Consider the following 55,443-nt stretch of genomic DNA (forward strand, 5'->3'; position numbering starts at 1 on the left):
GGGCGCACGCGGACGCACAAGGGGAGCTCCGCCGTCGGGCTTTCCGAGCGAATCCCCCTGCCGAGTCTCTTCAGAGAGCCGTGCCGGAGACGCCCAGGACTGACGCCCTCCCGGGCCGCTTCGGAGATAGTGAACGGCCGGCTCTCCAGACTCAACGGAAGGCGACGCGGAGTTTTCATGGCCCCATCAGAACAGAAAACAGCGCACCCTCGCAGAAGTTATCCACAGCCCCCATCGATTGCTCCCCACCGGCTCCCAGCCTTCGCAAGCTCAGGCCGGGGCCCTCGCCGGTGTGGGCCCAAAGTGTCGTTTTGGAGCCTCAAACCGACAATTACTCAGCAATCGACGGGGAAACCTAAGCCGTGGAGCCGCGCACCACCAACGAGCTCTCCAGGGTCAGTTGCGGCTGTTCCAGCTCACGGCCTTCCATCAGTCCCCGGAGCTGTTCGCCGGCCTTGAGTCCCAGCGGAGTGGCCGGCAAGTGCACACTGGTCAGGCTCGGGTTGCTCGTGGCCGAATACGGCAGGTCATCGAAGCCGGCAACGGCGAGTTCCTCCGGAATCCGGACACCGGCCACTCGGGCTTCCTGCAACACACCGTAGGCGTGGGTGTCCGTTCCGCAGACGACGGCGGTGATCCCGGCACGCTGCCAGTCCGGCCAGGCGGCAGCGAAGGCAGCCGCGGCAGCGCCGACGTCGATGGTGGTACTGATGATGTGCGCGTCCGCAACGGAAATACCGCAGGAATTTGCCTCATCCAGGAACGCCGCCCGGCGAACCTCGAACGTGGCTGTGCCGGTCACACTGTCCACGTAGGCAACCCGCTTGTGTCCGGAAGCAGCAAGATGCGCGGCCAATTCACGGGCGCCATGGGCAACATCGAGGTTCACGGACGGAGCATAGGCTTCGAGGCCGGGGGCATCGAGAAGGACCAGCGGCCCGGCAACGGACAGCTCCTCCAGGAAGCTTGCGTTGGGCGCATCCACCAGCAGGCCGGCGGGACGAAGGGCCAGGAGCTTTCGGACGTCCTCCGCACGGGGGAACTCACCGGCGTCGGTCACGGAGAGCAACAGCTGGTACTCGGAGCCGAGCGATTCCCGGACTCCAGCGATGACCTTTGCGAAAAAGGGGTTGGAAATGTCCGGCGCCACAAGGATCACAATCGAGCTCACGCCCTTGGCCAAGGAACTGCCGATGCCATCCACCACGTAGCCGAGTTCGGCGATAGCCTGGCGGACCCGTGAAATGTTGTCTTCGGAGACCCTGCCCTGGGTTTTGCCGTTGGCAACCAGGGACACCGTCGCAGTCGAGACCCCTGCCAGGGAGGCCACCATCGCCGCGGTGACGCGCTGCGTACGGTTTGAGGCCCGATGCATTGGTTCCGCGGATTCCATACAACGATCGTAGCGGGAATCAGCCCCTTCCCACGCCGCAAGGCATCAAGCGCTTGACGCAATTCGCGTTAAGCGTTTGACGTAGTACGCGAGCGAGTGCCAGAATTCCTCTGAATGCTTTAGCGCCCTGCCTCGGCAGGCCCCAATGACGTGGAGATGAACATGGACCCCAACACCATGACCCGTGAACGCAAGAAGATCATCCTGGATTGTGATCCCGGGCATGACGACGCCGTGGCCCTGCTACTGGCCCACGGCAACCCGGACATCGAACTGCTCGCCGTCACCACGGTGGTGGGTAACCAGACCCTCGAGAAGGTCACCCGCAACGCCCTGTCGGTGGGCACCATCGCAGGCATCACCGGCGTTCCCTTTGCCGCCGGCTGCGACCGCCCGCTCGTCCGCTCCATCGAAACCGCGCCGGACATCCACGGCGAAACCGGCCTGGACGGCCCCGAGCAGCCCCAGTCCACCATCGAGCTGGACCCGCGCCACGCCGTCGACCTCATCATCGAAACGATCATGGCGCACGAGCCGGGCACCGTCACGCTGGTCCCCACTGCAGGACTCACCAACATCGCCATGGCCGCCCGCAAGGAGCCGCGGATCGTTGAACGCGTCAAGGAAGTTGTCCTGATGGGCGGCGGCTACCACGTAGGCAACTGGAGTGCCGTGGCCGAATTCAACATCATTATCGACCCCGAAGCCGCACACATTGTCTTCAACGAAAAGTGGCCCGTCGTGATGGTCGGTTTGGACCTAACACACCAGGCCCTGGCCACTCCCGAGGTCGTTGAGAAGATCGCCGCCGTGGGCACCAAGCCGGCCAAGTTCGTCATGGAACTGATGGAGTTCTTCACCAAGACCTATAAAGACGCCCAGGGCTTTGACTATCCCCCGGTGCACGATCCCTGCGCCGTGGCCTACGTCATCGACCCCACAGTGATGACTACCCGCAAGGTCCCCGTCGACATCGAGCTGCAGGGCAAACTCACGCTTGGCATGACCGTGGCCGATTTCCGCGCCCCCGCACCGGCCGACTGCAACACCTCCGTCGCCGTCGACCTCGACCACGAAAAGTTCTGGAACCTCGTCACTGACGCGATCACCCGCATCGGCGATCCCACAACTGGCACTGCCGGCGCTCCCGCCACCATTAGCGACGACGCTGCCGTCGCCGTCGCCAGCATCGCAGGAGAGACCAAGTAAATGACCACCCTCATCAACGAAACCAAAACCAAACGCGGCAACATCGCGGCCCTCATGGTCGCCCTGCTGGCCGCCTGCGTAGCCTTCCAGCTCAACGCGTCCATGCTCAGCCCGGCCCTGGTCACCATGGGCAACGAACTCCACACGGACCAGGCGGTCATCGGCCTCTCCCAGACCTGGTTCTTCACGGCAGCAGCTCTGTTCTCCCTCTTCCTGCCGCGCCTGAGCGACATCGTCGGCCGCAAGAAGATCCTCATCGGCATGATGCTGCTGATGGCCGTCGGCTCGGTCATCGCAGCCATGGCGCCCGACGTTACATGGCTCTTCGTGGGCCGCATCGTCCAGGGCGTCAGCGGCCCTACCGTCCCGCTGTGCCTCATCATGCTGCGCTCCGCGGTCAACAACCCGCGCAAGTACGGAGCCCTCATGGGCCTCATCACGGCAGTCAACGGCGGCGTTGCCGGCGTCGACTCCTTCGTGGGCGGCTACTTCGCCGAGCACTTCGGATTCCGCAGCATCTTCTGGCTCATGGTCGGCCTCGCAATCGTGGCCACGGCCCTGATCGCCATCCTTGCCGGCGAGAGCAAGCCTGCCGCGGGCACCACCATGGACTGGCTCGGCGTATTCTTCATTGTCATCGCTGTGGGCGCACTCCTGACAGCCCTCAACGAAGGCTCCAAGCTGGTCGGCGCTTTCTCTTCCGGAACGCTGATGCTGGCCATCGGACTGATTGTGGTCGCCGCTGCCGCGTTCGCCGCCTTCTGGACAGTTGAAAAGTGGACTGGGGAGAAGCGCTCCAAGGAGCCGATGGTGGAGACGATCCACCTTCGCCAGCGTTCCACCTGGGCGCCGCTGCTGACCACCACCCTCGCCATGACCGGCATCTTCGCAGTCATCAACGGCATCGTCCCGGCCTACGTCCAGGCCGCGGCACCGGGATTCGGGGTCGGCCCCACCGAGATGTCGCTCATGATCCTCACGCCCTACGCCCTCCTCGGCTGGGTATTCGGACCCATCAGCGGCCGGCTCGCACCCGTACTCGGCTACACCAAAGTCCTGCGCATCGGCATGCTGGGCAGCATCGCGGCCTTGGCAATCATCGCGTTCTTCGGCCTCAGCAGCCTGCCGATCATGATCGTGGGAACGGCCTTGCTCGGCATCATGTACGCCGGTACGGTCAACATCATGCTCAACGGACTCGGAGTTGTCCTCTCCCCCGCCGGCAACCCCGGCTTCCTGCCCGGAATGAATGCCGGAGCCTTCAACCTCGGCGCTGGCCTGAGCTTCCTGGTGTTGCCGGCGGTCCTTGTGGCGACCTCGGCGCTCGGCGACGCCAAGGCCTCGTACTTGACGGTCGTCGTCGTCGGCCTGGCCATCACGGTTGCCGCCTTCGCGGCGTCGCTGCTCATCCCCAAGCCCCTCGAAGCCGAGGTTGAAAGGTGAACCGCACGATCGTCGTCGTCGGGTCCTTGAACGCGGACCTGACCATCTATTGCGAGCGGCTCCCGCTCCCGGGCGAAACCGTCCACGGCAACGGTTTCGCGGTCAATCCCGGCGGCAAGAGCGCCAACCAGGCCGTCGCGGCGAGCAGGTTGGGCGGCACGGTGAGCCTGATCGGCGCAGTCGGAAGCGACTCCAACGGTGACATGCTCCTCACCTCCACGGAAGGGGCCGGCGTGGACGTTTCGCGCGTCCGCCGTTCCGCGGATGTGGCCACCGGCGTCGCGGTTATCGCGGTGGACGCGCATGGTGAGAACAACATCATCATTTCGGCCGGTGCCAACGGAACGCTCGCTCCGGCGGACGTGTCGGCGGACGCCTTCGACGACGCCGCGGTGCTCTGCCTCTGCCTGGAGGTCAGCCTTGAGACTGTGGAGGCTGCCGCCAAAACAGCGCACGACGCCGGAGCAACGGTTCTGTTGAATCTCTCGCCGTACGCCGAGATCCCGCAAAGCCTGGCCGCCTTGAGCGATGTGCTGCTGGTCAACGCCCACGAAGCGTCCCTGTTCCTGGGCGACGCCGAGATGCCCCACCCGGGGGCGCACGCAAGCGCCTGGGAGCCTGTCCGAATCCAGTTCGTCGAGCGGGGATTGCAACGGGTATTGGTTACGCTCGGCTCCCATGGCTCGGTGGTGTTGGATTCGCTCGCCGCATCCGGGGAACAGATCTCCCGGATCGCGCCCACCAAGGTCAATGCCGTGGATACGACCGGTGCGGGGGATGCCTTCACCGGTGCCGTGGCTGCCCGCCTCGCCGCGGGCGAAACCCTGGCAGAAGCCGCGGCGTTCGCTTCGGTGGCCGCAGCGCTCGCTACTACCAAGAAGGGCACCCAGGCCGCCTACCCCGGGGCTGAGGAAGTCCTGGAGCACCTGCGGATTTCCTGACCCGGCCTATGCTTTTACGCCTCCACCAGCGACTTTACAAATTCCGTAATCTCCCTTCCCTTTTGACTAGCCAAGACGGGGTGGCATCCCCCATGCTTGCTCCATGTACTCAGCGTCGAGCCCATACCGCATCATCACCGTCTGCACGGGAAACATCTGCCGCTCACCCATGGCGCAACTGATGTTGACTGAAGCGTTCGACGCCGGAGGGCTCGGTGGAGCGGTGGTCGTGGACTCTGCGGGAACTACCTCCTACGAGGCCGGACACCCCATCGATCCTCGCGCGGCCCGGGTCCTTTCGGCCCACCGCATCCGCTCCGAGGGTCACATCGCCAGGAGTTGGCGCCAGGAGTGGTTCCGGGAGCGGGACCTGATTTTGGCCCTCGACGTAGATCATTACGGCTGGCTCCACGAGGCCGCCCCGGATTCGGAGACACTCGCCAAGATCCGTATGCTGCGCAGTTTCGACCCGTCCGTAACGGGCCGGAGCACCTTGGACCTGGGCATCGAGGATCCCTGGTACGGCGGCCATCACGATTTCGACGTCACCTGGGACCTTATCCGCGCGGCCGTTCCCGGGATCGTCGCGCACACGCGGGACGCCCTTACCGCTAGGCAGCACGCACAGCACCTCGACCCACAGCAGGTACGCTCTATTTCATGACCCCAGCACCTGTGATCATCGCCATCGATGGCCGCTCCGGCGCGGGAAAGACCACTCTCGCCGTCGAACTTGCCGCCCGCCTCCGCATGCATCACAAGGTGTCGCTATTCCATCTTGAGGACATCTATCCCGGCTGGAACGGCCTCGCCGCGGGCATCGAGCGTTACGTCACCACGGTCTTGGCACCGCTGCGGCACGGCGACGCCGCCGAGTGGGTCAGTTGGGACTGGGAGAAACACTACGACGGCCGCAGCCACGTGACGCTGCCTGCCGAAATCGTCATCGTCGAAGGCGTCGGGGCAGCCGCGAGTGCCGCCCGGCCCATGCTGGACGCCGTGGTCTGGGTGGACGCTCCCGACGACGATCGCCGGCACCGTGCGATGGCCCGGGACGGCAGCAGCTACGAACCGTTCTGGGACAGCTGGGCGGCGCAGGAGGACGTGTGGCTGGAAACCGACGACGTCCTCGATCACACCGACGTCCGGGTACTGAACCGGGCGGACGGCGACGCCCCGGATGACGCCCTGCAGGCGCTGAACTACCTCCCTTCGCTCTCCCCTGTGCTGGCGCCCGAGCTCTCGGCACGCCGCGGCTTGCAGCTCAAGGCGGAACGGATCGACGCCACGCCGGACGCCGCGGTCCTGTTCCACGCGCTGTACGCCGAGTCCGCCAACGCAGTCTGGCTCGATTCCTCCAACACGTCCTCCAACAGGGACACAGTCAGCGACGCCGGATCCTCCAACGCTGCCGCCGAACGCAGCCGCTTCAGTATCCTCGCGGACGATGGCGGCTCCTTCGGCCAGGCTGTAATGCACAGTTCCGGAGCCACCCGGATCAGCACCGGATGCGCAAACGTTGAGACCACCGGCCCCTTCTTCCGCTGGCTGGACACCGTGTGGGGCCGCAAGGCCTTGCGGGCACCTGAAGGCTATGACTGCGAATTCACGCTCGGCTGGTTGGGGTACCTCGGCTATGAATTGAAGCGGGAGACCGGTGGCAGCGATGTCCAAGCCGGCACTCCGGATGCGGCGTTGCTCTTCGCCGGCAGGGCCGTAGTGATCGACCACCGTGACGCTGCCGTCTGGCTGCTTGCCATCGACGCTCCCGACGCCGGCGAATGGCTTGGGCTTGCGCGCGAGGCTGTGCTGTCCGCAGCCAGGACCTCGATAACCCCGGCACCCCAAGCGGCCGGCGCGCCGAGGCACTCGGACAGGGATCCCGCCGTCGGGAGCGATACAGTGGCGCTCGAGTTCTCCAGCCGCGACACCGAGGACGAATACAAAAGCAAAATCACCGACGCCCAGCACCAGATCGCCGAGGGCAACACGTACGAGGTCTGCCTGACCACCGCCGTGACCGCCCCGGATCCCGGGCTGGACCCGTGGGAGAGCTACCTCGCGCTGCGCAAGCGCAACCCGGCGCCGTTCGCGAGCTACTTGCGGTTCGGAGATCTGACGGTCGCGAGTACCTCGCCGGAGCGCTTCCTGCGGATAACCTCCGACGGCGGCATGCGGGCCGAGCCGATCAAGGGCACCAGGGGCCGGGCCAACGATCCCGCCATCGACGAGGCCCTGCGGCGCAGCCTTGAATCCTCGCTCAAGGACCGTGCCGAGAACATCATGATCGTGGACTTGCTCCGCAACGACCTCAGCCATTTCGCCGTGCCCGGATCGGTGACCGTCAGCCGGCTGTGTGAGGTGGAAAGCTACGCCACGGTGCACCAGATGGTGAGCACTATCGACGCCCGGCTGCGGCCCGGAGCACCCCGGGCCGAGGCCGTGGCCGCCGCGTTCCCCGCCGGGTCCATGACGGGCGCCCCGAAGATCAGCACCATGGACATCCTTGACGGGTTGGAGTCCGGACCCCGAGGAGTCTACTCCGGCGCAATCGGGTACTTTTCGCTCAACGCGGCGACGGATCTCGCCGTCGTGATCCGGACCCTGGTGATGGGTCCCGACGGCGATGGCGGACGCACGCTCAGTCTCGGCGTCGGAGGGGCCATCACAGCGGACTCCACGCCCCAGGACGAATACGACGAAGTCCGTACCAAGGCGTTCGGCGTGCTCTCGGCGCTCGGCGCGGAGTTTCCGACTACCTAAGAATCAGTCGTGCTCCTCCGTCCGGGCGCGGACTGTCCGGGGGTCGTTGCGGGTGATCGTGTAGTAGATAAGGCTGGCCAGGATTGCCCCCACGAACCATGAATACGGGCCCAGGCCCGAGCCTCCCGGGAGGAAGGTCTGCAGCGCCGGGACCAGCGCCAAAACGCCTGCGACGACGGCGGCTGGAACCAGGGCGGCAACGGCCTTGAGGTTCCAGCCCTTGGTGTAGAAGTAGAGGCCTTTCTCGTCCTCGTGGTACAGGTCCGAGACCTTGCAACGTTGGTGCCGGATGCGAAAGAAGTCCGTGAAGATAACCCCGAACAGCGGACCAAGCAGCGCCCCCAGGCCGCCCAGGAAGTACACGATCACCACGGGACTGCTGAAGAGGTTCCACGGCAGGATCACGATTGCGAGCACTGCGCTGATGAGGCCGCCGCGGCGGAAGTCGATCCGGTGCGGGGCCACGTTGGCGAGGTCGTAGGAGGCCGAAACGAAGTTGGCCACCACGTTGATGCCGATCGTAGCCACCACAAACGTGACGGCGGCGATGATGGTGATCCACGGATTCTTGATGGCCTGGACGATCGCCACCGGATCGGTGATCACCTTGAACATGTCCTGGCCGGCATACTGGTCTGCGGTGAAGTAGGACGCCGCGCCGGCTGTGACCACCACTGTGACCAGGGCGAACGCGATGAAGTTCACGGGCAGGCCCCAGAAGTTGCCACGCAGGATGGTCTTGCGGTCCGGCGCGAACCGGGAGAAATCGCAGAAGTTCAGGAGAAGCGCCGCGAAGTAGGTGACTGTCAGGGCGATGGCCGAGAAGAACTGAGTCAAGGCTGCGGGGCCGTCCAAAGGCGCGACGCCGGGGATCGAGAGGCTGAACTTGTTGCCCGCTTGCGTCAGGATGTAGATCGCGAGCGCGAACATGGCCACCCAGATGGCGGGACCGGCCCAGTCCTGGAACTTCCGCACCGTCTCCATGCCCCGGCGGATGACCAACAGCTGGACCGCCCAGAGGACCAGGAAAGCCGCCCAGCCGACAGGCGTCAGGCCAAGGATGCGTGGCACGTCCGGACCGTCGAGCGAAGTCAGCTGGGGCCACACGGAAAACAGCAGCACCAACACGGCTTCCGAGGCGAGCCAGGTCTGGATACCGTACCAGGCGATGGCGATAAGTGCCCGGATCAGGGCGGCCAGGTTGGCACCGAAGAGGCCGAAGGACATCCGCGCCAGGACCGGATACGGTACCCCGGTCTTCTGCCCCGCCGTCCCGGCAAAGTTCATCAGGAAATAGACGAGGGTAATGCCGAGGACCAGGGCCAGGAAGACTTGCCAGCCCACCAGGCCGGTGATGAAAAGGCCGGCCGCGAAAGTGTAACCGGCGATGCTGTGGACGTCGCACATCCACAGGGCGAAGAGGCTGCGGACCCTCCAGTTGCGTTGCCGGGCCGGTGCGAGGTCCGCGTTCCACAGCCTGTCGCTGACCAATCGGCCTTCGGCCAGGATTCGGACTTTCTCAGGGTATTCGTCTCCCGGCTCGGGCGGTGCCTGCACAGCCGGGGACTCGTTTTTCCGCGCCATGATGCCTCCGAAGAACGCTTCCAAACATGCTTGGAATTCCAGAATCGCCCCATTGCAGCGGGAAGGAAAGCCCCTTTGGGAGTGCTGGAACGTCGTCACGTTAGCATTGGTCCAAATACGTCTTACCAGGAGGGTGCATGCCGCACATCGTTGACTTCGAGAATGTTTCTACCGTCGGATTGGAATCGTCTCCCGTTGCTGAGGCGCTTGCCGGGTTGCGCGCCAACGAGGGCCGCTACTACCGGAACAAGTACAACCACGTCTTCACAGTGAGCCCTGCCAGCGAGCTTCCGGAGGTCGTCGATCGGGTGAGCCGCATCCTGAAGGACGAGCGTGACATCGTCATCAGCTCCCGCCCGCTGGAAGCGACCGCCTTCGAAGTCGACGGTTTGCGGATGGCCTACGTCTTCTACGAGTCAGGGCTGTCGATCAACGTCATGTACAGCATCGAGGCCGGCGGGAAGCGGGCGGTCGGATTCAAACTCTCGGACGGCATGGAGATTCCGGAGGAACTGGCGTCACGCTTCAAGTTCGCTCGCCAGAAGTCGAAGCTGGCAGGTGTTATCCGCGGCTCCTTCTTCGTGATCAAGGGTGAGTACTGACCCAGCTCAGCTCATGCGCCGAGGTTCAACATTTCGACGTAGCGGTCGATCATCATGTGTTGGCCTTTGATCTGGGAGATCAGCTCCGGGCTGGCGATCTCGCCGTCGGGCAGTTGTCCCGAGCCGCCGGACGGTCCCAACGGAAGGATGATGACGGGCTTCGACGGCGTGTAAGCGGCCAGTTCCGCCGAGCCGTCAATCTGGGCTTGGATGTTCTTGGCAACAACTGCGGCCTCGCGTCCCGCGACGCCAGCCTTGTTCACGTCGATCGCTGAAATGTCGCCCAAAGCGTAGACGTTCCCGAAGCCAACGACGCGGAGTTCGGGGGTGACCTCCAGGTAGCCCTCGGCGGTCCGTGCGGCAAGGAGACCTCCCGCCACATAGTCCGTCTGCGGGGCTATTCCATAGCAGCGGAACCAGATGTCCGCCTCAATGACAGTACCGTCCGTGGTGTTGACCGTGAACGTGGCGAATTCACCCGCAGGAACCGGAGGCAACTGCACCAACGCGCTGCCCATGATTCGCCGCACGCCTATCTCATCCAGCTGCCGGTTGACCTCAATCCGCAGCCGTGGATCATACGGTCCGGGAAGGATGTCCGGCGCCAGGTCAACCAGCACAATGTCTTTGTCCGGCCACGCGGAGGCGATCTCGCCGGCAAATTCAAGGCCTACCGCCCCGGCGCCCAGCAGCATCACCCTGTCCGCGCGTTTGAGGTCATCATGTGCTGCTTGGTAGCGGGCGATGGCGTCGGTGGTGACCACTCGATCACTTTTGGCCGGGAAGGGATAGCTGGAACCGCTTGCGAGGACAATGTAGTCCGGCGCCAGGCTGGCACCCGAAGCCAACTCGACGGTGTGCCCGTCTACCCGGATTGCGCGGTCACGGAGTACCTCACCGTGCGCGAGCAGACGGTCATAGGGAAGGAACATCCGCGGCAGGAAATCCGGTTGGACCACAGATCGGAGGGCCGCAATGTTGTGTACGAAGGCGTCCTTGGGCTCCACCAAGGTAACCGTTGCATGTTCGTCCAAGGCCTTGGCTACGGAGATCCCACCGTAGCCTCCGCCGATAACCACCACGGTGGGGTGCGGAGAGTGGTTATTCATGGCAACTCCTTAGGTAGAAAGCTCACGCTGCTCGGCCCGTGCCGCCCAGATCGTTTATGAATGACAACGATTGGAGATGATCAATAATTTCCTCAGTGATAAGATTTTCCTGATGAGTTCTTCGGCAGCAGGAAAGCAACTGGGGTTCCTCTTGGCGCGCCACGGGCGCATCATGAATACGCGCCTCCGCCAGGCGCTGGACTCTTCCGGGCTCAGCCCAAGGCATGCCGTGCTGCTGTGCCGGCTTGACGAGTCCGGGCCGCTCAGTCAGCAGGGCCTGATTGATGCTCTCTCCATCGATGCGAGCGGACTGGTAGCGGTCCTGAACGACCTTGAACGCGAAGGGCTGGCGGAACGACGCCGCGATCCCGCGGACCGCCGTCGTCATATCGTCGAAATCACCGCGGAAGGCAAACGCGCGGTGGCGTCGATTGAAGTTGCAGTGGCCGACGTCGAGCAGGAGGCCTTTGCCGGGTTCTCCGCCGATGAGCTCCAGCAACTCCATGGGCTGTTGTCGAGGATCCACGGCGAACCCGCGGACGAGGCCTGCGCCGAGGACTGAGCCTTACTGCAGCGTGGCGGTCAGTCGCGCCACGTTGTCCACGTATTTGGCAAGCATCGGCCGGTGCAGCCAGCCCTCCAGGGTCAGCTCGCGGCACATTTCCCGGTAGCTCGACTCCACAGAGCGCATGCTGTCCACGGCCTCGGCGCCCAGGAGCATCACGGACACCTCCATGTTGAGCGAGAAGGAGCGCATGTCCATATTGCTGGAACCGAGCACGGCCACTTCCTCGTCGATGGTGAAATGCTTGGCGTGCAGCACGTACGGCGCACGGTACAGGTAGATCCGTACCCCGGCTTCCAGCAGTGCCTCGTAGTAGGAGCGCTGGGCGTGGTGGACGAGGAACTGGTCGCCCTTCTCGGAGACAAACAGTTCCACGTCGACGCCACGCTGGGCCGCCGTCGTAATGGCGTACAACAGCGAATCGTCCGGCACGAAGTACGGGCTGCAAATCGAGATGCGGTGCTGGGCCGAGTAGATCAGCGTATTGAACAGGCGCAGGTTGTTTTCCGTGACAAACCCCGGGCCGCTGGGAACCACCTGGGCCGTCATTCGGCCGGGCATTGCTCGGACCGCGACCTGCAACTGGTTTTCGAGGGATTCATCGGTTTCGCTGAGCCAGTCGGTAGCGAAGACAACATTGAGGGTAGCAACGATCGGTCCCTCCATCCGGGCCATGAGTTCCACCCATTTACGTCCGGCGCGTCGGTGCTTGGGGTTGTTGTAGGAGGGCTCGATCAGGTTCTGCGAGCCGGTGAAGGCGATTTCGCCGTCGATCACCAGGATTTTCCGGTGGTTCCGCAAGTCCGGGCGACGCCACTGGCCGTGGATGGGCAACAACGGCAACATACGGCGCCATTGGATCTGGCCGCCCTTGAGCCTGCGGACCAGTCTTCGGTAGCCGGGGATCCGCAGTGTACCGATGTGGTCGAACAGAAGTCGGACGCTGACACCCCTCGCTGCTGCGTTTTCCAACTCGGTGAGGAGTTCGTCCGTGACGGAGTCACTGCTCATGATGTAGAACTCCGCATTGACGAACTCCTCGGCCCCCCGGACCGCTTCCGCCATGGCCTTGATGGACTCTTCGTAGCCGGGGATCAGCTCCACGGAGTTGCCGTCCACCATCGGCAGCGAGCCGAGGCGCCGGTTCAGTTCACCAGCAGACGTGACCCATTCGGGTCCCGAGTAATTGCTCACGACGTCGGCGAGCGCCGAAGTGCCCGCGCGCACCCGATCGTTGACTTGCTCCTGCTGCTCCCGGCGACGGCGGGACAAGCGGAAATTGCCGAACAAAAGGAACAGGACGAAACCCACGGACGGAACGAGGAAGACGGCAAGGAGCCACGCCATGGCCGTGGTGGGGCGGCGGTTTCCGGGGATGACGCCCAGCAGCACGACGCGCAAGACGATCTCAACGATCGCCCACGCGCCGAGGAGCCAAGTCCACTCTGTTCCGAACTGAAAAGGAAACAGCACCCCCACCCCCACGATCACATAGCTAATCAAAGAACCAACCGTCAGCCCAGCCTATCTGGCGCCGCTCCCGACTGTTCGTCCTGACCATCCCTCCGGAGGCAGCACTAAGCTGGAAGCATGACTTTACCTGCCTCGACGGTCCTCGTTTTCCTGGATCCAGCGTTCGAAAACGGCCGTGTCGCCGATTCCAGCCAGCCGCAGCTCATGGCAACCGACCTGGGCGCCACCCGGGGCGATGGCGTCTTCGAGTCGCTGCTCGCCGTCGAGGGCCGTGCGCGCAAGGTGCAAGCGCACCTGAACAGGCTTGAGAGCTCAGCCCGTGCACTGGACCTCAACATTCCCGGGCAGGACGTCTGGCGCCGTGCCATCGACACCGCGATCACCGAATTCCGCGACGCCTTCCCCGCGCCAAGCCCAGCCGAGGACGAGGTAGTCGTCAAGCTTCTCGTGACGCGCGGAGTGGAAGGCGCGTCGACTCCCACGTGCTGGATCCAGGCTTCGCCGTCCCCCGCGGGCAGTCGCCGGCAGCGCGAGACGGGCATCGACGTCGTACTCCTTGACCGTGGCTTCGACACCGAGGCGGGCGACCGCGCCCCCTGGCTGCTGCTCGGCGCCAAGACTCTCTCCTACGCCGTGAACATGGCCGCCCTGCGCTACGCACATAAGCAAGGCGCGGACGACGCCATCTTCACCTCGACAGACGGCCGTGTCCTCGAGGGTCCGACGTCGACGGTGTTGCTCGCTCACATTGAAACGATCGACGACGGCGCCGGCCCGGTGCGCACCGTCAAGCGCCTCATCACTCCGCAACTGGACAGCGGGATCCTGCCGGGAACGTCCCAGGACGCGCTTTTCACCAAGGCAAAAGCAGCGGGATGGGAACTCGGCTACGGCCCGCTGGTCCCGGAAGACCTGTTCGACGCGGACGCGGTGTGGCTGATCTCGAGCATCCGGCTCATCGCGCCCGTCAACCATGTGGACGGCAGGGAGATCGGCACCCCGGCGATGCGCAAACAGCTGACAGCCGAGCTCAACGAGCTGTTCGCGGGAATCGAATAGGGTTTTCGCGACTGCTGCCTCCGCCTGCCCAAGTAATCCCCACCGGCTCCCAGCCTTCGCAAGCTCAGGCAGGGGGCCTCGCCGGCGTGGGCCCCCGCAGTAGATGTCGTTTGAGCGCCCTTAACGACATCTACTGCGAGCTAGTTGGGTGCGGTGATCTGCTCGCGCAGGATGTCTGCGTGCCCGCAGTGTTGCGCAAGCTCCCGGAGCATGTGGAGGTAAACCCAGCGCAGCGGGAGCGGACCGCGTCGGTTGCCGATGAGCATGTCGTCGAGCCCCAAGGACGATGTCGCCTGGCGCGATGCTTCGCATGCCTCACGGTGTGCTTGCTGGATCGTGGCGATAGTGTCGCCGTCATCGAGGATAAAAGACTCATCCGGCGTCGCAGGGATGCCGATCTCCGCGCGCGAACGGCACGTGATGGCTTCGTCGAACCAGACCTTCTCGACGAAGGTCGCATGTTTTACGAGGCCCAGCAGGGTGGTCCGGGACGGGACCAAGGACCGGCGCGCCTGTTCCTCCGTCAACCCGTTCAAACAGTCATTGAGCGCGCGCCGGTGCTCGTCGATGAATGCCTCGAATTGGATCCGAATTGGCTGGTTGAAGATGTCCTCGGCAAGCGTCACTGTTGCACCTATGTTTTCCGTCAAGCAGGGATTCAGTCAGTATGGACGTGATCCGAGCTTAGCGTGGCGATGATCGCTGTCCTGGGTCTGAGGATCGAGTGGCCGGGAATAGAATCCGTTCATGCGTCTGGCGATTATTGGAGCGGTTCTGCTTGGGGCGGGTGCCGTGGCGATCGCCACAGGCGCCCTGCCTTTCACCGACCTGATGGCACTCGTGGATCGGGTGGCTCCGATTCTGCTGTTCGTCGTCGCGATGACCGTTGTGACTGAGCTGTGCAGTGAGGCCGGGGTCTTCCTTTGGACTGCCCGTCGGCTCCGTTATTGGGGCCGCGGATACAGCATTCTCTTGTGGCTGCTCCTGGCGGTCTTCGCAACGCTGAGTACCGTTTTCCTTTCCTTGGACACAACAGCAGTGCTACTGACTCCGGTGGTGGTCAGTGTGACGCGGCAAGCCGGGCTGCCGGCCCTGCCCTTCGCCCTGACGACGGTGTGGCTGGCCAACACGGCAAGCTTGCTGCTGCCCATTTCCAATCTGACCAACCTTCTGGCCCAGCACAGCCTTGGCGGTATTACTCCGGGCGGGTTTGCTGGCCTGATGTGGGCTCCCTCCCTCGCGGCCGTCGTCGTACCGTTGCTGTTCATCGCCATCGTCTTCCGGCGGGATCTGCGCAACCGCTATTCACGGATCCCGGTCGGGCGGATCAGGCCAGATCAACCAGCAGCCGCGGATTCCCGGCCTGCGGCGGACCGGGTTCTTCTCGGGTGCAGCGCTGTGGTGCTGGCGTTGCTGCTGCCTGCCTTGGTATCCGGCGTCCCCGTGTGGATCCCGGCCCTGGCCGGGGCTGTTGTGCTGGGCGCGGTGTTCGCGTTCCGGCGCCCGCGGGTGCTCACGGTGTCGCTGATTCCTTGGTCCTTGTTGCTGTTCGCTTCCGGCCTCTTTCTGGTGATGGAGGCCGCCAGGCACCTGGGAGCTCCTGTGTTGTTGAGTCATCTGGCCGGACAAGGCCAGGGCTTCCTGGACCTGGTTCGGCTCGCTGCAGCGGGCGCCGCCGGTTCCAATGTGCTCAACAATTTGCCTGCATACCTGCTCGCAGAACCGCTCGCGGGGACGCCTGTGCGGATGGCGGCGTTGCTGATCGGAGTCAATGCGGGCCCGATCATCACTCCCTGGGCGTCCCTCGCCACCTTGCTGTGGCACGACCGGCTGATGCGCATGAATGTGCTGATTACGTGGAAGGGCTACGCGATCTTCGGACTGATTGTTGCGCCTCTGACGGTATTTGCGGCGGTGGCGGTGCTGGCGGCCACCGGCCAGTGAGTGCGTCCGGCACGCGCCTGCGCCTATCGCCGGGCGCGAAGAATCAGGACAGAATGTAGAACAGCTTGGCCGGCACGGCCGGAACCCCGATACGAGAAGGATGCGCCCCATGCTCAGCCTGCAGGACATCGACAACATCGTCCTCAACGGAGGGATTGTCGTGGACGCCGCCGGGGAGAAAATCGGCTCAGTGGAGCAGGTCTTCACCAGCGGTGATTCCGGGGATCCCGTCTTTGTCACCGTGCGGACCGGCTTGTTCGGCATGTCCGAGTCTTTCGCCCCGCTTTCCGGAGCCAGCCTTGAGAATTCGGTGATCAGGGTGGCCTTCGCCAAGGACAAAGTGAAGAACGGCCCGCGCATCGAGAGCGACCGCGGCCTGATCACGGAGACGCAGGAACAGGAACTCTACAGCTATTACGGGCTCGTGACCGAGGAGACCGCACCGGAAGAGTCTCAGCCTCTCCCACGGCCACATCCACTCCCGCATCCGCCGCACCTGCACGGCGGCCCCCCGCATCCGCCGCACCTGCACAAACATGTACCCCAGCCCCCGCACCCCGGCCCGGCCCCGCCGCATCGGCCACCTGGGCCCCCAGCGGAACCGGGACACCTTCAATAGCCGCGGCCTACCTGCCGGAGGACAGCGGGCCGGCAAATTTCGCTTGCCGAACTCTATTGTGCCGCCATGTCTGCGGTAGTTAACTAGTCCCGTGAACTCTGCTGGGGAAGGGTGATCTGCATCTCGGCCCAGTGGGCACCTGGTTTCACGGTGCCGTGGAATCAGCAAGTTGATGGAGGGCATCATTGTGAGTGCAGTTTCTTCGTCCCAGAATTTCAATCACGGTTTTCCCACGCCCGGACCCCAGGATCCCTCGCCCCAGAAGGTCATGGATCATGTTTTCTTCCTCTCCGAGGGGGAATGGAAAAAAGTCCGCGAAGAAGAACAATTCGACCACATCGTCATCGGCAGCGGTTTCTGCGCCTACGCCTTTGCTGAACGGACACTGACGGTCAACCCGCACGCACGGATCCTGATCATTGAACGGGGTCCGTTTTTCTTGCCACAGCATTTCCAAAACCTGCCGCTGCCCTACAAGGAGACCCTGGGAGGCCTCTCTGAGACCTTCCCCTGGACCTTGGCGGCTGCCACAGCCACCCAGCCGCCGGGCAGGATTTCCTGGCAGCACGGCATGGTCCCTTTCTACGGCGGACGCAGCATCATGTGGAGCGCGTGGTGCCCCCGCCCCGAGGAAGATGAGATGCGAGGCTGGCCACGGGCAGTGATGGACGCCGCCAAGTCGCACTTCACGTCGGCGGAAGACCTGCTCAACGTGGTTTCGGCGGACCAGATCGACGCCGGACGGTCGGCCGACGTCGTCGATCTCATCAACGACACCCGCCCCGTCTACGGAATCATGCAGAAAGCCCTCCAGGAACGGCTTGAGGCCGGCCTGCACAAGATCGATTCCGCCACCCGCAGCATGCCGGCTCCGCTCGCCGCGGCAACCGGCGCGACGTCGGGCGTGGACTTCGCGAAGTTCTCGACGCCGGCGGTCCTCCTGGAACTGACGGACAGGCAAGCTGCACTTGAGGCCCAAGGCAAGGGCGCCGCTCTTCGCATGGTCACGGACTGCACCGTGCTGAGTGTGCTCCAGCAGGACGGACGGGCGACGGCGTTGAACACCAACCGCGGAGTGGTTAACGTCGGCAACGCCAACCTGGTCCTGGCCATGGGCACTCTTCCGCCGGCAACCCTGGTCCTGAATTCCTTCCCGCAGGTCCAGGGCGCCGGTGGACACTTCAGCGCCCATTTCATCACCTCGGTGGTGGCCCGGGTTCCCCGCGGGGATTTTGATTTCAGCGAGCAACTCGGCGAGCTGGAACTGGCGGCCATCTATTTGGCGGGCAAGAGCCCGGCCGGCATGCAGTACCACGTGCAGCTTTCGGTCCTCTCGGACCGTTGCCCGGACAAGAATGCCCAGAAGTCCGAACGTTACGCCCCCGACGTCGTCGCCACGGCTTCGCTCGCGCAGCTTCGGTCCTCGGAGGACTACTTGGTGTTCGTCTGTGCCGTCCTCGGCGAGCTGGACGAAAGCAACCCGGAGAACCATTTGCGGCTTTCCGGCGGGGCGGACCCCACCTGCAACGTCACCTTGCAGGTGTTGGCCAGCGCCACCGACGACGACACGTGGGACACCATGGACGAGGGAACCTTCCAGATGCTGGAGCGGGTCCTGTCCCCCGCCGGCGCGGATCGCGTCGAGTACTGGCACGGAGATCCCGACGCCGGAACATGGGGCGCCGGGCGTCCAGCCATCCCGGAGCGCCGCGTACCGGGCTTGGTCCACGAAAGCTCGAGCCTGCCGATCGGCGAGGAGGAGGACGCCGTCGTCGGGCTCGACTATCGTCTCAACGGAGTGCAGAACGTCTTTGTCACCGGCGGCAGCCTCTGGCCCACCGGCGGGTCCTGGAACCCGACCATGACGATGGTGGCCCTGGCGCAGGACCTCGCCGAAAGACTGGAGGCCGACGGCGGAGCGGCGGCAGCGCCGTGACCGTCGCCCCTGCGCTGGACCCGGCGCTCCTTCCCACAGTTCCGCCTATGAGCGTCGCCGATGTGCTGGACCGGCAGGACGGCGTGTACTGGGTGGTGAAGGACGCGAATTCAGTCTTTCTGTGGGTCAACCAGAACTTCGCGGACCTGGTGGGCATGAGCAAGTCGGAGCTGATCGGGCACCAGGACTCGCGCGCTGAACACGTTGCCCACGACAAAGAAGTGATGGCGAGCGGAAAGCCGCTGCTCAACTTCCACGAATCCATCGCCGTCCCCAGCAAGGAGGGCGGCATGGTAAACGTGGACATCGTGACCCAAAAAGGGTTGTTGCGTGCCCTGGGCAGCAAGGAAATCATCGGGATCACCGTCTGCTTCTCACTGAAGGATCCGGTCACATGACTGGATTCGCTGAGGATTGGATCAAACAGCTGGACATGTCCCCCGCTAGCGTGGGCGGCTGGTTCGCGCCCGCGCTCGTGAGCAACGAGGATATCGCCGGTTCGGCGTTGCCTCCGCGCTTCGGCGTCGACCATCCGCTCTACAGTTCCAACTGGTACCTGCTGCAGGCGGGGGAGGTTCTCCAGTTGCACGCCCTCAAGCAGGACGAACTATGGTTCTTCCACCTGGGGACACCGATCAGGCTGCATGTCTTCTCCCGGGAGCTTGGACTTCAGGACTTTGGCTATTCCGAGGTCTTGTTGGGGCCGGATCCGGAAGCAGGCGAGACGTTGCAAGGAGTTGCCCCGAACTACACCTGGTTCGGTGCCGAGTTGGCCGGTCCGGGGTTCGCCTTGGTCAGCTGCAGCCTCTCACCGGGATACGAGAGATCGGACTCCGCGAAACCAACGGCACGGGACATCGAGTCGCTCGTTGTGAGGTTCCCCGTGCATGCCGAGCTGATCCTGCGCCTGGCGGCGGAGTAGCCGGGGTCAGCCGGGGTAGGCGGGATGCCCGGATAAAAACGTCTGGTGCGCCGGTTCTGGGGCCGGCGCACCAGGCTTCTTGCCCGTCTGACTCGCAGTTGTTGTCGTTTAACGGCCTGTTTACGACAACAACTGCGAGTCAGTTGGGGGTTTCTCAGGATCCGATGGGAGAAAGTGCCCGCACCAGGCCGAAGAGGTCCTTGGGGTCGTCGGGGTTTGCGACAAGGTCGATCTCCTCGAAGAATTCTGAACCCTCAACGGCGTCGCGGAGATACCGCAAGGCGGAAAAGTCCTCGATCGCGAAGCCCACGGAATCAAATATGGTGATCTGGTCCCTGGAGGTCCGGCCCGGCGCGTGCCCGCCCAGGACCTGCCAGAATTCGGTGACGGGAAAATCGGCGGGCATTTGCTGGATCTCGCCCTCAATCCGCGTCTGGGGGTCGTATTCCACAAAGACGTCGCCGAGGCCCAGGATGGCAGCGTCGAGTTCGGTCTTCCCCGGGCAATCGCCACCGATCGCGTTGATGTGAACACCGGGCGAGACCTGGTCTGCCGTCAGGATGGCGGCATTGGCCTTGTCCGCCGTGCACGTGGTGACGACGTCGGCGCCCTCCACTGCGTGGGCCGCCGAGCCTGCGATGGTGATGTCGAAGCCGAGCGGAGCCATGTTGCGGACGAACTTCTCCATCGCAGCAGGATCCGAGTCCCAGATCCTGACGGTGTTAATACCCAGGGCCGCCCGGAAGGCCAGGGCCTGAAACTCCGATTGGGTTCCGGTCCCGATCATCCCCATGGTGCGGACATCGGGGCGCGCGAGTTTCTTCGCGACCATCCCGGACGTAGCCGCCGTTCGCAGCGCTGTCAGCACTGTCATTTCTGCGAGGAACGTCGGATAGCCGTTGTGGACGTCGGACAGGACACCGAAAGCTGTCACGGTCTGGAAGCCACGCGCTGGATTCGAAGGGTGTCCATTTACATACTTGAAGCCGTATGTTTCCTGGTCGCTGGTGGGCATCAGCTCGATGACCCCAAATGGCGTGTGACTTGCCACCCGCGGGGTCTTGTCAAAAGATTCCCACCGCAGGAAGTCGTCTTCCAAGTATTGAATCATCTCGGAGATGATGGTCTCCGGGCCCCGCCCGGCCGTCCAGCGAACCATATTGCGGACATCGACAAAGCGCGTCATGTGCGCTCCTTTCCCTCATAAGTACTGTTGCTACGAGGCTACGGAGCGGCGATATGCATACACAATTGCCAAAGTATGTACTTTTCATTGAAAACATGTACAAAATGACGATACTCTTTTTACATAATGTTCAAGCGGGAAGCGTCCGTCATGCGGCGACTATCGCAGGACGGAACTGAGCAAAAGGCTCGTCTCGCTATTGACGATCCCCTCGATGCCGCGGATCCTCCCGAGTACCTGATCAAAGTCGCTGAGGCTTTCCGCGCGCAGCTCAGCCACGAGGTCCCATCCGCCGTTGGTGGTGTGCAGCGCCCAAATCTCGGGAAGTCCCCTGAGCTGGCGAATGACCTTGTCGGCCGATCTTCCCTCTACGGCCATGAGCGCAATGGCCCTAATCGCAAGTGGATCGACCTCGTCGCGCACCCTCGCAGTGAAACCAACGATGGTTCCAGAGGAGACAAGACGCTCGAGCCGGCTATTCACGGTGGCCCGAGCGATGCCCAGCTTACGCGCGAGGCTCGCCACAGACGCTCGGCCATCCTCCCGGAGGGCGGAGAGGAGCTGACGGTCAAGGTCGGTGAGTGCTGCCATAAAGATAAACGTATCGCCCATTCCCCAAGCGGCACTGAGTCCGTAGGGTATCGACATGAGCATCTACATCAGCCCCGACTCTGCTGCATGGTCTCTGACGGCCATGGCGACTGGTGCGTCAGCGGGATCAATCGATGATGCGAACGGTATGTCCAACCTGGTGAAGGAAATCTACGAGACAGAAGGTTTCGAAGCCCTGTCGGGTGTGGTTTTTGCCTTGGCTCATCACAACAGCCTCTCGCTGCATGCACTCGCCACGGCCACCGGGATATCCGTCCACGAGCTGCTGGAAATCCGGAAGCATCAAGGTTCCACCTTTCATCACTCCCCAACGGGAGTAGCGTCACGCTTTGACGCCGTTCCACCGCGGATCCAGGCAAGCCTGGAACCGTTGCCCAATGAAACCGAAGCCTAGGGCCGGCTGCCGCCCGGTTACGGAACATGACGACGGCCGGTGATGCGGGCCGCCGTCGTGGATGTTATTTTCTTCTTGAGTAATGAGCACCAGCGCGAAGCCCTGACTTGCTGGTCGGCAACCCTCTCTCCGGCGGGGTGCCTCAGGTGACTACTCGGCGTATCGACACTTTCGAACTGCAAGCGTGACTGAGGAGCACCAATGCCTGAACCCACCGAAGAAAAACTCTCCTACCGTCTCATCACGGGCCCTGACACCAAGGAATTCTGCGAGCGGATCTCCACCGCCCTCGCGGAGGGATACGTGCTGCACGGCAGCCCGGCCGCGACCTTCAACGGCAGCGACGTGATTGTGGCGCAGGCCATTGTCCTGCCCGCGGCGATCGCCAGCGCTGACGCAGCAGTTGCCAATGCCGTGGATCAGCTTGACGAAGAGTTCGACGGCGAGGGCCACGCATGAGCTATGCAGGCGACCTCAGCCCGCACGACGCCTGGGCCAAACTGGAGCAGGGCGCCATCCTGGTGGACGTCCGTACCGAAGGCGAGTGGGCACACATTGGCATCCCGGACACCAAAGCCACCGAAAACGATCCCCTGTTCATCCAGTGGAACCTTGCCGGCGGGATCCCCAACTCACGCTTCATCGACGATCTGAAGCAGCAGGCTCCGGAAGCAGATGGCACCGAGCTGGTCTTCCTCTGCCGCTCCGGCCAGCGTTCCATCGCTGCCGCCATCGCCGCAACGCAGGCTGGCTACACCTCGTACAACGTCCTTGAGGGCTTTGAGGGCGAGCCGGACCGCTACGGTGAGCGAACCGTGAACGGCTGGAAAAACCGTGGACTTCCGACGAACCTGGGGAACATCTAAGTGACTTTCAATCCTGACGCCGCCGGCTGGAGCCCTGGCACCCAGGCAGTCCGCGGCGGTCTTGACCGCACCAACTTCCAAGAAACGTCCGAGGCCGTCTTCCTGAACTCCGGCTTCGTCTACGAATCCGCCGCAGCCGCGGAGCGCGCGTTCACGGGCGAGGACGAACGCTTTGTCTACTCCCGTTACGGCAACCCCTCCGTAGCCACCTTCCAGGAGCGGCTCCGACTGCTCGAAGGCACCGAAGCGTGCTTCGCGACGGCGTCGGGCATGTCTGCTGTCTTCACCGCCCTCGGTGCATTGCTGGCTGCCGGTGACCGCGTGGTTGCCGCCCGCTCGCTCTTCGGCTCCTGTTTCGTCATCCTCAACGAGATCCTGCCGCGCTGGGGCGTCGAGACCGTCTTCGTCGACGGGCCTGACCTGGACCAATGGCGTGCCGCGCTGTCCGAGCCGACAACGGCAGTGTTCTTCGAGTCGCCGTCGAACCCCATGCAGGAAATCGTGGACATCGCCGCGGTGAGCGAGCTTGCGCACGCGGCCGGCGCCACCGTCGTCGTCGACAACGTCTTTGCCACTCCCCTGCTGCAGCGCTGCGGCGATCTCGGCGCAGACGTGATCGTCTACTCGGGCACCAAGCACATCGATGGCCAAGGCCGGGTCCTGGGCGGAGCAATCCTGGGTACCAAGGAGTTCATCGACGGTCCCGTCAAGCAGCTCATGCGGCACACCGGACCCTCGCTTTCCGCGTTCAACGCCTGGGTCCTGACCAAAGGCCTGGAGACCATGGCGCTGCGCGTCAACCACTCCTCGGCGTCTGCGTTGCGGATCGCCGAATGGCTTGAGGAACAGCCGGCCATCAGCTGGGTCAAGTACCCCCTGCTGAAGTCGCACCCGCAGTACGAGCTCGCCGCAAAGCAAATGAAGGCCGGCGGAACCGTGCTCACCATTGAGCTGCTCCCCTCTGCGGGGCGATCGGCAAAAGAGGCCGCCTTCGCACTGCTGGACGGGCTCGCCGTCATCGACATCTCGAACAACCTGGGCGACTCCAAGTCCCTCATCACCCACCCCGCCACCACCACGCACCGCGCCATGGGTCCGGAAGGCCGCGCGGCCATTGGCCTGAGCGACGGCGTCGTGCGGCTTTCGGTGGGGCTGGAGGATGTGGACGACCTCATCGGGGACCTGGAGCGGGCCCTCAAGCAGGTCTAGGCGGTTAGCCCGGCGCTTCGCGCCAGTCCTGGCGCACCCAGGTGAGGACGGGCAGCGGCTTGGTGTCGCTCTCGTCCTTCTCCGAGCGCATCGTGATCTGAACGGCGTGCTCGACGACGGCGGCCAACCCGGCGGCGTCGGGCGCGCCCCCGTTGCTCTCGCTCCAGCGCTCGGCAACACCACGCTGTTCGATAGCGCCGTTGCCACGGCCTAGGATGGCTGCCACACCGGTTTGGACCAAGTCGAATTCACCTTGTTCGGCGAGCACGGGCTCCAGATACTCCACCAACGACCAGACGACGTCCGCGGCGGGCTCCGGGCGGAACGTTCCAAAGTCCAGCAGTTCGGTGCGCAGTCCAAAATTGCTTGCCTGCCAGGACGCCATCCGCAAAAGGGCCGTGGGCACGGCGGCCGGCTCTATTCCGGCATGGTACTCACGAACGGAAGTTTCAACCAAGGCCCTGACGAGCACCGCGATGAGCGCCGCATCCTCGGCCCGTAGGCAGACATCGGCCACCCGGACCTCCACCGTGGGAACGTGCCGGGACAGCCTGGCGTCGAAGTAAACCATCCCCTCGTCCAGCAACACTCCCGTTTCGATGAGCCTCCTGACAACCCGCCGGTACGCTGCCAAGGAACCGAAGATGGCTGATGGCCCCGACGAGGGCCAGCGGTTCCACGCCTGCGTCCGGTAGCTCTCAAAACCCGTAGCCAGGCCGCGCCAGTAGGGCGAATTGGCGCTGATGGCGGTGAAGACAGCGAGCTTGTCCCGGATGCGGTCCAGGACCATCACGCCTTCCTCGGGGGACTCGATCGAAGTGTGTACGTGGAATCCGCACGTGAGCTGTTCGTGCGCCGTGATGCCGAAGCGTTCGAGCATGATGGCGTACCGGGGATCCGGAGTAGTGTGCAAAGCGGCGTCCACCGGTGAGGTGGCCAACGCGGCGATCCTGGCGCCGTGGCGCCGGGCCGCGTGGCTCGCGAGGCCCCGCGCCCTGCGGATCTGGTGCAGGAGCTCGGCGTAGCTGCGGCATGGCCGGGTCTGGGTTTCGATCTGCTCAAGCTTGAGCTCATGGCTTAGGCCGGTATCAGGGCCGTCGATCTCCTCAAGGGTAGGACCGGTTTCGGGGCCATCCTGGGCGGGGCCATCCTGGGCGGGGCCCGAGAGGAGCGCGTCGGCAAGGGCGAGCGGCTCGCCGGTCACGGGATCGACGATCAGCAATTCCTCTTCCACACCAAAAGTGCGCACGGATCAATTGTGCGCCATGGCAGCCTTTCGGACACAGCTCGGGATTTTGCGGCCCGCCCGAAGGATTCTGCTGGAGGTCCGAAACGTGCAGAATCCGACGTAGTCAGTCCTGGAAGTACTCGATCTTGGCGCCAATGGTGTTGAGCCGCTCGGCCAGGTCCTCGTATCCGCGCTCAATCACGTAGATGTTGCGCAACTCGGACGTGCCGCGGGCCGCCAGCATGGCCAAGAGCAGGCAAGCGGCGGGTCGAAGTGCCGGAGGGCATCCGACTTCCGCGCCGCGCCATTTGGTGGGGCCATTGACGTAGATGCGGTGCGGATCGAGCAGTTGCACCTGGGCGCCAAGCTTGTTGAGCTCGGTCAAGTAGATCGCCCGGTTCTCGTAGACCCAGTCGTGGATCATGGTCTGGCCCTCGGCGTTGCCGGCGATGACCGCGAAGAACGGCAAGTTGTCGATGTTCAACCCGGGGAACGGCATCGGATGGATCTTGTCCTCCGGGGCACGCAACCGTGACGGCTTGGTGGTGACATCCACCAGGCGCGTCCGTCCATTGCGAGCAAAGTACTCGCCGGAGATGTCGAGCTGCTGGCCCATCTGCTCAAGCGTGGCCAGTTCGATCTCCATGAACTCGATGGGGACCCGGCAGACGGTGACCTCCGAGTTGGTCACGATGCCCGCAGTGATGAGGCTCATGGCTTCGATCGGGTCTTCGGACGGGAAGTACTCAATGTCGACGTCGATCGCCGGGCGTCCCGTGATCTTCAGGGTGGTTGTCCCGATGCCGTCGATCACCACGCCGAGCCCCTGCAAGTAGAAACAGAGGTCCTGCACCATGTAATTGGGGCTGGCATTGCGGATCACGGTGGTACCACTGCGGTGCGCGGCGGCCATGATGGCATTCTCCGTCACGGTGTCACCGCGCTCCGTGAGGACAAAGGTCCGGTGGTCGCCGTCGGCCGGTGGGGCTTGCACGGAATAGAAGCCGGACTTGGCCTCCACCGAGAGTCCGAACTGCCGCAACGCCTGCATGTGCGGTTCCACGGTTCGAGTCCCGAGATCGCAACCGCCGGCGTAGGGCAGTTGATACGAGGCCGCCTCATCCAAGAGGGGACCCAGCAGCATGATGACGCTGCGGGTGCGACGTGCGGCTTCCACGTCCATGGAGGCGAGGTCCAGGGTCTCCGGGCGGCGGATGCGCAGATCGTTGCCGTTCAGCCAGGTGCACTCGACACCGATGGAGGTCAAAACCTCGACGATCCGGTTGACTTCTTCGATCCGGGCGAGCCGACGCAAGGTGGTGGTGCCGCGATTGATGAGGCTCGCGCAAAGCAGAGCGACGCCGGCATTCTTGCTGCTGTTGACGTCCACGGAGCCGGAGAGCGTGCGTCCGCCCTCTACGCGCAAGTGGGTCATCTGCCGTTTGCCGACTTTGACGATGGTTCGCCCGAAAATCGACTCAAGACGCTCGATCATGCGGAGGCTGAGATTCTGCTTGCCCTGTTCCATTCTGGCAATGGCGCTTTGGCTGGTGCCCAGTTCCGAAGCGAGCTGTCCCTGTGTCCAGCCCTTTTCGCCACGGGCGTCGCGAAGAAGGAGACCTACATGTTCGGCAGTCGGTTGCGTCATGATCAATAAATATCACAAATGGTCTACCGATGGCAGGTTTTGTGATGCAACACGCCGATTCTGCCGGATGATAGTCGCCTCGTGCGATATGAACGTCCCGGCGGCCACGTGCACCGCGCCGAGGATTGACAGGCGGACGCCCGCCGCGAGAGGCTCTCTCGAATGAAGGCCAGCGGCTTTTCCAGCAAAAACCCCGCCCCGAGTTTCGAGCGCGCAGGGCTTGAGCTTGAAGTCCGCCCGGCCAAAGTCAGCGACATAGCCCACATCTTCGATATCCAGGCCCAAGCGGGCCGCTCCCTTCCGGACGCCACAACGCTGACGCCAGCCATCGACGACGACGCCCGCCTGGTGGTGGTCGCTTTCGCTCGGGGAACATCCGGCGTCGGGGACGTTGTCGGCTGGGGGAAGACCCACTACTGGGACCATCCCGACGGTCCGGCGTCGGAGGGGCGCTATCTGGGCGGGGTCGCCGTGCGGCCCGATTACCGACGCAGCGGCGTCGGAACCGCCCTTACCCAAGCCCGGCTGGATTGGATATGGCGCCGCACATCGGAAGCCTGGTACGTCGTCAACGCGTCCAACCTCGTGTCAATCGAACTGCATCGGCGCTGGGGGTTCGTGGAAGTCGCCAGAGCGTCGGGCTCTCACACCACAACGTTCGACGATGGCGTCGGCATACTAATGCGGGCGGCCCGCCCGACAATACCCAAGTGACTCGCAGTTGTTGTCGTTATGAGGCGCCAAAACGACAACAACTGCGAGTCAGTTGGGCTGCTTCAGCCAGACGAAGTGCCAAGTACCTGCCCACTGAGCGGCCAGCACGGCCGCGGCTGCGATGATCAGCCCGCCAGCCAGAACCCAGACGTCCAAGCGACTGTAGGTGGATTCGCGTGCCCAGGTCCGCCGTCCACCGCCGAAGCCGCGCGCCTCCATGGTCACAGCCAAGCGGGACGCCCGACGGATCGCCTGGACCAGTAACCCGAAGCTTTGGCCGAGCATGGCCTTGAAGCGTTGCGGCGGGCTCCCGTGCGAGCCGACACCCCGCGCGCGCCGTGCCATGCCGATGGTCTGCCACTCCTCCGCCATGAGTCCCACGAGCCGCAGCGCGGCCAAGGTGCCCAGGACAAAACGGTGCGGCAGCTTCGCTTTCTGCGCCAGGGCATCGGCAAGGTCGGTGGGGTCGGTGCAACTCATCAGGAGAATGGCCGGCAGCGCTATGGCAAGGCCGCGCAGCATGAACCCGAGTCCCAGCTGAAGCGAGCCTTCGCTGATCGACCAGATCCCGACGTCGAGCAGTATCCTCCCGCTGTCAGCCGACAGGATCGCGGTGCTCCAGCCGCCAAGCGCTGCCGCGATGATCAGGGGCCAGCCGCGTTGCCACAGCAAGCGCACGGTGAGCCCTGCGAGGGGGAACAATGCCAGTTCGCCGAGGAGCGCCGTCGAGGCGGACACCAGGTCGATGGACAACGCCAACACCAAGGTGATCAGAAAGACAGAGACGAACTTGGCCAGCGGATTCGCGCGTGTCAGGAGGGCATTATTGCCGCGCAGCGTCAGGGTTTCCCTCATGCCGCACCCGCTTCCTGCCGGGCCCCGCCTTGGAACGCGGGCTCGAGCCGCATCTCGGTGCCTCCCAGGACAGAGCTGAATTCCAGGTCGTGGGTCACGGAAACCACGGATGTTCCGGCGTCGAGCAGTTCGGACAGGAACGACGCAAGCTCGGCCCAAGTGTTCGCGTCCTGGCCGAAGGTCGGTTCGTCCAACACCAGGACCCGCGGGTGCGCGGCGAGCACGGTGGCCACGGACAGCCGCCGCTTTTCGCCCCCGGAGAGCGTGTACGGATTGGCGTCCACGAGATGCCCCAGGCGCAGCCGCTCCAGCAATTCGTCCACGCGCTCCTCGCCGTGGCCAAGGTGCTTGGGGCCGAACATGAGCTCGTCGAGCACGCGTCCCGTGACGAACTGGTGCTCGGGCTCTTGGAACACGGTCCCGATCCGGGAGATCAGCTGCTGTGCCTTCCACGTGAACGGGTCGGTGCCGGCGCCGTCGCTGAGCCCGGCGGCGGCAGTCACCGTGCCGGACACCGGCGCCAATAGGCCCGCGAGGGTCAAAGCGAAGGTCGATTTTCCTGCGCCGTTGGGGCCGGTGATGGTCAGCGCCTGCCCGGCGAATACTTCGGCGTCGAGTCCGGCCTGCACAGGAAGGGGCGCGATCGTTTTGAACCCCCGGCGCCGCGGCCGTTCGCGGGACACCGCGAGCTCCTGGGTGGCGAGCAACAGCTCTCCCATGCTCCCCGCCCGGGAGCCGCCCGTTGCTCCGGAGCCGGCGGCTGTTCCGGAACGTGGCCGGGTGGCCGGCACGTACCCGGGCACCCAGACGCCTGCAGCAGTGAGCATGTCCCTTGCTTGCGCCAGAACGGTGTCGGGATCGCCGTCCACGAGCACGCCCGGCGTCGACCCTCCCGTGGAGGAGGTGCTGCCCGGCTGGAGGACCACGATCCGGTCCACGAGGTCTTTCCAGACGGAGACCCGATGCTCCACCACCACCAAGGTGGCCCCGGTCTTGTGCAGGCAGCGGCCCACGGCATCGCGGACCTCCAGCACGCCGGCCGGGTCCAGGTTGGCGGTCGGCTCGTCCAGGAGGATCAAGCCAGGCCGCATCGCCAGAATGCCGGCCAGCGCAAGGCGCTGTTTCTGCCCGCCCGAGAGGGCCGACGTCGGGTGGTCGAGCGAAAAGTTGCCGCTGGCACTATTCCGTAGCCCGACGTCGTCGAGCGCTTCATGGACCCGCTTCCAGATCTCTTCCCGCGGCACGCAAAGGTTCTCGGCGCCGAACGCGACGTCGTCGCCCAGCCGGGAAAGCACCACCTGGGTTTCGGGATCTTGCTGCATGAGTCCGGCACGGCCCCGCTGGGCCTTCGGCGAAACGCCGTCCACCAGCAACGAGCCGGTCTCGTCGGCGTCGTCACCTTCCTCGCCCAGCACGCCCGCCAGGGCATGCAGGAGCGTCGACTTGCCTGCGCCCGAGGGGCCAAGCAGTAGAACACGCTCGCCCGGACGGATGTCCAGGTCCAAGGCATGGATGGCCTGCGTGGTGCGGCCGGCGTGCCGCCAGCCCCAGCCTTGAGCGGAAATTGCGGCGGGTCGCACCACGGCAGAGGTGCCGGAATCAGGACTGGGCATCAGGAAAAGACGGGCTCCGAGGCGGCTTTGCGGGACGCGAACGCGCTCAGCACACCGGTCTTGGCCAGGCCGCGGGTAGCGATCCAGGACAGGGCACCGGCAATGACGGCCCCGGAGATCGTGCAGAAGACGATGTACGCGAGCTTGTCGACCGGTTCGTAGGCGATGTTCCAGCCCCACGGCAGGAAGGAGTCGTTCAGACCGCAGAACAGACCTGCACCGGCACCGGCCAGCAGGGACACCGGCAGGTTGAACTTCTTGTACATGAAGGCCAGGAAGATGAGTTCCGCGCCGAGGCCCTGGAGCAGGCCCGAGATCAGGACCGTGGTGCCGTACTGCGAACCCATGATGAGCTCACTGGTGGCGGCCACTGTCTCGCAGAAAATTGCCGCACCGGGCTTCCGGACAATGAGCATGCCCAACACTGCCGGAATCATCCAACCGCCGGCGATCAGGCCGCTCAGCGGAGGGTAGCCGGCGGACATGGGCGTGGCAACCAGAGCCATCTGGTCCCACGCCCAGAAGATCACGCCACCGGCGATGGAGATGAGTGCCGCCACGACGATGTCCACGACGCGCCAGTTGTAACCAGGCTTGGTGAGGCCCGGCCTTGCAGAAATACCAGTCATTTTGTCCTCCTGAGGAACAGGAGGGGAAAGTGTTCCCCGGTTGCCTGCGAGCGGCTTCCGCCGCGCCGGTTCCGGACACTATGAGAACTCGACTCCCTTGCGCCGGTACTAGCCGGATCAGGTTCGAGGGTCTGCGGCTGTCCGCACTCTCAGCGCCCGTCCTCCGTGCCGCATTGCTGCGAGCCCGACGGCGGCGCTCCCCTGTCGTTATTAATCCACCCTTTTGGGCGTGGTTCAGTTTACACCTTGGAGGGGTCGCGGGGACCGTGACGGAACGGATAGCGACGGATTCTGCTGGATCATCCGCCGGGTCAGCGCAGGCCGGCCCGGAATGGCGCGGACGCCTGCAGAAACTGGGAGAATGATCCAGCAGAATGTGACGCAGCAAGCGGGCAAAGGAGCGGTCTTGGCAGGCATTGGCGAAGCGAACAGCACCACGGTGGCCGAACCTAGGCTCGCCGCGAGCGTGATCCTGGTCCGCGAGGCCCCCGGTCACGATGGATTTCGCGGCCTGGAAGTGTTCGTCCAGCACCGCGTGACCACGATGGATTTCGCCGCGGGCATGGTCGTCTTCCCCGGGGGACGAGTGGACCAGGCGGACAGCTCCGGCTGGGACTTCGCGGACGACGTCGTCGAGCGGCACGCCGCCGCATGGCACCGGAGCAGCATCGCCGTCGAGCCCTCTTCCGCCCGGTTCAACGCCGGCCGGGTCCTGGCGGCCGCGCAGCGCGAGGTGTTCGAAGAGGCCGGGCTGAAGCTCGACGCCGCCACCCTCCGCCCGTGGGCCAACTGGGTCACCCCGGCAGACCAGCCCAAGCGCTTCGACACATACTTCTACCTTGCCTGCCCGCTATCCGGTGCCGAGCCCAGGCACCAAACCACGGAAGCCTCATCGTCTTTGTGGATGCCGGTCCGCGGAATCCTCGATGCCGAAGCCGCCGGAACCCTCAAGCTCATGCCGCCCACGCTGGCGCTGCTGGATGAGCTCCTCGCCCTCGGCACGGTGGAAGCGATACTCGCCGACGACCGTGACATCGTGCCCGTCCGTCCAAAGCCTGGAGCCTTGGAGGAGTTCTTCCGGCTGAGGCGCCGACCGCCATCCGTTGCTCCGGAACTGCCCTGAAGTGGGGTTAGGCTGGGGACGGTCCTGTTTCCTCCCGCAAGGAGTCCCGGAATGAACCTCCTCATCAAACTGCTCGGCACTGGCGTGAGCATCGGTGCAGGCTTTGTCGGCACCAAGCTCGTCAATGCGTTGTGGGAAAAGTCCACCGGCAAGAAGCCTCCCAAGGGGCACGATGACATGGAGGCAAGCCTTCGCTCGGCACTGACCTTCGCCCTGATTTCGGCGACCGTCAGCGCCGTCATCCAGGTATTTGCAAGCCGCAGTACCCAGCGCGCCATCTCGCGCTTCTCGAAGACGCAGGACATCGTCTAGGCAGACGGGCCGTTAGCGGCGGAGCCGCCCGCGCCCCCGCCGTTACGGAGGTCCCGGGCGCCCCGGCCGTTCCCTCCGCCGTTCCGGGCGTTCCGGCCGTTCCCGGTGTGGGGCATTGCCGAGTCCGCTTCCTGAGCCTTCTCCGCCGCCTGTTGACCGGCAGCCCGCAGCACCACGGCCTCGAGTTCGTCGGTGCTGAGCAACTCGCGGTGGAGGTGCTTGGTCCGGTAGCCTGCGCGGCCCACCATGTGTGCGGACACGGGCACGGTCAGCAGTTGGAAAATCCAGGCGACTGCCAGGATCGGCCAAACCCACCATTCGCGCATCTGCAGTCCGATGGCCGCCAAGACGAGGAACAGCCCCAGCACTTGCGGCTTGGTGGCTGCGTGCATACGGCTCATCAGGTCCGGGAAACGCAACAGGCCGATTGCCGCGCCCAATGACATCAGCGCACCCACAATCAGAAGTACCGCGGTCACGACGTCTATTACAGCATCCACTCCCGTGGCATTAGGAGTCATTGACCTGTCCTCTCCGATCGGCCACGAAGCGCGCCACCGTCACCGAGCCAACGAACCCGATCAGCGTCAGTGCGACGAGCAGCACGAGGTTGTTGAGGTGCCTGTTGACGGCCATGTCGATGGCAAGCGCGGCGCCAAGTATCGCGAGCAGAACGTCTGAGGCGAGCACGCGGTCCAGCAGGGAAGGCCCGACGGCGATCCTGTAGATCGCGCCTGCCGCCGCGAGGCTAAGAATCACCGCCGTGACGATCAGCACGAGGTCTTTCATGAGCGATCTCCCCTCGTTGCAGGCCAGCTTTCGGCCTGGAGTGCGTCCATTTCCGCGCGGGTGCCCATGATCCGGATCAGCGAGGCCTCCGTGTCCTGGACTTCTTTGCGCAGCTTGGCAGTGTCCACATCGTTGCGGACATTGAGCCCGTGGATATAGAGCGTGGACGTGGAGCGATCCACTTCCACCACCAAGGACCCCGGAATCAGCGAAATCACGTGCCCTGTGGCGGTCACCATGAGGTCGGAATGGCTACGCAGGGGAACCGCGACCACGGCGTTGGTCACCGAAGACCCCCGGAAGACTGCCAGGTACATGACCTGGAAGCTCGCTGCCACCACTTTGCCAAGGAACACCGCGGCGAAAGGAATGGCGCGCAGCACGTTGAATCGACCGCTGAGCTCCACGGGAGGCAAGTAGAAGACCCTGGCTACGACCACTGCGATCAGCGCACCGAACACCAGGTTGCCCGGGCTGAAGTCCCGCCAGAGCGCACCCCAGACGACCACCAGCCAGACCAGCAGGGGCAACTCGGTGCGGAAGGAAATCCGCTTGCGGCTCACTTGCCACCTCCCTGCGGTGCGGCGATTCCCGGAACTTTGGCATTCCCGCCGAGCACGGAATGGATGTATGCCGTACGGTCCAGCATCTGTTCCGCGGAGTTTCCGGCCAATTGGAACAGCGGACCGGCGAAGACGGTCAGCGCCACGCTGAAGACCACCAGCGCGGCCGTTGGCCCTACCATCGTCCGCGGAAGCAGGCCGACTGCTGCCGTGTCCTTGAGGACGGCGGCCGGGTACTCAGCGTCCTCGGGTTTCCGCCAGAATGCGCGGTTCCAGACGCGGGCAATCGCCAGCAAGGTCAAGAGGCTGGTGACTACGCCGCCCACCACCAAGGTGATGGCCAGTGGTGTCCCGAGGGCGATGCCCGCCTGCAGGAGTCCGAGCTTCCCCAGGAACCCGGAGAAGGGAGGGATTCCCGCGAGGTTCATAGCTGGAATGAAGAACAAGAGCGCGAGGAGCGGGGACAGCTTGGCAAGCCCGCCCAGCCTGTCCACGGACGAGCTGCCACCGCGGCGCTCGATCAAGCCAGTCACCAGGAACAGGCTCGTTTGGACAGTGATGTGGTGGGCCACATAGAAGACGGCAGCCGCGAGCCCGGCAACAGAAGACATGGCAAGTCCAAACACCATGTAGCCGATGTGGCTGACCAAGGTGAAGGAGAGTAATCGTTTGATGTCGCTCTGGGCTATGGCGCCGAGAATGCCCACCAGCATGGTGAGGAGCGCTACCACCATCAACGGGGTATTCAAGGTGTCGCCCGGGAAGAGAAGGGTCTCCGTGCGTACCATGGCGTAGACGCCCACCTTGGTGAGCAAGCCGGCGAACACGGCAGTGACCGGTGCGGGTGCGGTCGGATACGAGTCGGGCAGCCAGAAGGACAATGGGAACACGGCAGCCTTGATGCCGAAGGCCACGAGCAGCATGACGTGGAGCAGGTTCCTGGTGCCGGGATCCAATTCGGCCAGCTTGATGGCGAGATCCGCCATGGTGATGGTCCCGGTGGCTCCGTAGATCATCGCAATGGCGATCAGGAACAACACCGAAGACACGACGGAAACCACCACGTACGTGACCCCGGCGCGGATGCGCGGACCGGTGCCGCCCAGCGTCATGAGGACGTAGCTCGCCGTCAGCAGGATCTCGAAGCCCACGTACAGGTTGAAGAGGTCGCCCGTGAGGAAAGCGTTCGAGACGCCGGCCACCAGGATCAGGTAGGTCGGGTGGAAGATCGACACCGGTGCCTCGCGGTCGCCGTCGGCCATGCCCTGGCCGGTGGCGTAGATGAGCACCGCGAGGCTGATGACGGAGGAAACCACCAACATGAGCGAGGAGAACTGATCCACCACCATCACCACGCCAAACGGCGGCTGCCAGCCCCCTACGGTGACGGATGCGGTGCCTGTGGTCCATACCGAGGCAAGGAGCCAGCATTCCAGGAGCAAGGTAAGGGACAACAAACCGATGCTGACCGCGCGTTGAGCCAGTGGGTTCCTGTTCAGGGCGAACGTCAGTGCGGCACCGAAGATGGGAAGTACGACGGCGAGCGGCGCCAGGCTGGCGATGTTCACTGGGGGCCTCCTTCCTTGGCTGCTTCGGTGATTGCCGTGACGGGGAATTCGGACGTTTCCTCGGGAACCACGGAGTCGTCTTCGGCGTCAAAGCTGGGCGTCTTCGCGACCCGCCGGTCTTCGGCGTCGTCCTGGATGTCGTCTTGCCGTGCCAACGCCCAGGTCCGGTAGATGATGCCGAGCATGAAGGCCGTCACCGCGAAGGAAATCACGATCGACGTCAGGATCAAGGCTTGCGGCAAAGGATCGTTGTAGTCGCGCGGATCCGTCGACTTGCTGAACAGCGGAGCAAGTCCGGCATACCCGCCGGTGGCGAGGATCAACAGGTTGGTGGCGTTGGCCAGGAGCATGAGCCCCAGGAGAACGCGGGTCAGGCTGCGTTCCAGGATCAAATAGATCCCACAGGCATAGAGCACTCCCATGACGATCAACAAGGTCAAGTTGACGCTCATGGGGTCCCCTTCCCGGGCGAAGTGGTTGCCGACGTTGCAGTGGTTGCCGTCGTCGAAGTGGCGGTCAGGGCTTCGGATCGGGTGTCCCGTGAATCCCCGGCGTCTCCGCTGGCGGTCTCTTCGAAGTGTTCGTCGATCTCGGCTCCCAAGCTGCGCAGCACGTCCAGGGCCAGGCCGACGACCACGAGGTACACGCCGATGTCGAAGATCGTGGAGGTCACGAACTTGATGTCACCGAACAGCGGTAGCCAGAACTCGATGATGGCACTTTGGAACACCTGGCCCCCCAGAAGCAGCGGCACGAAGCCCGCCGCGGCCGCCGTCGCAAGACCGGTTCCCAGCAGCATGCCCGCGCTGATCGGTGCGGCTTCCCGCAACTCGAACCGTCCGCCGGCCAAGTAGCGGATGGTCAGGGCGAGCCCTGCGGTGAGTCCGCCGGCGAAGCCGCCCCCCGGAAGATTGTGTCCCGCCAGCAGGAGGTACACCGAGAAGACGATCATCGAGTGGAAAATCAGCCGCGTGACCACTTCGAAGATGATTGAACGCCGTTCCGGTGCCAGGGTTCGGCCGGCCACGAGCCAGGGGTCCGCCAGGGAACCGGCGAACTTGCGCACGAGTGCCAGCGAGGCGTCATCGCGCGAACTGCCCCCTGCAGCGGCGCGCCTTCCCACAGTGCCTTCGGGAACCGTGGCGGCCTTGTTGAGGCGCTCACCCCTGCTGCGGACAAAGATCAAGCTCGCGACGCCGGTAGCGGCGACTGCCAGCACCGAGATCTCACCAAAGGTGTCCCACGCCCGGATGTCCACCAACGTCACGTTGACCACGTTGAGTCCGCCGCCGCCTTCGTAGCCCAGCCGGGGGAAGGAGAGCGACACCGGCTCGGCAATGCGGGCGCCCATGGCGTAGATCGCCACGAAGATCATGGTGACCGCGAACGCCACCCCGATAATGACGCGAACCACCCGGTATTTGCCGCCGGTACGGTCCCGGAGCTCCGGAGGGAGGCTGCGCATCGCCAGCACGAAGGCCACGAGGATGATGGTCTCCACCAGCATTTGCGTCAAGGCGAGGTCCGGGGCTCCTTGCAACGCGAACATGAGCGCAATCCCGTAGCCGGTGACGGACACCATCAGCACGGCGAGGAAGCGCTTGTTGGCGCGAACGGCGGCGAGGGCGCCAACAACGATTCCTGCCGCAGCGATGAGCTGGAGCGGAGAATTCGGGTCGATCAAAAAGAGACCGCCCGGGAGCGGCTTGTTGGCCACGATAAGCGCCGTGAGCGGGACGGCGAACGCCACGGAGAGAATGACCGCCAGGTAGAAGTAGAGGGAACCGCGCTGCGTGCGTCCGGTGACCCATACGGCGACGTCGTCCAAGGCCCCGATGGTGCGCTGGTAGGCGCGGTCACCGTCCACCCAGTCCGGGACGCGGCTTTGCGCCCGGGACACGAGGTTCCGGGTATTGAACATCACGACGCCGGCCGCGAATGTCACGGCGGTCAGTCCCAAGGCGGGAGTCAGACCGTGCCACAGCGCAAGGTGGCTGGCGCTGGCTGCGCTTGTTCCGACCGAGTTTGTTCCGGTAGCGGGTTCTGCTGCAGGACTGGCAAAAAGTGCGGCATACGGCTGGATCCACCCGTCAACGGGATCCGGCCACAATCCGTACACGATGGTGAGGAAGCTCAAGATGGCGGGCGCCGCCAGGAAAGAAGGCTGGATGGCCTTGAACGGCGTCCGATCCACGCCCGGTTTGGTGGCGAACGCGCCCCACATGAAGCGGGCGCTGTAAGCGAACGTGAGGATGGACCCCAGGACCAGGCCGATGAGGAGGACCAGCCCCCACGGTTGGGAAGCAGTGCCCGTGCCGTAGTGGACGAACGCCTCGAACACGGATTCCTTGGCCACGAAACCTGCCAGTGGCGGCATGCCGGCCATGGATGCGGCGGCGATGCCCGCCACGATGGCGAGCGCCCTCGAGGATTTGTACACCCCCGAGAGCTTCCGGATATCGCGCGTGCCGGATTGGTGGTCGATGATGCCCACCACGAGGAACAGCGAAGCTTTGAAGAGTCCGTGCGCCAGCAGAAGCGCGAGTCCGGCCAGCGCGGCGTCGGGCCGGCCGAGGCCCACCACCATGGTGAGGAACCCGAGTTGGCTGACGGTGCCGTAGGCGAGGATGAGCTTGATGTCGGTCTGCCGGAGCGCCCGGTAGCCGCCTACCAGCATCGTCGCCAGGCCGAGCCCGAGCACCAGCGGCAACCAGTAGGGGCTTTCGCTGAACCCCGGCGCCATGCGCGCGACGATGTAGATGCCGGCCTTCACCATGGCCGCTGCGTGCAGGTAGGCGCTCACCGGGGTGGGTGCGGCCATGGCACCCGGGAGCCAGAAGTGGAAAGGGACCAGCGCTGATTTGGTAATCGCACCTACCAGGATGAGCACGACGGCGGCAGCGACCGCCCCTTGCGCGGGTCCCGTGACGAGGGTGGCCGCTTCAGTCATGATCGCCGAAATCCGGTATGTTCCGGCGGCCTGGCCCAGAATGATGAGGCCTACGAGCATCGCCAGGCCACCAGCGGTGGTGACCATGAGGGCCTGCAAAGCCGAGCGCCGCGCGGAAAGGCGGGTGCGCGCATAGCCGATCAGCAGATAGGACAGGACGGTGGTGAGTTCCCAGAAGACGAACATCATCAGGAGGTCGTCCGCCGTCACCAGGCCGAACATTGCCCCGCCGAAGGCAAGTAGTTGGGCCCCGAACCCGCCGAGGTCGGCATCCTTGTTCTTGAAGTACCGGGCGCAATAGACCAGGACCAACGCGCCGACCCCCAGGACCAGCAAGGACATCACCCACGCCAGGACATCCATGCGGAAGGCGAATTCAAGCTTGAGGTTCGGAATCCAGGGGAGGGTTTCTTCGATGAAACCGCCGGTAGGGTCCCCGCCTTTTCCGGGATAGACCCGGTCATACTGCAGGAGCAGCCAGACAAAGGCGGCGGCGGGAACCGCTGCAAGGACATAGAAGGCATTCCGCTGAAGTTTCCGGAAGATCCAGGGCGCCACAGTTGCCGCTGCAAAGGTCACGGCAAGAACTGTGATCACTGGAATCTCCGCAAAGTCAGGAATGAATTGTCAAAAGTTGGAGCAGGCGGTCAAACGTTGGGTTCGGTGCAGGTAGTTTATCAACCATGAACATGGCAACTGCGCCTGAGGCCCCGCACCCGGCATCCGAGCTTGCTTCAGGGCCCGCCCTGTCGAACAAGGGCCAGATCCTTGCGTGGGCATCCTGGGATTGGGGCTCTGCGGCATTCAATGCCGTCATGACCACCTTCGTGTTCACCGTCTACCTGACGTCCAGGGCGTTTGGCGGGGAAGACTCCGCGTCGGCTGTGTTGGGTGCCGCGCTGGCGATTGCCGGCGTCGCGATTGCGCTGCTGGCACCGGTCACCGGTCAACGTTCCGACTCCGGTGGACGCAGGAAACTGTGGCTCGGGGTCAACACCGCCCTCGTGGCTGTCCTCACAGGCTCGTGCTTCTTCGTTTTCCCCAAGCCCGAGTTCCTGCTTCTGGGTGTCTCGTTGGTGGCGCTCGGGAATGTGTTTTTCGAGTTCGCGGGCGTCAATTACAACGCCATGCTGGCCCAGATTTCCACGCCTGCCAATATCGGCAAAGTGAGTGGCTTCGGCTGGGGAATGGGGTACCTGGGCGGAATTGTCGCGCTGCTCATGGTGCTGCAGCTTTTCGTCCAGCCGTCTTTTGAGTGGTTCGGAGCTTCCACCCAGGACAGCCTGAATATCAGGCTCGTGGCTGTCTTCTCCGCGCTCTGGTTCTTCATCTTCGCGCTTCCGGTCCTCTTCGCGGTGCCGGAGCTTTCCGTCAAGAAAGCGGAATCCCGGCTGGGGTTCCTGGCCTCCTACGGTTTGCTGCTCCGCCGGATCACGGCCATCTATCGGACCAGCCCCCACACCATCTACTTCCTGCTCGCGAGCGCCATCTTCCGGGACGGGCTCGCGGCGGTCTTCACTTTCGGCGGGGTCATTGCTGCCGGGACCTTTGGCTTCGAGCTCAAGGAAGTCATCTTCTTCGCGATTTTCGGCAACGTGGTGGCCGCGGTTGGAGCCCTGATCGGCGGATTCCTGGACGACAGGATCGGGCCCAAGGCCGTCATCGTCATTGCCCTCATGGGACTCCTGGTCGCCGGCACCGTGATCCTGGTGCTTGGCAACGGCGACTACGTATTCTTCGGGACCCATTGGGCAGGCAGCACCACTTTCTGGGTGTTCGGCCTGTTCCTCTGCCTCTTCGTCGGACCAGCCCAGGCTTCCTCCCGCGCCTACCTCGCGAGGCTGGCGCCGGACGGCGAATCCGGCGAACTGTTCGGTCTCTACGCCACCACCGGCAGGGCGGTGAGCTTCCTGGCACCGGCGCTCTTTACCTTGTGCATTACCGTGGCGACCCCCCTGGTGGCCCCGGGCGGAGCCCAACGCTGGGGAATCCTGGGCATCATGGTGGTGCTCCTGGCCGGCCTGCTGGTGATCCTGCCCGTCAAATCACCCGACAAGACGGAAATCGCCACCGTTCCCGCTCGCTGAAGAGGGGCCGGCGGCAGCCCTGGTGCTTCGGGTGCGTTGATTCCACACAAACTGATGAAACCCTTGATTTTTAATTGTTAGTAGAGTTTACTAACTGGCATGGAAGCCCTTCGTGACCGGCCGCACACCGACCGCCAGCGCCCCGATCGAACCGGCGCAGCAACCCTGCCTTCCGACGGGCGCGCCCACAACCTCTCCTTGGTACGCCAGACGCTCCACTCGGCAGGAGCGATGAGCCGCGCGGATCTGTCCAGGACCCTGGGCCTGACGCGCGTCACGGTATCGGACCTTGTCTCGGACCTTCTGGAACGCGGCCACGTCGTGGAACTGGGGCACTCTGATGAAGTCCGCCCCGGGAAGCCGGCCATCCTGGTGGACATCAACCGCCGCGGCCTCCAGGTGATCGGCATGGATTTGGCGGAAAATTCCGTGCTGCGCGCCGCCATCCTGGACCTTGACGGAAACATCCTCGAACGGGTCGAGCGCACCCTCTCCGAGGAAACCGGGCTGGACGTCGTCGACCAGGTCCTCGAACTCGCTTCGGAGGCTGTGGGGCGCGCCACCGCCACTTTGCTGGGCATCGGCGTCGGGACCCCCGGTATCGTCAACGCGGACGGCGTCGTCACCACGGCCCCCAACTTCGAATGGAAGGACGTCGCTCTGCGCGATCTCCTCCAGGAGCGCACTGGCCTGCCGACCCTCGTTTCCAACGACGCCGACGCCGCAGTCCACGCGGACCACACCTTCGGCGGCGGCAGTGACGACATGGTCCTTGTGAAAATCGGCCGCGGTGTCGGTTCGGGACTCATCGTGGGGGGCAGGCGTGCCCGGGGCGCCCACTCCGCGGCCGGAGAAATCGGCCACGTCACGGTCGGCACCGACGGCGGAACCGTGTGCAAGTGCGGTAAAACAGGCTGCCTCGAAACCTGGATGTCCGTCCCGAGCCTGGAACGGGCCTTGACCGAAGCGGCGGCGAACTCCGAACCCGGGGCCGCGGCCGACGTCGTACTCCGGGAGGCAGGCGAGCGGCTCGCCATCGCCCTCGCGCCCGTGGTTGGCGCCCTCGATTTGGGCGAAGTGGTCCTCAGCGGACCCCGGGAGCTTTTAGAAGGCCCCCTTCTCAACGCCGTCCAGCAGACCTTGCTTGAGCGGCTATTGCACCAGGACCCTTCACCGGTGTCCGTCCGTCTCGCGGCAGACGCACAGGACATTGTCCTGCGCGGAGCCGCCGTGATGGTCCTGTGGAACCAGCTTGGTGTGGCCTGAGTGCCGCGCCGCTGCCGTTTCCAGCCCTGACTAACAAGCCAAGCATCCCCTCGAAGGAGCCGGACATGGAGACAATTCAGTCCCCCGCTACTCAGTCCTTTGCCACCGGGCCAGCCCGCGACCACCTCCGCCGCCTCGCGGCAGGCACCCTCATGCCCGGATTCACCGGCATCGCCGTCCCCGTCTGGATCCTTGAAGCGTACGACGCCGGGCTGGCGGCTGTGTGCCTCTACGGCACCAACGTGGCGTCCCCCGTCCAGTTGCGCGAGCTCTGCGCGGGGCTCCGCGCGCATTCGGCGAACACGCTCATCGCCGTCGACGAAGAGGGCGGCGACGTCACGAGGCTGCACTACCTCACGGGATCAACGCAGCCCGGGAACGCAGTGCTCGGGCGTTTGGACGACGTCCAACTGACCGCTGCCAGCGCCAGCGCCATCGGCCACGAACTCGCAGGCCTGGGCATCAATTTGAACCTGGCCCCCAATGCAGACGTCAATTCCGCTTCGGACAATCCCGTGATCGGCGTGCGCAGCTTCGGGGCCGAACCGGATCTGGTGGCCCGGCACACTGCCGCCTGGATCCGCGGCCTCGAAGACGCCGGTGTGGCGTCCTGTGCCAAGCATTTCCCGGGCCACGGCGACACCACCACGGACTCCCACCTGGCGCTCCCCCGGGTCACGGCCGACGCCGCCACACTGGATGCGCGCGAACTCGTCCCGTTCCGTGCACTCGTCGCGGCTCGCGGCGCCACGGTCATGACAAGCCACATCCTGGTCGAAGCCCTGGACCCGGACCACCCCGCCACCTTCTCCTCGCGCATCCTGCAGGACTTGCTGCGCCGCGAGATGGGATTCGACGGCGTCATCATCACGGATGCCCTCGACATGGCCGGCGCGTCCGCCCAGACCGGTGTTCCGGAAGCAGCCGTCCGTGCACTCATGGCCGGGGCGGACCTGCTGTGCCTTGGTTCTGAAACAGGACCGGCACTCTTCGAACAGACGCTCACCGCGATCGCCGATGCCGTCGAAGAGGGGCGCTTGCCCATGGAGCGCCTCGCGGACGCTGTTGCCCGCACGGCCGCACTGTCCTCACGATTCCCCGCTGCCACCGCAGCGGAAATCCAGGAGGCCGCCATCAGGGGCCAGCTCGGCCTGCAGGGCCAGCCGCAGCTTTCCGGTGTTCCTGGCGACCCGAAGGCGCTCGACGGCGAGCGCATCGCAGAGGCCTTCGAGGTGTCCGAAGCCGCCCAACGGTGGCTTGCACGGGAAGAACCCGTCGCGATCGTTCAGGTTGAAACCGGATCCAATTTCGCTGTCGGCCGGGTGCCGTGGGGCCCCGCTGCCACGACTTCGGCCGTAGTCCACGAAGGCGAGGTGCCCGACGGCGCGCGGGTCGCCGTCGTCGGGCGCGGCTTGGATGCCGAGCACCCGCTGTGGACCGTGTTCGCCCGTTTGAGGGCGGAGGGGCACGCGGTGATCGCCGTCGAGTGCGGCTGGCCGCGTGGCGGAGCGGACATCGTCACCTATGGTGCGTCCCTCACGGTCTCGCAGGCCCTGACTGAGCTGCTGAACGGCAGCAAAAAGCCCTGACTGTAGCGCGCATCACCCATCGACAGAAAGTTGCCATGGAAGTCATTGTCACGCCCACTCCGGAATCGGCCGCTTCGGCCGCCGCCCACGCCGTCCTTTCAGGACTTCCTGCCGACGGGGGAGCAGTGCTTGGCCTGGCCACCGGTTCGTCTCCGCTGGGACTGTACGCGGAACTCGCAGCTGCAGCGGCCGCGGGTCGCGTGGATTTCTCGGGCGCCCAGGGATTCGCCTTGGACGAATATGTGGGCCTTCCGGCGGAGCACCCGCAGTCATACCGCCAGGTCCTGATTCGCGAGGTGTGCGATGTGATCGGACTTCCCTTGGCCGGACTGAATGTCCCTGACGGTACCGGCACCACCCAGGCCGAACTCGAAGCCGGAGCGGCCGCCTACGACGCCGCGATCGGTGCTGCCGGCGGCGTCGACATGCAGATCCTGGGCATCGGCGCCAACGGCCATGTGGGCTTCAATGAGCCCGGGTCCTCCCTGTCCTCCCGGACCCGGCTGAAGCGGCTGACGGCCCGCACGCGGCAGGACAACGCCCGGTTCTTCGACGACGACGGCGATGTCCCGACCCACTGCATCACCCAGGGATTGGGGACCGTGCTGGATGCACGCCGGCTGGTGCTCATCGCCACCGGTGCCGCGAAAGCCGCCGCCGTCGCTGCGGCCGTCGAGGGCCCGCTGACGGCGTCGTGCCCGGGTTCGATCCTGCAATGGCATGCCGACGCCGTGGTGGTCCTCGACGAGGCAGCAGCGGCCGGATTGGCGAACCGCGGATACTACGACGACGCCGCGTGCGGCCTGGCTTTGACCCCCTAGAAAAGGCGCGGACCGCTTTATGCGAGCGGCTCGAGTGGCGTCATTCCGCCACCCCTTCAAGAGGGCTAGGGTGGACTTATGAACGTGGATGAGACAGAACTTCCAGGCCTCGGGGTCCGCAAGGATTTCATCACGGCCTCGGGACGCCGGATCGGTGTTGTCGAGATGCGGGAGGGTGAGACCGAGCTTTTCGTCTCCACGTGGGACGATCCCGATACCTGCCAGGCATCCATCCCGTTGACCGCAGACGAAGCCGCCGCCCTGGGCAATCTCCTCGGCGGACAGCACATCGCCATGCGCCTGGCCGAAGCCCACAAGGAAATCCCCGGCATTGTCACGCGGCAGTTCTCCATCACCGCGGACTCCCCTTTCAACAACCAGCCAATGGGCAAAGCCCAGATCCGCACCCGCAGTGGCGTCTCGATCGTGGCGATCATGCGCGAAGGCGAAGTGGTTCCCTCACCGGCTCCCGACGTCGTCCTTCACACGGGTGATTTGCTGGTGGCTGTCGGTACGCAGGAAGGTCTTGACTCTGCGGCTGCCATTCTGCGCAACGGCTGACGTCCATGGACCCCCTGGCCCTGACCCTCATTGAGCTGGGCGCAGTCGTTTTCTGTCTCGGCCTCTTGGCGCGCTTGGCCGGCAGGATCGGCATGTCACCCATTCCGCTCTATCTGGTGGGGGGACTGGCGTTCGGGGCGGGTGGACTGATCAAGCTCGATGGCATGCACGAGTTCGCGCATCTTTCCGGCGAAATCGGCGTCATCCTGCTCCTGTTGATGCTCGGCCTGGAATATACGGCCGCGGAACTCGTCACCGGGCTGAGGCGTTCGTGGCAAGCCGGTGTTTTGGACCTGGTGTTGAACTTCATACCGGGCGCGGGCATCGCTCTGTGGCTCGGCTGGGGACTTGTGGGCGCGATCGTCATGGGCGGTGTCACCTATATTTCTTCCTCCGGCATCGCGGCGAAGGTGATCACGGACCTCGGCCGGATCGGTAACCGCGAAACGCCGGTGGTGCTGGCCATTTTGGTGTTCGAAGACCTCACCATGGCCATCTACCTTCCGATCCTGACGGCGATCCTCGCAGGAGTGGGCTTTCTGGGCGGGCTCCAGACCGTGGGTATTGCCTTGGCCGTGGTCACCCTCGTGCTGGTGGTAGCCCTGAAACACGGCCATCGGGTATCCCAGGCCGTGCACAGCGAAAACTCCGAAGTCTTCCTGCTCAATCTCCTCGGGGCCGCACTTCTGGTGGCCGGCATCGCGTCCGCCCTCCAGGTCTCCGCGGCCGTGGGCGCGTTCATGCTGGGCATTGCCATTTCGGGGGCAACCGCCCACAACGCGACGAGGATCCTTGAACCGCTGCGGGATCTCTTCGCTGCGATCTTCTTCGTAGCCTTCGGCCTCAACACGGACCCGTCCAGCATCCCGCCAGTGCTGGGCTGGGCGCTGCTGCTCGCTTTCGCGACAGCCGTTACCAAGGTGCTGACCGGATTCTGGGCGGCAAAGCGGGCAGGGATCGGCGTTCCCGGCCGTTTCCGCGCGGGAGCTGCCTTGATTGCGCGCGGCGAATTCTCCATTGTCATTGCAGGCCTGGCGGTGACCTCGGGGGCCGTCCCGCGAGAACTTGCCGCCCTCGCCACCGCGTACGTACTGCTCATGGCCATCACCGGACCCCTCGCGGCCCGTTTCGTGGAACCGACAGTCAAGGCCTTCCGCAAGTCCCCGCGCAAACCGAAGGCATCGGAGCCTATTGCGTCCCTCGAGGCGTGAGCATCTGCCTTTTCGAGCCTTCAAAGAGGCGAGATCTCACGTCTCGATCCGCTAAACGGCCGTCCGGTGGAAGTTCAGGTGGCTGCGGCTCGCGGTGGGGCCGCGCTGGCCTTGGTAACGGTTGCCGTAACCGCCGGAACCATACGGATGCTCAGCGGCCGACGAGAGCCGGAAGAAGCACAACTGGCCGATCTTCATGCCAGGCCACAATTTGATGGGCAGCGTCGCGACGTTGGAGAGTTCCAACGTCACATGGCCCGAGAATCCGGGGTCGATGAAGCCCGCCGTGGAGTGCGTCAACAAGCCGAGGCGCCCCAGCGAAGACTTTCCTTCAAGTCGTGCGGCGACGTCGTCCGGCAAGCTCACAGTCTCGTACGTTGAGCCGAGCACGAACTCGCCCGGGTGCAGGATGAAAGGCTCGTCGCCCTCGACCTCAACCAGGCGGGTCAGCTCAGGCTGCTCCTCCGAGGGGTCGATGTGTGCGTATTTGTGGTTGTCGAACAGCCGGAAGAAGCGGTCAATCCTCACATCCACCGAGGACGGCTGAACCATCGCGGGGTCGTAGGGCTCCAGGACGATACGTCGGGAGTCGATTTCGGCACGTATGTCGCGGTCAGAGATCAGCACAGGATCAAAAGTACCGTATGCACCCCGTACCCCGTGGTGCCGGAGTGGCGCATGGGACTATAGTGCACCACATAGACTACCGTTACCGCTGTTGTGTCTGGGAACGGTGGAGCAACGCGAATCTGGGGAAACATTGAGACGAATTGCGGTGCCCGTTGCCGTGCTGGCGGCCTGCCTTCTCACGGTGATGGCCCCTGCCTCCGGCCCCCTGGCCGTTCCGCTTCCGCTCGCAGAAACCGCCGCCGCGCCTTCCACTTCAAGCACCACCGCAGGCGCTGAAAGTACGACGACGGCGTCCGCACCGCCGTCGGGATCCCGCCTTCCGCAAGCCGCGCCTGCGCCGGGGTCACCAACGGCCACGGCGCCTACCCCCGCAGCACCAGCAGCTACAGCCGCCCCCGCTGTACCCCCCGCAGGTGCCGGCACCGCGTCAACCGTCCAAGCGGCGACCTCGCCCGCACAGGCAAGCCCCGCCGTCGCCCCCGGCAACGGGACGTCGCCCCGGGCAGTGGGCGGCCCGCCCCCGCTGCCCTCGATCCCGCCGGCATCCGGCCCCGACCCGCTCCCGCAGCCGGATCCGGCTACAGCCCCGACGAAGTCCTCCCCCGCAGCCGTGCCGCTGGTCTCGGCGCAAGCATTGGTCAATGACGACAATTCCGCCCAGGTGCTGGCCGTGTTCAATGCCATCAATGCCTACAGGACTTCACTTGGCTTGAATCCGGTGAAGTACAACCCCACGGTGTCCACTCTTTCGCAGGACTGGTCCAACAACATCGCCAGCCGCCAGGTGATTGAACACCGCAGCAACTTCTGGACCGATCCCAGGGCCTTGAACCCCGACAACGGCGCGGGCGAGATCATCGCGGTCCGCTGGGATCGGAACGCCGCCCAGCTTGTGGAATGGTGGAAAAGCTCGCCGGCCCACGACGCGCTGCTGCGTGATCCCCGTTTCAACGTGATTGGCGTCGGAATCACCTTCACGGACGGCAACTACCAGACCACCCCCAATAGCTACACGATGTGGGGAGTGGTTAATCTCTTCGGCTACACCACGCTCCCCGCCGGCACGGTCAACAGCCCTGGCGCGGGCACAGCCCCTCCCCAACTTCCTGCCCCGACCGTCTGCGACCCCATCGTGAGGCACCAGCCGCCCACGCTGGACCTCAGCGCGGCAGCCATCCGCAGCGCGGGTGACCTGGTCGCCGTCGACCCTTCGGGCAACCTGAGGGACTACCCGGCGATCGGCAACGGCACGTTCGGTCCCGCCCGGACGGTCGGGTCCGGTTTCGCGGGGGCGAAAGAAGTGATGACCACGGATTGGGACCGCGACGGCGTGATCGACGTCCTCGTCCAAATGCTGGACGGCAGGCTCCTGCTCTACCCCGGCGTGGTGGGCGGAGGATTCAAAGCGCCGGTGTTGTTGGGCTCCTCGGGTTGGCAGTCGATGACCATGGCTGTGGGCATTTGGTGCGGCAACAACAGGCTCCCGCAAATTCTCGCCATTGATTCCAGCGGCGCGCTTTACCTATACCGGAACCTGGGGCTCACCGGCATGGTGGGGCGGACCCAAGTGGGCTCGGGCGTCAGTGCCATCCGCCTCAGCATGGTGGACTACGACGCCGACGGCTTCCAGGACCTGCTGGCCGTGGAGGCAAACGGGAACCTGCGGCTCTACCGCGGCTCCGGGCTCACCACGCCGAAGTCAGAAGCCCGGCTGGTAGTGGGAACCGGATGGACGGACTACTCCGGATTGCGCTCGCTCAACGGTGTCACGGGTCTCAACACCACTGGAATCGCGGGCCTGCTGAGCAACGGAGCGATCGAATATTGGGACCTGACTGGCGGACGCCTTACGACGCCGAGCACCCCGGTCACCGGTTTGGGTGGACTCAAGCTGGCGCAGTAGCTGGGCCCACGCCGCCAGGGTTCCCTGGGCGAGCGGAGCGAGGCGAGGGAGGCGCTGGGCCCACGCCGCCAGGGTTCCCTGGGCGAGCGGAGCGAGGCGAGGGAGGCGCTGGGCCCACGCCGCCAGGGTTCCCTGGGCGAGCGGAGCGAGGCGAGGGAGGCGGTGGGGACTACGCCTCCGGGGTTTGCTCCTCAATGACCGACTTGAGCTGCTCCAGCTGGACCACTTCGTCTTCCATGGTCTTCTGGATCATGCTGGTCATGAGTTTCTGAAGGCCCTTGGGGTGGTACTCCAGGGCGAACCGGAGGCGGGTATTTGGGCCCTCGGTGCTGAGGTAATAACCGCCGGTGGGCCGCGCAGGACCGGCGACGACGGCGAATCGCACTTCAGCGCCTGGCCTGGCTTCAATGATTTGGAAGTCAGCCGCGATCGGACGTCCGCCCGGGCCCGCCAGAGTCTGCTGGTAGACGGCGCCTTTTTCGCCGGCATGTCCGGAACGGAGGGAAATGCTGCGGATTCCACTGCGCCACAGGGGATTGTTCAGGCCGTCCACCAGGAATCGGTATACCGTCAAGGCGTCGCGACCAATGAGTACTTCATGCTCTGCAAATGCCACGGGATCCTCTTTCGGCGTACGGCTCTTGGACATAGCCCGGTTCCCCATGACACAGCAGCTAACTGCTACAGAATAGTCAGGCGCGGCGCGGCGCAACACACCAACGTCGAGCCTTAACCGAATCTTTACGAGCTGCGCAGGGAAATTGATGAGACCGTGATGCCGGTGAGTCTGTGTCTGGAACACCGCGCCATCTGCGCTAAGCTGGGATCTGCTCCGGCTGATTTGCGGAGCAATGCGGGCGTAGCTCAATGGTAGAGCGCTAGCTTCCCAAGCTCGATACGCGGGTTCGATTCCCGTCGCCCGCTCCATTTTCTTGCTAATAGTCCCCTTTTTCCCGGAACCGAACGGCCACCCGGATACAAGGTGCCCGAGCCTGAAGGGTGTATCGTCAGGAGCTAGGAGCCATTTCGGCTCTGCTCTAGGGAGCGATCATGGCTGACAAATCACCTCGCCAAGCTGCATCGAAAAAATCCGGCAAATCCATCAAGGAAAAGCGCGCGGACAAGAGGGCTTCAGAGTCCTCCGCAACAACGGTGGCCAAGCCGGCAACCGGCAACAAAAAGTGAGCGGCCATATAGGCGCCATGACCCTCGGCATCCTGTCGACATCGCGGAAGCCGGACGAGCGCCGGCTGCCCGTCCATCCTCTGCACCTGGAGCGTATTGCTCCGGAGCTCCGGCAACGCATCCGGCTCGAGCGCGGCTACGGCGAGCGCTTCGGCTTTTCGGACAGCCAACTTGAGCCGCTGGTCGGCGGCATGGCAAGCCGTGAAGAACTGATCTCGAATTCGGATGTCATTCTCCTGCCCAAGCCGCAGCCGGAAGACCTTGCCGATCTCCGCGACGGGCAGGTCCTCTGGGGTTGGCCGCATTGCGTCCAGGACAAGGCCATCACCCAACTCGCCATCGACAAGAAGCTGACCTTGATCGCCTTCGAGGCGATGAATCACTGGGCCAGCGACGGCGGCTTCGGGCTTCACGTTTTCCACAAGAACAACGAACTTGCGGGCTACTGTTCCGTCATCCACGCCCTTGCCCTGACGGGCTCGACGGGTGACTACGGGAGGCGGCTGAGCGCCGTCGTGATTGGCTTCGGTGCCACAGCGCGTGGCGCGGTCACCGCCCTGAATGCCCACGGCGTCCATGATGTCCAGGTGCTGACCAACCGCGGTGTAGCGGCGGTTGGCTCCCCCATCCACTCGGTGCGGATAGTGCAGTTCGACCACGACCAGAACGCCCCTTTCCTGAGCGAGGTCATTACCGATCGTGGCCGCCTGCCACTGGCGCCGTTCCTTGCCGCGAGCGACATCGTGGTCAACTGCACGCTACAGGACCCAAACTCGCCGCTGACGTACCTGCGGACCGAGGACCTGAACGCGTTCCAGCCGGGCAGCTTGATTGTTGACGTCTCCTGCGACGAAGGCATGGGCTTCAGTTGGGCGCGGACCACGACGTTCGCCGAGCCCATGTTCACGGTGGGCGACCACATCAACTACTACGCCGTGGACCACAGCCCGTCCTACCTGTGGAATTCGTCCAGCTGGGAGATCAGCGAAGCGCTCCTGCCGTTCCTTGAGACGGTTATTTCGGGCCCCGAGGCCTGGGCCGCCGACGAAACGATCTCCCGAGCCATCGAGATCCGGGACGGCGTCATCCGCAACCCGGACGTGCTCCAGTTCCAAGGGCGCGCGGCGGACTATCCGCACCTCGCGGCGTAATCGATTCGTAGCTTAATCACGCCGCCAGCCGGGCGCCTTGTCGGCGCCCGGCTCAGCCCACCGGCGACGCTACGCCGACTGCGGGACGATCCGCACCATCCGGCGTCGGTCCCTGACGTTCACTTTGAGGCGCAACTCAGACTTCCGGGCGAGCACGACGGCGACTGTCGCCGCCGCGAGCGCCGGCACCCCGCCTGACACCAAGAGCGCTGCGTGCGGGTTCAGCTGCTCGGCAAGCCAGCCCATCATGGGTCCACCGATGGCTTGGCCACCGATGAGCACCATGATGTAGAGGCTCATGACGCGGCCGCGGATGCTCATGTTGGCACTGACCTGGACCAGCTGGTTGGCGGCGGTCAGGAACATGAGGCACCAGAATCCGGAGAGAACCATGGCAGCCGCGAGCCACACCATGGACGGCGCCAGCGCGGCCAGGCACAGCATCAAGCCGTACATCCCGGCGCACAGCACCACCGAGCGTAGACGCAATTGACGGCGCCGGGCCGAGGTGATTGCTCCGGCTAGCGCGCCAAGGGCAACCATGGCGTTGAGCAGGCCGTAACCGCCGGCGCCCGCATGGTAGATATGGTCCGCGAAGGCGGCGAGGAGCACCGGCAGGCTCATCGCGAAGACCGCTACAAAGCCGGCCATGAGCCACGGCCAGTAGATGGTGGGCTTGCTGAGGGCGTACCGCAGGCCTTCCTGCAGCATTCCCTTGCGTTTTGGCACGGGCGTGCTGACATAAAGTTCATTCTTGCGGAGCATCAGGAGCATGGTGACGGTGGAGCAGCAGGCCACGGCGTTCGCCGCGAAGGCCCAGCCCGCGCCGACCGCGGTCAGCAGCACGCCGGCCAGTGCGGGACCAATAAGGCCACCCAGCTGGAACGTGGTGGAGTTGACGCTGATGGCGTTGCGCAGGTATTTCGGTCCCACGAGCTCGTTGACGAAGACCTGCCGGGCGGGCTGGTCGAGGACCGTCACGAGGCCCAGGACAAACGCGATCACGTAAACGTGCCACACCTCGATGCGGTGGCTCAGAGCCAACACGGCAAGGATGGCCGCCAGGGAGGCCGCGACGCTTTGGCACAGGATGAGGATGCGTCGCTTGGGGAAGCGGTCCGCCATCATGCCGCCCCAGGGGCCAAGGAACAGCGACGGCATGAACTGCAATGCCACGGTTATTCCGACGGCGGTGACGGAGCCGGAGAGCTGGAGTACCAACCAGTCCTGGGCAATCCGCTGCATCCAGAGTGCGATGACTGCGACGAAGTGGCCCACAGCGAAGATCCGGAAGTTGGGTACTTTGAGCGATATGAAGGTGTGCCGCCAGGGCAGCCGTTCGCTGACGACGGCGATTGGCTGTGTGGTCGTGTCCGGGTCGGCGGCGTGTGAAATTCGGCTGCTTGCGGCGAGTGAATCGATGACGGGTTGGCTGACGTTTGCCGCTGAGGGCGGTGGGGGTGCCAAAGGTAGTCCTTGGATAGGCGTTTCGCTCGGATGCCTTTAACGCTAGGGTTGGCCGCGGTGATTATGGAAGTGAATTGGCTGTATAACTAGCATTGCGAAGTGCAATACACCGGCGGGAGCGGCGGTGAACGTAGCTATTCAAGGAGTCCCGTGTTCGAACCCGTGCAGCTTCGGTCCTTCCTGGCCGTGGCCGAGACTTTGAGTTTCACGAAGGCAGCCGAGCGCCTCGGCCTCGCCCAGCCCACGGTCAGCCAGCATGTGAGAAAGCTGGAGACGGCGGCCAAACGGGCGCTCGTAGCCCGCGACACGCGGGATGTCCGGCTCACGGACAATGGCGATGCCATGGCAGGCTTTGCCCGCAACATCCTCTCCGCGCACGATTCCGCAGCGAGGTACTTTTCCGGCTCCGCCATGCGCGGCCGCTTGCGCTTCGGGACCGCCGACGATCTTGCCATTACGGGCTTGCCTCGGATCCTGCGCGAGTTCCGGCAGCTGTATCCCCAGATCAACCTGGAACTCACCGTCAGCCAGAGCGACCAGCTCTACAAACGCGTCAACGCGGGCCAGTTGGATCTGGTGTTCGTGAAGTGGGTGGGCGAGGCGAAGGACGGCACAGTCGTCAGGCACGACAAGTTTGCCTGGGTAGGCGTCGAACAGACGGTGCTGGACCCGGCGAGCCCCGTGCCGCTGATCTGCTATCCGGCCCCGAGCGTCAGCCGGAAGCTGGCCATCGACGCCCTGGAGGCCATGGGCCGGACGTGGCGGGTCACCTGCTCGACCAAGCAGATCGCCGGCGTCTTGGCGGCGGTCCGCGCGGGCATCGGCGTCGCCGTGATGCCGTCGTCGCTGGTTCCCGAGGACCTCACGGTGATCACCAAACGCTTCGACCTCCCGCCCGTGGGTGACGTCGACTTCACCTTGATCCGCAACCCTTTGGCGAACGCCGAAGTGGTGGATGCATTGACGCAGGCGATCATCGGCAGAACGCTTAACAAGCAGGCGTAGCCAGCTCCCGTGCGGCGAGGAGGACGGTCCGGACGATCGCCTTGCGGCGCCGCTCCGCCCTGCTTGACCCCTTGCTGCCGGCCATGAGGCCGTCCAGCTCGGGCAGTACCGGCCAGGCGTCACACAACGCAATGATGGTGAGCATCAGATCGGCCGCATCTTCCCTGGACGTCCCCGGCATGGCCCGGATGACACCGTCAACCTTGTTTCTGCAGTTCGCGGCCCGGTCCGGACGGTTCACCACATATTCGCCCCGCTCCAAACCCTCCCAAAACAGCAGCCTCGGAAGGGTGGCATCTTGGTGGTGATGGTCGAACAGGCGTCCGGCGTAATCGGCCAAGGCTTCGGGACCAGCGCCCTCGATGCGCACTTCGTCCACAACCTTGCTGAGCTGGGATGCGATCACCGCGTCGAAGAGAAGATCTTTCTTGCCGAAGTACTGATAGATGCGCTCCTTGTTGACTCCGGCCGCAGCCGCGATACGGTCCACCCTGGCGCCGGCTAGTCCGAATTGGCAGAACTCGGCAGTCGCCGCCTCAAGGAGGAGGCGCTTGGTCCGCTCGGTATCCCATGCCATGTGTCCACCTTAACAGATTCCAACCAAGTAGTTGCAGTTTTCGAAAGCAGCGTCTAGTCTGAACTCACGCCGAAAGCAACCAAATAGTTGGAGAATGTCATGAGCACCCAAATCCCCGTTTCCGCACCTGCGGACAACGCCGCGGTTGCGCCGGTTTCCGTGCCTTCCGCGCACTCTGCGCACGGCCCCTCCCTGCACGTACCCTCTGTACACATCCGTGCAGTGATCACGTGGCTGGCCATTTTCCCCCTCGTGGCGATCGGCATGACGATCCTCGCTCCGCTCACGGAGTCATGGCACCCCGCACTGCGCGCCCTCGTCCTGACGCTCGCCGTGGTTCCTACCGCCGTCTACCTGGTTGTCCCCAAACTGCTCGCCGGCTACGGCTCCCTGAAGACGCGGCAGGCCCGGAAGGCCACCGCCAAGGCGTAGCCTGTGTCAGGCATCACCCGGCGATCGAGCGGCCACGCGCTAAACTTGTCACGTTATGAACCGCACAATGTTTAAGTCCAAGATCCACCGCGCCACGGTGACCCATGCCGACCTGCACTATGTAGGTTCAGTGACGGTCGACCTGGATTTGCTGGATGCTGCGGATATTCTCCCCGGCGAACTAGTCTCCATTGTTGACGTGACCAACGGCGCGCGCCTGGAAACTTACACCATTGCCGGCGAACGCGGCTCCGGCGTCATTGGCATCAACGGGGCCGCAGCGCACCTGGTCCACGTGGGCGACGTCGTCATTCTCATCACCTACGCGGAGATGACCACCGAGGAGGCCAAGGCCTACCAGCCCAAGGTTGTCCATGTGGACAGGGCCAACAAGATCGTCCAGCTCGGCAGCGATCCCGCCGAAGGCGTCACTCCGGGCATTATGCGCCCACCGCACGCCCTCAACAACGCCCGGCTGAACTAGCTTCCCCTCTTCCGCTACCCCAGGGGCACGCCTTCTTCGCGGTCCACATGGCGGAACATGCCGCCGTCGGGCCTTACAGCCGAATAAAGCTGATTTAGGCTGGGACTGTGAACCCACGCTGCCCCGCGCCCATCCCCCTCCGGATGCCGTAATGCTGGGCGTCCTTTCCGGGTTTTTCGTGGTGTGGGCCATCATTCTGGTAGGCATGTTCGTCGGCAAGCGCGGGATCCTGGGAGACAACGCGCGTTCGGTCCTCAGCGGCCTGACTTTCTTCGTCGCGAGCCCTGCGCTTCTCTTTGAAACCCTGGGCAAGGCCCATCTCCGCGACATCTTCGCCGCTCCGCTCCTGGTCACGGCGGTGGGCGCCGTCGTCACCGGCAGCTTGTTCTTCGTCATCGTGAAGTTCTGGCTCAAACGCTCCCTGCCCGAATCGCTTATGTCCTCCATGAGCGCTTCCTTGGCCAACTCCGCGAACCTCGGCATCCCCATCGCGGTGTTCGTCCTGGGCGACGCAAGCTATGTGGCTCCGCTGCTGATCTTCCAGCTCGCGTTCTTCACGCCCATGTACCTGATGGCGCTCGATGCAAGTACGAGCAGCCACCGCACCACTCCCCTGCGCTTCGTCTTGATGATCGTCCGGAATCCGATGATCGTGGGATCGGCCCTCGGCCTGATAGTGGCTGGAACTGGCTGGCAAGTGCCCTCGCTCATCATGGACCCGATCCATTTGATCGGCGGAGCCGCCATTCCCGCGATGCTGATGGCGTTCGGGATGAGCCTGAACGGCTCCCGGCCCCTGCAAAAGGACACAGGTCGCCGGACGGACGCGCTCCTGGCCAGCGGCTTCAAGCTGTTTGTCCACCCCACGATGGCTTACCTGTTCGCCCGCTTCGCGCTGGGACTGGAGGCGCATGCCTTGTTCGCCGTGGTGGTCACGGCGGCCCTGCCCACTGCGCAGAACGTGTTCGTGGCCGCGAGCCGTTACAACACGGGAATCACCGTGGCCAAGGATACGGTCCTGATCACCACGGTGGTGGCCGTCCCGGCAATGATCGCCGTGGCCCTGCTGCTCACCTAAATATTTCCGCAAGCAAGGACGCCAGTTATCCGGAAGCGTGCGTCTAAGCGAGGGACGAGCGAGCACGCGGAGGATGGCTGGTGTCCTTGCGCCTACTCTTCGTCCACCGAGTCCAGGTACCTGTCCAGCAGCTGTGCGCAGCGGATGAAGCCCAAGTGCGAATACGCCTGCGGAT

General features: G+C 64.4%; 55 protein-coding genes, 1 tRNA gene, 1 pseudogene and 2 riboswitches (1 of these 59 only partly in view). Of the genes and pseudogenes, 34 read left to right on the forward strand and 23 right to left on the reverse strand.

The features are described 5' to 3' along the window. Positions 1 to 355 precede the first annotated feature (355 nt). On the reverse strand, positions 356 to 1,333 hold the full coding sequence (locus tag AB4Z38_RS13385) for a LacI family DNA-binding transcriptional regulator (protein WP_441430245.1): 978 nt from the start codon (positions 1,331 to 1,333) through the stop codon (positions 356 to 358). Positions 1,334 to 1,555: 222 nt separating this feature from the next. Here AB4Z38_RS13385 and uriH point away from each other — a divergent pair, with 222 nt between their 5' ends. The 5 genes from uriH (at position 1,556) to pabB (ending at position 7,749) form a co-directional block, all read left to right on the forward strand. Further along, positions 1,556 to 2,602: a uridine-preferring nucleoside hydrolase UriH gene (uriH, locus tag AB4Z38_RS13390; RefSeq protein ID WP_441430169.1), complete on the forward strand. Its 1,047-nt coding sequence runs from the start codon at positions 1,556 to 1,558 to the stop codon at positions 2,600 to 2,602. Further along, positions 2,603 to 4,045, forward strand: a complete 1,443-nt coding sequence (gene uriT / locus AB4Z38_RS13395) for a uridine transporter UriT (RefSeq protein ID WP_441430170.1) — start codon at positions 2,603 to 2,605, stop codon at positions 4,043 to 4,045. It abuts the gene before it with no gap. Next, positions 4,042 to 4,986, forward strand: a complete 945-nt coding sequence (locus AB4Z38_RS13400; protein ID WP_441430171.1) for a ribokinase — start codon at positions 4,042 to 4,044, stop codon at positions 4,984 to 4,986. Before uriT ends, AB4Z38_RS13400 begins: the two co-directional genes overlap by 4 nt. Before the next feature lie 103 nt (positions 4,987 to 5,089). After that, complete coding sequence (locus AB4Z38_RS13405) at positions 5,090 to 5,650, forward strand: low molecular weight protein-tyrosine-phosphatase (protein WP_441430172.1); 561 nt, start codon at positions 5,090 to 5,092, stop codon at positions 5,648 to 5,650. Further along, positions 5,647 to 7,749 carry an aminodeoxychorismate synthase component I gene (gene pabB / locus AB4Z38_RS13410; RefSeq protein WP_441430173.1) on the forward strand — a complete coding sequence of 701 codons (2,103 nt, stop codon included), beginning with the start codon at positions 5,647 to 5,649 and terminating at the stop codon, positions 7,747 to 7,749. The genes AB4Z38_RS13405 and pabB overlap by 4 nt, the downstream gene beginning before the upstream one ends. Before the next feature lie 3 nt (positions 7,750 to 7,752). Here the strand turns inward: pabB and AB4Z38_RS13415 are convergent, their stop codons facing one another. Further along, positions 7,753 to 9,333, reverse strand: coding sequence for an NCS1 family nucleobase:cation symporter-1 (locus AB4Z38_RS13415; RefSeq protein ID WP_441430174.1), 1,581 nt, complete (start codon positions 9,331 to 9,333; stop codon positions 7,753 to 7,755). Positions 9,334 to 9,470: 137 nt separating this feature from the next. Between AB4Z38_RS13415 and AB4Z38_RS13420 the strand changes: the two genes are divergently transcribed. After that, entirely contained in the window at positions 9,471 to 9,935 is a 465-nt protein-coding gene (locus AB4Z38_RS13420; protein ID WP_441430175.1) for a phage tail protein, read from the forward strand. 11 nt (positions 9,936 to 9,946) lie between these two features. Here the strand turns inward: AB4Z38_RS13420 and AB4Z38_RS13425 are convergent, their stop codons facing one another. Continuing rightward, positions 9,947 to 11,044, reverse strand: coding sequence for an FAD-dependent oxidoreductase (locus AB4Z38_RS13425; RefSeq protein WP_441430176.1), 1,098 nt, complete (start codon positions 11,042 to 11,044; stop codon positions 9,947 to 9,949). A 112-nt stretch (positions 11,045 to 11,156) separates the two neighbouring features. Here AB4Z38_RS13425 and AB4Z38_RS13430 point away from each other — a divergent pair, with 112 nt between their 5' ends. Beyond that, on the forward strand, positions 11,157 to 11,606 hold the full coding sequence (locus AB4Z38_RS13430; protein ID WP_366177869.1) for a MarR family winged helix-turn-helix transcriptional regulator: 450 nt from the start codon (positions 11,157 to 11,159) through the stop codon (positions 11,604 to 11,606). A 3-nt stretch (positions 11,607 to 11,609) separates the two neighbouring features. Here AB4Z38_RS13430 and cls read toward each other — a convergent pair whose 3' ends face one another. Beyond that, positions 11,610 to 13,082, reverse strand: coding sequence for a cardiolipin synthase (gene cls, locus AB4Z38_RS13435; RefSeq protein WP_441430177.1), 1,473 nt, complete (start codon positions 13,080 to 13,082; stop codon positions 11,610 to 11,612). Between the two features lie 117 nt (positions 13,083 to 13,199). Between cls and AB4Z38_RS13440 the strand changes: the two genes are divergently transcribed. Then, on the forward strand, positions 13,200 to 14,141 hold the full coding sequence (locus tag AB4Z38_RS13440; RefSeq protein ID WP_441430178.1) for an aminodeoxychorismate lyase: 942 nt from the start codon (positions 13,200 to 13,202) through the stop codon (positions 14,139 to 14,141). A gap of 140 nt (positions 14,142 to 14,281) precedes the next feature. Here AB4Z38_RS13440 and AB4Z38_RS13445 read toward each other — a convergent pair whose 3' ends face one another. Further along, entirely contained in the window at positions 14,282 to 14,791 is a 510-nt protein-coding gene (locus tag AB4Z38_RS13445) for a DinB family protein (protein ID WP_441430179.1), read from the reverse strand. Positions 14,792 to 14,888: 97 nt separating this feature from the next. Between AB4Z38_RS13445 and AB4Z38_RS13450 the strand changes: the two genes are divergently transcribed. From AB4Z38_RS13450 to AB4Z38_RS13470, 5 genes are all read left to right on the forward strand, one after another. After that, positions 14,889 to 16,085 carry an SLC13 family permease gene (locus tag AB4Z38_RS13450; RefSeq protein ID WP_441430180.1) on the forward strand — a complete coding sequence of 399 codons (1,197 nt, stop codon included), beginning with the start codon at positions 14,889 to 14,891 and terminating at the stop codon, positions 16,083 to 16,085. 109 nt (positions 16,086 to 16,194) lie between these two features. Then, the gene (locus tag AB4Z38_RS13455) at positions 16,195 to 16,704 is read left to right on the forward strand and encodes a PRC-barrel domain-containing protein (RefSeq protein ID WP_441430181.1); all 510 of its coding nucleotides are present in this window, start codon (positions 16,195 to 16,197) and stop codon (positions 16,702 to 16,704) included. A gap of 187 nt (positions 16,705 to 16,891) precedes the next feature. After that, on the forward strand, positions 16,892 to 18,640 hold the full coding sequence (locus AB4Z38_RS13460; RefSeq protein WP_441430182.1) for a GMC oxidoreductase: 1,749 nt from the start codon (positions 16,892 to 16,894) through the stop codon (positions 18,638 to 18,640). Further along, positions 18,637 to 19,038 carry a PAS domain-containing protein gene (locus tag AB4Z38_RS13465; protein WP_441430183.1) on the forward strand — a complete coding sequence of 134 codons (402 nt, stop codon included), beginning with the start codon at positions 18,637 to 18,639 and terminating at the stop codon, positions 19,036 to 19,038. Before AB4Z38_RS13460 ends, AB4Z38_RS13465 begins: the two co-directional genes overlap by 4 nt. Further along, entirely contained in the window at positions 19,035 to 19,562 is a 528-nt protein-coding gene (locus AB4Z38_RS13470; RefSeq protein WP_441430184.1) for a cupin domain-containing protein, read from the forward strand. The genes AB4Z38_RS13465 and AB4Z38_RS13470 overlap by 4 nt, the downstream gene beginning before the upstream one ends. Before the next feature lie 154 nt (positions 19,563 to 19,716). On the opposite strand, the gene AB4Z38_RS13475 is transcribed toward AB4Z38_RS13470, so the two are convergent. Together AB4Z38_RS13475 and AB4Z38_RS13480 are read right to left on the reverse strand one after the other, a co-directional pair. Next, positions 19,717 to 20,748, reverse strand: a complete 1,032-nt coding sequence (locus tag AB4Z38_RS13475) for an ornithine cyclodeaminase (RefSeq protein WP_441430185.1) — start codon at positions 20,746 to 20,748, stop codon at positions 19,717 to 19,719. A 159-nt stretch (positions 20,749 to 20,907) separates the two neighbouring features. Then, positions 20,908 to 21,396 (reverse strand): Lrp/AsnC family transcriptional regulator, encoded by a 489-nt coding sequence (locus AB4Z38_RS13480; RefSeq protein ID WP_441430186.1) that lies wholly within the window; start codon positions 21,394 to 21,396, stop codon positions 20,908 to 20,910. Here AB4Z38_RS13480 and AB4Z38_RS13485 point away from each other — a divergent pair. The 4 genes from AB4Z38_RS13485 to AB4Z38_RS13500 all read left to right on the forward strand — a co-directional run bounded on the left by AB4Z38_RS13485 (position 21,395) and on the right by AB4Z38_RS13500 (position 23,829). Continuing rightward, on the forward strand, positions 21,395 to 21,754 hold the full coding sequence (locus AB4Z38_RS13485; protein WP_441430187.1) for a hypothetical protein: 360 nt from the start codon (positions 21,395 to 21,397) through the stop codon (positions 21,752 to 21,754). The genes AB4Z38_RS13480 and AB4Z38_RS13485 overlap by 2 nt on opposite strands. A 78-nt stretch (positions 21,755 to 21,832) precedes the next feature. Beyond that, a riboswitch (SAM riboswitch) is annotated at positions 21,833 to 21,945 on the forward strand. A gap of 10 nt (positions 21,946 to 21,955) precedes the next feature. Then, positions 21,956 to 22,213, forward strand: a complete 258-nt coding sequence (locus AB4Z38_RS13490) for a DUF1737 domain-containing protein (RefSeq protein WP_284983558.1) — start codon at positions 21,956 to 21,958, stop codon at positions 22,211 to 22,213. Further along, positions 22,210 to 22,620: a rhodanese-like domain-containing protein gene (locus tag AB4Z38_RS13495; protein WP_441430188.1), complete on the forward strand. Its 411-nt coding sequence runs from the start codon at positions 22,210 to 22,212 to the stop codon at positions 22,618 to 22,620. Before AB4Z38_RS13490 ends, AB4Z38_RS13495 begins: the two co-directional genes overlap by 4 nt. After that, positions 22,621 to 23,829, forward strand: a complete 1,209-nt coding sequence (locus tag AB4Z38_RS13500) for an O-succinylhomoserine sulfhydrylase (RefSeq protein ID WP_441430189.1) — start codon at positions 22,621 to 22,623, stop codon at positions 23,827 to 23,829. A 4-nt stretch (positions 23,830 to 23,833) separates the two neighbouring features. Here the strand turns inward: AB4Z38_RS13500 and AB4Z38_RS13505 are convergent, their stop codons facing one another. Together AB4Z38_RS13505 and AB4Z38_RS13510 are read right to left on the reverse strand one after the other, a co-directional pair. Further along, the gene (locus AB4Z38_RS13505; RefSeq protein WP_441430190.1) at positions 23,834 to 25,078 is read right to left on the reverse strand and encodes a glutamate--cysteine ligase 2; all 1,245 of its coding nucleotides are present in this window, start codon (positions 25,076 to 25,078) and stop codon (positions 23,834 to 23,836) included. Positions 25,079 to 25,181: 103 nt separating this feature from the next. Beyond that, complete coding sequence (locus AB4Z38_RS13510) at positions 25,182 to 26,705, reverse strand: UDP-N-acetylglucosamine 1-carboxyvinyltransferase (protein ID WP_441430191.1); 1,524 nt, start codon at positions 26,703 to 26,705, stop codon at positions 25,182 to 25,184. 162 nt (positions 26,706 to 26,867) lie between these two features. Here AB4Z38_RS13510 and AB4Z38_RS13515 point away from each other — a divergent pair, with 162 nt between their 5' ends. Continuing rightward, the gene (locus tag AB4Z38_RS13515; protein WP_441430192.1) at positions 26,868 to 27,419 is read left to right on the forward strand and encodes a GNAT family N-acetyltransferase; all 552 of its coding nucleotides are present in this window, start codon (positions 26,868 to 26,870) and stop codon (positions 27,417 to 27,419) included. Between the two features lie 48 nt (positions 27,420 to 27,467). Here the strand turns inward: AB4Z38_RS13515 and AB4Z38_RS13520 are convergent, their stop codons facing one another. Genes AB4Z38_RS13520 through AB4Z38_RS13530 form a run of 3 tightly spaced genes read right to left on the reverse strand, consistent with a single transcriptional unit; the run spans position 27,468 to position 30,516 of the window. Next, on the reverse strand, positions 27,468 to 28,274 hold the full coding sequence (locus AB4Z38_RS13520; RefSeq protein ID WP_441430193.1) for an energy-coupling factor transporter transmembrane component T family protein: 807 nt from the start codon (positions 28,272 to 28,274) through the stop codon (positions 27,468 to 27,470). Then, on the reverse strand, positions 28,271 to 29,887 hold the full coding sequence (locus AB4Z38_RS13525; RefSeq protein WP_441430194.1) for an ABC transporter ATP-binding protein: 1,617 nt from the start codon (positions 29,885 to 29,887) through the stop codon (positions 28,271 to 28,273). Before AB4Z38_RS13525 ends, AB4Z38_RS13520 begins: the two co-directional genes overlap by 4 nt. After that, complete coding sequence (locus tag AB4Z38_RS13530; protein ID WP_345448478.1) at positions 29,887 to 30,516, reverse strand: ECF transporter S component; 630 nt, start codon at positions 30,514 to 30,516, stop codon at positions 29,887 to 29,889. The genes AB4Z38_RS13525 and AB4Z38_RS13530 overlap by 1 nt, the downstream gene beginning before the upstream one ends. Before the next feature lie 76 nt (positions 30,517 to 30,592). Further along, positions 30,593 to 30,729, reverse strand: a riboswitch (TPP riboswitch). A 148-nt stretch (positions 30,730 to 30,877) separates the two neighbouring features. Between AB4Z38_RS13530 and AB4Z38_RS13535 the strand changes: the two genes are divergently transcribed. Both AB4Z38_RS13535 and AB4Z38_RS13540 read left to right on the forward strand, forming a co-directional pair. Further along, entirely contained in the window at positions 30,878 to 31,639 is a 762-nt protein-coding gene (locus AB4Z38_RS13535) for an NUDIX hydrolase (RefSeq protein WP_441430195.1), read from the forward strand. Between the two features lie 51 nt (positions 31,640 to 31,690). Further along, positions 31,691 to 31,951 carry a DUF4235 domain-containing protein gene (locus AB4Z38_RS13540; RefSeq protein WP_059389844.1) on the forward strand — a complete coding sequence of 87 codons (261 nt, stop codon included), beginning with the start codon at positions 31,691 to 31,693 and terminating at the stop codon, positions 31,949 to 31,951. Positions 31,952 to 32,091: 140 nt separating this feature from the next. On the opposite strand, the pseudogene mnhG reads toward AB4Z38_RS13540, so the two are convergent. The 6 genes and pseudogenes from mnhG to AB4Z38_RS13570 all read right to left on the reverse strand — a co-directional run. Next, positions 32,092 to 32,472: pseudogene (gene mnhG / locus AB4Z38_RS13545) on the reverse strand (monovalent cation/H(+) antiporter subunit G); the annotation flags it as partial. Further along, complete coding sequence (locus tag AB4Z38_RS13550) at positions 32,462 to 32,740, reverse strand: monovalent cation/H+ antiporter complex subunit F (RefSeq protein ID WP_441430196.1); 279 nt, start codon at positions 32,738 to 32,740, stop codon at positions 32,462 to 32,464. The gene AB4Z38_RS13550 and the pseudogene mnhG, both read right to left, overlap by 11 nt. Beyond that, positions 32,737 to 33,303, reverse strand: coding sequence for a Na+/H+ antiporter subunit E (locus AB4Z38_RS13555; RefSeq protein ID WP_441430197.1), 567 nt, complete (start codon positions 33,301 to 33,303; stop codon positions 32,737 to 32,739). Before AB4Z38_RS13555 ends, AB4Z38_RS13550 begins: the two co-directional genes overlap by 4 nt. Then, positions 33,300 to 34,871 (reverse strand): Na+/H+ antiporter subunit D, encoded by a 1,572-nt coding sequence (locus AB4Z38_RS13560; protein WP_441430198.1) that lies wholly within the window; start codon positions 34,869 to 34,871, stop codon positions 33,300 to 33,302. Before AB4Z38_RS13560 ends, AB4Z38_RS13555 begins: the two co-directional genes overlap by 4 nt. Continuing rightward, positions 34,868 to 35,323, reverse strand: a complete 456-nt coding sequence (locus AB4Z38_RS13565) for a Na(+)/H(+) antiporter subunit C (RefSeq protein WP_441430199.1) — start codon at positions 35,321 to 35,323, stop codon at positions 34,868 to 34,870. Before AB4Z38_RS13565 ends, AB4Z38_RS13560 begins: the two co-directional genes overlap by 4 nt. Then, a complete protein-coding gene (locus AB4Z38_RS13570; protein ID WP_441430200.1) occupies positions 35,320 to 38,418 on the reverse strand; it encodes a Na+/H+ antiporter subunit A in 3,099 nt (1,032 codons plus the stop codon). Before AB4Z38_RS13570 ends, AB4Z38_RS13565 begins: the two co-directional genes overlap by 4 nt. A gap of 86 nt (positions 38,419 to 38,504) precedes the next feature. On the opposite strand from AB4Z38_RS13570, the gene AB4Z38_RS13575 reads away from it, so the two are divergent. The 6 genes from AB4Z38_RS13575 (at position 38,505) to AB4Z38_RS13600 (ending at position 45,356) form a co-directional block, all read left to right on the forward strand. Further along, positions 38,505 to 39,908, forward strand: coding sequence for an MFS transporter (locus AB4Z38_RS13575; protein ID WP_441430201.1), 1,404 nt, complete (start codon positions 38,505 to 38,507; stop codon positions 39,906 to 39,908). Between the two features lie 99 nt (positions 39,909 to 40,007). Beyond that, complete coding sequence (locus tag AB4Z38_RS13580; protein WP_441430202.1) at positions 40,008 to 41,174, forward strand: ROK family transcriptional regulator; 1,167 nt, start codon at positions 40,008 to 40,010, stop codon at positions 41,172 to 41,174. Between the two features lie 65 nt (positions 41,175 to 41,239). Then, positions 41,240 to 42,763, forward strand: a complete 1,524-nt coding sequence (locus AB4Z38_RS13585; RefSeq protein WP_441430203.1) for a glycoside hydrolase family 3 protein — start codon at positions 41,240 to 41,242, stop codon at positions 42,761 to 42,763. Between the two features lie 35 nt (positions 42,764 to 42,798). Further along, a complete protein-coding gene (locus AB4Z38_RS13590; RefSeq protein ID WP_441430204.1) occupies positions 42,799 to 43,584 on the forward strand; it encodes a glucosamine-6-phosphate deaminase in 786 nt (261 codons plus the stop codon). A gap of 78 nt (positions 43,585 to 43,662) precedes the next feature. After that, a complete protein-coding gene (locus AB4Z38_RS13595) occupies positions 43,663 to 44,145 on the forward strand; it encodes a cation:proton antiporter regulatory subunit (RefSeq protein ID WP_059389838.1) in 483 nt (160 codons plus the stop codon). 5 nt (positions 44,146 to 44,150) lie between these two features. Next, positions 44,151 to 45,356, forward strand: coding sequence for a cation:proton antiporter (locus AB4Z38_RS13600; RefSeq protein ID WP_441430205.1), 1,206 nt, complete (start codon positions 44,151 to 44,153; stop codon positions 45,354 to 45,356). Positions 45,357 to 45,407: 51 nt separating this feature from the next. Here the strand turns inward: AB4Z38_RS13600 and dcd are convergent, their stop codons facing one another. Continuing rightward, positions 45,408 to 45,983 (reverse strand): dCTP deaminase, encoded by a 576-nt coding sequence (gene dcd / locus AB4Z38_RS13605; RefSeq protein ID WP_236813334.1) that lies wholly within the window; start codon positions 45,981 to 45,983, stop codon positions 45,408 to 45,410. A 148-nt stretch (positions 45,984 to 46,131) separates the two neighbouring features. Between dcd and AB4Z38_RS13610 the strand changes: the two genes are divergently transcribed. Continuing rightward, complete coding sequence (locus AB4Z38_RS13610; protein WP_441430206.1) at positions 46,132 to 47,889, forward strand: CAP domain-containing protein; 1,758 nt, start codon at positions 46,132 to 46,134, stop codon at positions 47,887 to 47,889. 169 nt (positions 47,890 to 48,058) lie between these two features. Here AB4Z38_RS13610 and AB4Z38_RS13615 read toward each other — a convergent pair whose 3' ends face one another. Beyond that, positions 48,059 to 48,505 (reverse strand): hypothetical protein, encoded by a 447-nt coding sequence (locus AB4Z38_RS13615; RefSeq protein ID WP_441430207.1) that lies wholly within the window; start codon positions 48,503 to 48,505, stop codon positions 48,059 to 48,061. Positions 48,506 to 48,742: 237 nt separating this feature from the next. Between AB4Z38_RS13615 and AB4Z38_RS13620 the strand changes: the two genes are divergently transcribed. The 3 genes from AB4Z38_RS13620 (at position 48,743) to AB4Z38_RS13630 (ending at position 50,225) form a co-directional block, all read left to right on the forward strand. Next, positions 48,743 to 48,816 (forward strand) — tRNA-Gly (locus tag AB4Z38_RS13620). Positions 48,817 to 48,939: 123 nt separating this feature from the next. After that, complete coding sequence (locus AB4Z38_RS13625) at positions 48,940 to 49,074, forward strand: hypothetical protein (RefSeq protein ID WP_264637052.1); 135 nt, start codon at positions 48,940 to 48,942, stop codon at positions 49,072 to 49,074. A gap of 17 nt (positions 49,075 to 49,091) precedes the next feature. Then, a complete protein-coding gene (locus AB4Z38_RS13630; RefSeq protein WP_441430246.1) occupies positions 49,092 to 50,225 on the forward strand; it encodes a N(5)-(carboxyethyl)ornithine synthase in 1,134 nt (377 codons plus the stop codon). A gap of 69 nt (positions 50,226 to 50,294) precedes the next feature. Here AB4Z38_RS13630 and AB4Z38_RS13635 read toward each other — a convergent pair whose 3' ends face one another. After that, a complete protein-coding gene (locus AB4Z38_RS13635; protein WP_441430208.1) occupies positions 50,295 to 51,692 on the reverse strand; it encodes an MFS transporter in 1,398 nt (465 codons plus the stop codon). A gap of 150 nt (positions 51,693 to 51,842) precedes the next feature. Between AB4Z38_RS13635 and AB4Z38_RS13640 the strand changes: the two genes are divergently transcribed. Beyond that, entirely contained in the window at positions 51,843 to 52,697 is an 855-nt protein-coding gene (locus AB4Z38_RS13640; RefSeq protein ID WP_236813341.1) for a LysR substrate-binding domain-containing protein, read from the forward strand. On the opposite strand, the gene AB4Z38_RS13645 is transcribed toward AB4Z38_RS13640, so the two are convergent. Continuing rightward, a complete protein-coding gene (locus AB4Z38_RS13645; protein WP_441430209.1) occupies positions 52,681 to 53,274 on the reverse strand; it encodes a TetR/AcrR family transcriptional regulator in 594 nt (197 codons plus the stop codon). The genes AB4Z38_RS13640 and AB4Z38_RS13645 overlap by 17 nt on opposite strands. A 99-nt stretch (positions 53,275 to 53,373) precedes the next feature. Between AB4Z38_RS13645 and AB4Z38_RS13650 the strand changes: the two genes are divergently transcribed. From AB4Z38_RS13650 to AB4Z38_RS13660, 3 genes are all read left to right on the forward strand, one after another. After that, positions 53,374 to 53,706, forward strand: coding sequence for a hypothetical protein (locus AB4Z38_RS13650; protein ID WP_441430210.1), 333 nt, complete (start codon positions 53,374 to 53,376; stop codon positions 53,704 to 53,706). A gap of 55 nt (positions 53,707 to 53,761) precedes the next feature. Then, complete coding sequence (panD, locus tag AB4Z38_RS13655) at positions 53,762 to 54,190, forward strand: aspartate 1-decarboxylase (protein WP_441430211.1); 429 nt, start codon at positions 53,762 to 53,764, stop codon at positions 54,188 to 54,190. 151 nt (positions 54,191 to 54,341) lie between these two features. Next, positions 54,342 to 55,268 (forward strand): AEC family transporter, encoded by a 927-nt coding sequence (locus AB4Z38_RS13660; RefSeq protein WP_441430212.1) that lies wholly within the window; start codon positions 54,342 to 54,344, stop codon positions 55,266 to 55,268. Positions 55,269 to 55,360: 92 nt separating this feature from the next. Here the strand turns inward: AB4Z38_RS13660 and AB4Z38_RS13665 are convergent, their stop codons facing one another. Continuing rightward, positions 55,361 to 55,443: the final stretch of a trehalase-like domain-containing protein gene (locus AB4Z38_RS13665; RefSeq protein WP_441430213.1), read on the reverse strand. It continues 2,557 nt past the right edge of the window; the window shows 83 of its 2,640 coding nt (coding positions 2,558-2,640); its start codon lies beyond the right edge, outside the window; its stop codon occupies positions 55,361 to 55,363.

The sequence above is a fragment of the Arthrobacter sp. 2RAF6 genome (genome assembly GCF_052115205.1).
Lineage (GTDB): Bacteria > Actinomycetota > Actinomycetes > Actinomycetales > Micrococcaceae > Arthrobacter.

Coding starts and splice junctions, on each gene's coding strand:
- AB4Z38_RS13510 (WP_441430191.1), bottom strand. CDS start 26,705: ATGACGCAACCGACTGCCGAACATGTAGGTCTCCTTCTTCGCGACGCC.
- AB4Z38_RS13420 (WP_441430175.1), top strand. CDS start 9,471: ATGCCGCACATCGTTGACTTCGAGAATGTTTCTACCGTCGGATTGGAA.
- AB4Z38_RS13455 (WP_441430181.1), top strand. CDS start 16,195: ATGCTCAGCCTGCAGGACATCGACAACATCGTCCTCAACGGAGGGATT.
- AB4Z38_RS13515 (WP_441430192.1), top strand. CDS start 26,868: ATGAAGGCCAGCGGCTTTTCCAGCAAAAACCCCGCCCCGAGTTTCGAG.
- AB4Z38_RS13530 (WP_345448478.1), bottom strand. CDS start 30,516: ATGACTGGTATTTCTGCAAGGCCGGGCCTCACCAAGCCTGGTTACAAC.
- panD (WP_441430211.1), top strand. CDS start 53,762: ATGAACCGCACAATGTTTAAGTCCAAGATCCACCGCGCCACGGTGACC.
- AB4Z38_RS13600 (WP_441430205.1), top strand. CDS start 44,151: ATGGACCCCCTGGCCCTGACCCTCATTGAGCTGGGCGCAGTCGTTTTC.
- AB4Z38_RS13660 (WP_441430212.1), top strand. CDS start 54,342: ATGCTGGGCGTCCTTTCCGGGTTTTTCGTGGTGTGGGCCATCATTCTG.
- AB4Z38_RS13425 (WP_441430176.1), bottom strand. CDS start 11,044: ATGAATAACCACTCTCCGCACCCCACCGTGGTGGTTATCGGCGGAGGC.
- AB4Z38_RS13480 (WP_441430186.1), bottom strand. CDS start 21,396: ATGTCGATACCCTACGGACTCAGTGCCGCTTGGGGAATGGGCGATACG.
- AB4Z38_RS13470 (WP_441430184.1), top strand. CDS start 19,035: ATGACTGGATTCGCTGAGGATTGGATCAAACAGCTGGACATGTCCCCC.
- AB4Z38_RS13475 (WP_441430185.1), bottom strand. CDS start 20,748: ATGACGCGCTTTGTCGATGTCCGCAATATGGTTCGCTGGACGGCCGGG.
- AB4Z38_RS13490 (WP_284983558.1), top strand. CDS start 21,956: ATGCCTGAACCCACCGAAGAAAAACTCTCCTACCGTCTCATCACGGGC.
- AB4Z38_RS13625 (WP_264637052.1), top strand. CDS start 48,940: ATGGCTGACAAATCACCTCGCCAAGCTGCATCGAAAAAATCCGGCAAA.
- AB4Z38_RS13450 (WP_441430180.1), top strand. CDS start 14,889: ATGCGTCTGGCGATTATTGGAGCGGTTCTGCTTGGGGCGGGTGCCGTG.
- AB4Z38_RS13595 (WP_059389838.1), top strand. CDS start 43,663: ATGAACGTGGATGAGACAGAACTTCCAGGCCTCGGGGTCCGCAAGGAT.
- AB4Z38_RS13415 (WP_441430174.1), bottom strand. CDS start 9,333: ATGGCGCGGAAAAACGAGTCCCCGGCTGTGCAGGCACCGCCCGAGCCG.
- AB4Z38_RS13650 (WP_441430210.1), top strand. CDS start 53,374: ATGAGCACCCAAATCCCCGTTTCCGCACCTGCGGACAACGCCGCGGTT.
- AB4Z38_RS13430 (WP_366177869.1), top strand. CDS start 11,157: ATGAGTTCTTCGGCAGCAGGAAAGCAACTGGGGTTCCTCTTGGCGCGC.
- AB4Z38_RS13405 (WP_441430172.1), top strand. CDS start 5,090: ATGTACTCAGCGTCGAGCCCATACCGCATCATCACCGTCTGCACGGGA.
- AB4Z38_RS13485 (WP_441430187.1), top strand. CDS start 21,395: ATGAGCATCTACATCAGCCCCGACTCTGCTGCATGGTCTCTGACGGCC.
- AB4Z38_RS13540 (WP_059389844.1), top strand. CDS start 31,691: ATGAACCTCCTCATCAAACTGCTCGGCACTGGCGTGAGCATCGGTGCA.
- AB4Z38_RS13520 (WP_441430193.1), bottom strand. CDS start 28,274: ATGAGGGAAACCCTGACGCTGCGCGGCAATAATGCCCTCCTGACACGC.
- AB4Z38_RS13575 (WP_441430201.1), top strand. CDS start 38,505: ATGAACATGGCAACTGCGCCTGAGGCCCCGCACCCGGCATCCGAGCTT.
- AB4Z38_RS13535 (WP_441430195.1), top strand. CDS start 30,878: ATGATCCAGCAGAATGTGACGCAGCAAGCGGGCAAAGGAGCGGTCTTG.
- AB4Z38_RS13580 (WP_441430202.1), top strand. CDS start 40,008: ATGGAAGCCCTTCGTGACCGGCCGCACACCGACCGCCAGCGCCCCGAT.
- AB4Z38_RS13525 (WP_441430194.1), bottom strand. CDS start 29,887: ATGCCCAGTCCTGATTCCGGCACCTCTGCCGTGGTGCGACCCGCCGCA.
- uriH (WP_441430169.1), top strand. CDS start 1,556: ATGGACCCCAACACCATGACCCGTGAACGCAAGAAGATCATCCTGGAT.
- AB4Z38_RS13590 (WP_441430204.1), top strand. CDS start 42,799: ATGGAAGTCATTGTCACGCCCACTCCGGAATCGGCCGCTTCGGCCGCC.
- AB4Z38_RS13565 (WP_441430199.1), bottom strand. CDS start 35,323: ATGAGCGTCAACTTGACCTTGTTGATCGTCATGGGAGTGCTCTATGCC.
- AB4Z38_RS13645 (WP_441430209.1), bottom strand. CDS start 53,274: ATGGCATGGGATACCGAGCGGACCAAGCGCCTCCTCCTTGAGGCGGCG.
- uriT (WP_441430170.1), top strand. CDS start 2,603: ATGACCACCCTCATCAACGAAACCAAAACCAAACGCGGCAACATCGCG.
- AB4Z38_RS13550 (WP_441430196.1), bottom strand. CDS start 32,740: ATGAAAGACCTCGTGCTGATCGTCACGGCGGTGATTCTTAGCCTCGCG.
- AB4Z38_RS13630 (WP_441430246.1), top strand. CDS start 49,092: ATGACCCTCGGCATCCTGTCGACATCGCGGAAGCCGGACGAGCGCCGG.
- AB4Z38_RS13585 (WP_441430203.1), top strand. CDS start 41,240: ATGGAGACAATTCAGTCCCCCGCTACTCAGTCCTTTGCCACCGGGCCA.
- AB4Z38_RS13385 (WP_441430245.1), bottom strand. CDS start 1,333: ATGGTGGCCTCCCTGGCAGGGGTCTCGACTGCGACGGTGTCCCTGGTT.
- AB4Z38_RS13440 (WP_441430178.1), top strand. CDS start 13,200: ATGACTTTACCTGCCTCGACGGTCCTCGTTTTCCTGGATCCAGCGTTC.
- pabB (WP_441430173.1), top strand. CDS start 5,647: ATGACCCCAGCACCTGTGATCATCGCCATCGATGGCCGCTCCGGCGCG.
- AB4Z38_RS13495 (WP_441430188.1), top strand. CDS start 22,210: ATGAGCTATGCAGGCGACCTCAGCCCGCACGACGCCTGGGCCAAACTG.